Source organism: Gemmatimonadaceae bacterium (genome assembly GCA_037721215.1).
Taxonomy (GTDB): domain Bacteria; phylum Gemmatimonadota; class Gemmatimonadetes; order Gemmatimonadales; family Gemmatimonadaceae; genus UBA4720.
Genome location: JBBJNV010000005.1, coordinates 1 through 57,671, shown reverse-complemented (window position 1 = coordinate 57,671; position 57,671 = coordinate 1). Strand labels below are relative to the sequence as shown.

General features: G+C 60.1%; 46 protein-coding genes and 1 tRNA gene (1 of these 47 running past the window's edge). 24 read left to right on the top strand and 23 right to left on the bottom strand.

The annotated features are described in order from the left end of the window. A protein-coding gene (locus tag WKF55_03590) for a hypothetical protein (GenBank protein ID MEJ7758659.1) crosses the window boundary here: on the top strand, nucleotides 1-136 show its final stretch. It extends 1,646 nt beyond the left edge of the window; 136 of the gene's 1,782 nt are visible here — the last part of the coding sequence; the start codon falls outside the window, past its left edge; it ends in the stop codon at nucleotides 134-136. A gap of 69 nt (nucleotides 137-205) precedes the next feature. On the opposite strand, the gene WKF55_03585 is transcribed toward WKF55_03590, so the two are convergent. After that, on the bottom strand, nucleotides 206-1,087 hold the full coding sequence (locus WKF55_03585) for an Ig-like domain-containing protein (GenBank protein ID MEJ7758658.1): 882 nt from the start codon (nucleotides 1,085-1,087) through the stop codon (nucleotides 206-208). Between the two features lie 83 nt (nucleotides 1,088-1,170). Between WKF55_03585 and WKF55_03580 the strand changes: the two genes are divergently transcribed. Then, nucleotides 1,171-1,254 (top strand) — tRNA-Leu (locus WKF55_03580). Nucleotides 1,255-1,334: 80 nt separating this feature from the next. On the opposite strand, the gene WKF55_03575 is transcribed toward WKF55_03580, so the two are convergent. The 5 genes from WKF55_03575 to WKF55_03555 form a co-directional block, all read right to left on the bottom strand. Continuing rightward, entirely contained in the window at nucleotides 1,335-2,306 is a 972-nt protein-coding gene (locus tag WKF55_03575) for a hypothetical protein (protein ID MEJ7758657.1), read from the bottom strand. Between the two features lie 245 nt (nucleotides 2,307-2,551). Then, entirely contained in the window at nucleotides 2,552-3,436 is an 885-nt protein-coding gene (locus WKF55_03570) for a hypothetical protein (protein MEJ7758656.1), read from the bottom strand. Between the two features lie 1,046 nt (nucleotides 3,437-4,482). After that, complete coding sequence (locus tag WKF55_03565; protein ID MEJ7758655.1) at nucleotides 4,483-4,896, bottom strand: DUF2958 domain-containing protein; 414 nt, start codon at nucleotides 4,894-4,896, stop codon at nucleotides 4,483-4,485. Nucleotides 4,897-6,969: 2,073 nt separating this feature from the next. Beyond that, nucleotides 6,970-7,932: a hypothetical protein gene (locus WKF55_03560; protein MEJ7758654.1), complete on the bottom strand. Its 963-nt coding sequence runs from the start codon at nucleotides 7,930-7,932 to the stop codon at nucleotides 6,970-6,972. Next, nucleotides 7,929-8,879 carry a site-specific DNA-methyltransferase gene (locus WKF55_03555; GenBank protein ID MEJ7758653.1) on the bottom strand — a complete coding sequence of 317 codons (951 nt, stop codon included), beginning with the start codon at nucleotides 8,877-8,879 and terminating at the stop codon, nucleotides 7,929-7,931. The genes WKF55_03560 and WKF55_03555 overlap by 4 nt, the downstream gene beginning before the upstream one ends. Before the next feature lie 748 nt (nucleotides 8,880-9,627). Between WKF55_03555 and WKF55_03550 the strand changes: the two genes are divergently transcribed. The 9 genes from WKF55_03550 (at nucleotide 9,628) to aroA (ending at nucleotide 19,466) form a co-directional block, all read left to right on the top strand. Further along, nucleotides 9,628-11,493: a multicopper oxidase domain-containing protein gene (locus WKF55_03550; protein MEJ7758652.1), complete on the top strand. Its 1,866-nt coding sequence runs from the start codon at nucleotides 9,628-9,630 to the stop codon at nucleotides 11,491-11,493. A gap of 115 nt (nucleotides 11,494-11,608) precedes the next feature. Continuing rightward, the gene (locus WKF55_03545; protein ID MEJ7758651.1) at nucleotides 11,609-12,139 is read left to right on the top strand and encodes a hypothetical protein; all 531 of its coding nucleotides are present in this window, start codon (nucleotides 11,609-11,611) and stop codon (nucleotides 12,137-12,139) included. 91 nt (nucleotides 12,140-12,230) lie between these two features. Beyond that, the gene (locus WKF55_03540) at nucleotides 12,231-13,226 is read left to right on the top strand and encodes a M20/M25/M40 family metallo-hydrolase (GenBank protein ID MEJ7758650.1); all 996 of its coding nucleotides are present in this window, start codon (nucleotides 12,231-12,233) and stop codon (nucleotides 13,224-13,226) included. Further along, nucleotides 13,223-14,302 carry an aspartate-semialdehyde dehydrogenase gene (gene asd, locus WKF55_03535; protein ID MEJ7758649.1) on the top strand — a complete coding sequence of 360 codons (1,080 nt, stop codon included), beginning with the start codon at nucleotides 13,223-13,225 and terminating at the stop codon, nucleotides 14,300-14,302. Before WKF55_03540 ends, asd begins: the two co-directional genes overlap by 4 nt. Next, entirely contained in the window at nucleotides 14,299-15,657 is a 1,359-nt protein-coding gene (gene lysC, locus WKF55_03530) for a lysine-sensitive aspartokinase 3 (protein ID MEJ7758648.1), read from the top strand. Before asd ends, lysC begins: the two co-directional genes overlap by 4 nt. Beyond that, complete coding sequence (locus WKF55_03525) at nucleotides 15,654-16,379, top strand: dihydrodipicolinate reductase C-terminal domain-containing protein (GenBank protein MEJ7758647.1); 726 nt, start codon at nucleotides 15,654-15,656, stop codon at nucleotides 16,377-16,379. The genes lysC and WKF55_03525 overlap by 4 nt, the downstream gene beginning before the upstream one ends. A 5-nt stretch (nucleotides 16,380-16,384) precedes the next feature. Beyond that, nucleotides 16,385-17,290 carry a 4-hydroxy-tetrahydrodipicolinate synthase gene (gene dapA / locus WKF55_03520; GenBank protein ID MEJ7758646.1) on the top strand — a complete coding sequence of 302 codons (906 nt, stop codon included), beginning with the start codon at nucleotides 16,385-16,387 and terminating at the stop codon, nucleotides 17,288-17,290. Then, nucleotides 17,287-18,210 (top strand): 2,3,4,5-tetrahydropyridine-2,6-dicarboxylate N-succinyltransferase, encoded by a 924-nt coding sequence (locus tag WKF55_03515; protein MEJ7758645.1) that lies wholly within the window; start codon nucleotides 17,287-17,289, stop codon nucleotides 18,208-18,210. The genes dapA and WKF55_03515 overlap by 4 nt, the downstream gene beginning before the upstream one ends. A gap of 2 nt (nucleotides 18,211-18,212) precedes the next feature. Beyond that, the gene (aroA, locus tag WKF55_03510) at nucleotides 18,213-19,466 is read left to right on the top strand and encodes a 3-phosphoshikimate 1-carboxyvinyltransferase (protein ID MEJ7758644.1); all 1,254 of its coding nucleotides are present in this window, start codon (nucleotides 18,213-18,215) and stop codon (nucleotides 19,464-19,466) included. Between the two features lie 141 nt (nucleotides 19,467-19,607). On the opposite strand, the gene WKF55_03505 is transcribed toward aroA, so the two are convergent. Beyond that, nucleotides 19,608-20,162 carry a hypothetical protein gene (locus WKF55_03505; GenBank protein MEJ7758643.1) on the bottom strand — a complete coding sequence of 185 codons (555 nt, stop codon included), beginning with the start codon at nucleotides 20,160-20,162 and terminating at the stop codon, nucleotides 19,608-19,610. A 115-nt stretch (nucleotides 20,163-20,277) separates the two neighbouring features. Between WKF55_03505 and cmk the strand changes: the two genes are divergently transcribed. Continuing rightward, entirely contained in the window at nucleotides 20,278-20,988 is a 711-nt protein-coding gene (gene cmk, locus WKF55_03500) for a (d)CMP kinase (GenBank protein MEJ7758642.1), read from the top strand. On the opposite strand, the gene WKF55_03495 is transcribed toward cmk, so the two are convergent. Next, on the bottom strand, nucleotides 20,956-23,181 hold the full coding sequence (locus WKF55_03495) for a TonB-dependent receptor (protein ID MEJ7758641.1): 2,226 nt from the start codon (nucleotides 23,179-23,181) through the stop codon (nucleotides 20,956-20,958). The genes cmk and WKF55_03495 overlap by 33 nt on opposite strands. A gap of 279 nt (nucleotides 23,182-23,460) precedes the next feature. Here WKF55_03495 and WKF55_03490 point away from each other — a divergent pair, with 279 nt between their 5' ends. From WKF55_03490 to WKF55_03480, 3 genes are all read left to right on the top strand, one after another. Beyond that, nucleotides 23,461-25,317 carry a 30S ribosomal protein S1 gene (locus tag WKF55_03490; GenBank protein ID MEJ7758640.1) on the top strand — a complete coding sequence of 619 codons (1,857 nt, stop codon included), beginning with the start codon at nucleotides 23,461-23,463 and terminating at the stop codon, nucleotides 25,315-25,317. Between the two features lie 410 nt (nucleotides 25,318-25,727). After that, the gene (locus WKF55_03485) at nucleotides 25,728-26,915 is read left to right on the top strand and encodes a hypothetical protein (GenBank protein MEJ7758639.1); all 1,188 of its coding nucleotides are present in this window, start codon (nucleotides 25,728-25,730) and stop codon (nucleotides 26,913-26,915) included. 109 nt (nucleotides 26,916-27,024) lie between these two features. Continuing rightward, nucleotides 27,025-28,353, top strand: a complete 1,329-nt coding sequence (locus tag WKF55_03480) for a hypothetical protein (protein ID MEJ7758638.1) — start codon at nucleotides 27,025-27,027, stop codon at nucleotides 28,351-28,353. Here WKF55_03480 and WKF55_03475 read toward each other — a convergent pair. Genes WKF55_03475 through WKF55_03465 form a run of 3 tightly spaced genes read right to left on the bottom strand, consistent with a single transcriptional unit; the run spans nucleotide 28,337 to nucleotide 30,069 of the window. Next, nucleotides 28,337-29,038 carry a hemolysin III family protein gene (locus WKF55_03475; protein MEJ7758637.1) on the bottom strand — a complete coding sequence of 234 codons (702 nt, stop codon included), beginning with the start codon at nucleotides 29,036-29,038 and terminating at the stop codon, nucleotides 28,337-28,339. The two genes, WKF55_03480 and WKF55_03475, sit on opposite strands and share 17 nt — an antisense overlap. Nucleotides 29,039-29,070: 32 nt before the next feature. Continuing rightward, on the bottom strand, nucleotides 29,071-29,349 hold the full coding sequence (locus WKF55_03470; protein ID MEJ7758636.1) for a hypothetical protein: 279 nt from the start codon (nucleotides 29,347-29,349) through the stop codon (nucleotides 29,071-29,073). A 33-nt stretch (nucleotides 29,350-29,382) separates the two neighbouring features. Further along, a complete protein-coding gene (locus tag WKF55_03465; GenBank protein MEJ7758635.1) occupies nucleotides 29,383-30,069 on the bottom strand; it encodes a hypothetical protein in 687 nt (228 codons plus the stop codon). Between the two features lie 143 nt (nucleotides 30,070-30,212). On the opposite strand from WKF55_03465, the gene WKF55_03460 reads away from it, so the two are divergent. Both WKF55_03460 and WKF55_03455 read left to right on the top strand, forming a co-directional pair. Beyond that, a complete protein-coding gene (locus WKF55_03460; GenBank protein ID MEJ7758634.1) occupies nucleotides 30,213-30,920 on the top strand; it encodes an oxidoreductase in 708 nt (235 codons plus the stop codon). A gap of 53 nt (nucleotides 30,921-30,973) precedes the next feature. After that, on the top strand, nucleotides 30,974-32,008 hold the full coding sequence (locus WKF55_03455) for an AraC family transcriptional regulator (protein MEJ7758633.1): 1,035 nt from the start codon (nucleotides 30,974-30,976) through the stop codon (nucleotides 32,006-32,008). 83 nt (nucleotides 32,009-32,091) lie between these two features. On the opposite strand, the gene WKF55_03450 is transcribed toward WKF55_03455, so the two are convergent. After that, nucleotides 32,092-35,244 (bottom strand): hypothetical protein, encoded by a 3,153-nt coding sequence (locus WKF55_03450; protein ID MEJ7758632.1) that lies wholly within the window; start codon nucleotides 35,242-35,244, stop codon nucleotides 32,092-32,094. Nucleotides 35,245-35,323: 79 nt separating this feature from the next. Between WKF55_03450 and WKF55_03445 the strand changes: the two genes are divergently transcribed. Next, nucleotides 35,324-35,485, top strand: coding sequence for a hypothetical protein (locus WKF55_03445; GenBank protein MEJ7758631.1), 162 nt, complete (start codon nucleotides 35,324-35,326; stop codon nucleotides 35,483-35,485). A gap of 396 nt (nucleotides 35,486-35,881) precedes the next feature. On the opposite strand, the gene WKF55_03440 is transcribed toward WKF55_03445, so the two are convergent. The 11 genes from WKF55_03440 to WKF55_03390 form a co-directional block, all read right to left on the bottom strand. Continuing rightward, nucleotides 35,882-36,361: an FKBP-type peptidyl-prolyl cis-trans isomerase gene (locus WKF55_03440; protein MEJ7758630.1), complete on the bottom strand. Its 480-nt coding sequence runs from the start codon at nucleotides 36,359-36,361 to the stop codon at nucleotides 35,882-35,884. 73 nt (nucleotides 36,362-36,434) lie between these two features. Continuing rightward, nucleotides 36,435-36,809, bottom strand: a complete 375-nt coding sequence (locus WKF55_03435; protein MEJ7758629.1) for an HNH endonuclease signature motif containing protein — start codon at nucleotides 36,807-36,809, stop codon at nucleotides 36,435-36,437. Between the two features lie 134 nt (nucleotides 36,810-36,943). Further along, entirely contained in the window at nucleotides 36,944-37,663 is a 720-nt protein-coding gene (locus WKF55_03430) for a hypothetical protein (protein MEJ7758628.1), read from the bottom strand. Next, complete coding sequence (locus tag WKF55_03425; protein MEJ7758627.1) at nucleotides 37,663-39,072, bottom strand: TldD/PmbA family protein; 1,410 nt, start codon at nucleotides 39,070-39,072, stop codon at nucleotides 37,663-37,665. The genes WKF55_03430 and WKF55_03425 overlap by 1 nt, the downstream gene beginning before the upstream one ends. Next, nucleotides 39,069-40,661, bottom strand: a complete 1,593-nt coding sequence (locus WKF55_03420) for a TldD/PmbA family protein (GenBank protein MEJ7758626.1) — start codon at nucleotides 40,659-40,661, stop codon at nucleotides 39,069-39,071. Before WKF55_03420 ends, WKF55_03425 begins: the two co-directional genes overlap by 4 nt. Before the next feature lie 22 nt (nucleotides 40,662-40,683). Next, entirely contained in the window at nucleotides 40,684-42,552 is a 1,869-nt protein-coding gene (locus WKF55_03415) for a M14 family metallopeptidase (protein ID MEJ7758625.1), read from the bottom strand. 126 nt (nucleotides 42,553-42,678) lie between these two features. After that, nucleotides 42,679-44,016 (bottom strand): hypothetical protein, encoded by a 1,338-nt coding sequence (locus WKF55_03410; GenBank protein MEJ7758624.1) that lies wholly within the window; start codon nucleotides 44,014-44,016, stop codon nucleotides 42,679-42,681. 46 nt (nucleotides 44,017-44,062) lie between these two features. Further along, nucleotides 44,063-47,818, bottom strand: coding sequence for a carboxypeptidase regulatory-like domain-containing protein (locus tag WKF55_03405; GenBank protein ID MEJ7758623.1), 3,756 nt, complete (start codon nucleotides 47,816-47,818; stop codon nucleotides 44,063-44,065). Nucleotides 47,819-47,879: 61 nt separating this feature from the next. Continuing rightward, nucleotides 47,880-48,059, bottom strand: coding sequence for a hypothetical protein (locus WKF55_03400; protein ID MEJ7758622.1), 180 nt, complete (start codon nucleotides 48,057-48,059; stop codon nucleotides 47,880-47,882). A 121-nt stretch (nucleotides 48,060-48,180) separates the two neighbouring features. Then, on the bottom strand, nucleotides 48,181-48,876 hold the full coding sequence (gene msrA, locus WKF55_03395; protein ID MEJ7758621.1) for a peptide-methionine (S)-S-oxide reductase MsrA: 696 nt from the start codon (nucleotides 48,874-48,876) through the stop codon (nucleotides 48,181-48,183). Between the two features lie 153 nt (nucleotides 48,877-49,029). Beyond that, a complete protein-coding gene (locus WKF55_03390; GenBank protein MEJ7758620.1) occupies nucleotides 49,030-49,626 on the bottom strand; it encodes a YdeI/OmpD-associated family protein in 597 nt (198 codons plus the stop codon). A 123-nt stretch (nucleotides 49,627-49,749) separates the two neighbouring features. Between WKF55_03390 and WKF55_03385 the strand changes: the two genes are divergently transcribed. The 6 genes from WKF55_03385 to WKF55_03360 all read left to right on the top strand — a co-directional run bounded on the left by WKF55_03385 (nucleotide 49,750) and on the right by WKF55_03360 (nucleotide 57,402). Beyond that, complete coding sequence (locus tag WKF55_03385) at nucleotides 49,750-51,300, top strand: acyl-CoA carboxylase subunit beta (GenBank protein ID MEJ7758619.1); 1,551 nt, start codon at nucleotides 49,750-49,752, stop codon at nucleotides 51,298-51,300. A 51-nt stretch (nucleotides 51,301-51,351) separates the two neighbouring features. After that, nucleotides 51,352-52,890 carry an acetyl-CoA carboxylase biotin carboxylase subunit gene (locus WKF55_03380; protein ID MEJ7758618.1) on the top strand — a complete coding sequence of 513 codons (1,539 nt, stop codon included), beginning with the start codon at nucleotides 51,352-51,354 and terminating at the stop codon, nucleotides 52,888-52,890. Beyond that, nucleotides 52,890-54,134, top strand: coding sequence for a TRAM domain-containing protein (locus WKF55_03375; GenBank protein ID MEJ7758617.1), 1,245 nt, complete (start codon nucleotides 52,890-52,892; stop codon nucleotides 54,132-54,134). Before WKF55_03380 ends, WKF55_03375 begins: the two co-directional genes overlap by 1 nt. A gap of 43 nt (nucleotides 54,135-54,177) precedes the next feature. Further along, nucleotides 54,178-54,705: a biotin/lipoyl-containing protein gene (locus WKF55_03370; GenBank protein MEJ7758616.1), complete on the top strand. Its 528-nt coding sequence runs from the start codon at nucleotides 54,178-54,180 to the stop codon at nucleotides 54,703-54,705. Nucleotides 54,706-54,798: 93 nt separating this feature from the next. Beyond that, nucleotides 54,799-55,962 carry an FIST N-terminal domain-containing protein gene (locus tag WKF55_03365; protein ID MEJ7758615.1) on the top strand — a complete coding sequence of 388 codons (1,164 nt, stop codon included), beginning with the start codon at nucleotides 54,799-54,801 and terminating at the stop codon, nucleotides 55,960-55,962. A 105-nt stretch (nucleotides 55,963-56,067) separates the two neighbouring features. Beyond that, nucleotides 56,068-57,402: an ATP-binding protein gene (locus WKF55_03360; protein ID MEJ7758614.1), complete on the top strand. Its 1,335-nt coding sequence runs from the start codon at nucleotides 56,068-56,070 to the stop codon at nucleotides 57,400-57,402. Nucleotides 57,403-57,671 lie beyond the last annotated feature (269 nt).

Below are 57,671 nucleotides of genomic sequence, written 5' to 3'. Positions count from 1 at the left end.
GCTCGATGGGGGCATTGCAGCAGAGTTTGTGGATGCCGAAGGACGGGCTACCGGGAATGGGGGCGATGCTGCATTGTCGGGCCTGCTCGCCTACACGGTCTGGTACGCCATTCACGCCCTCGGAGCAAAACTGTAGCACCGAGGGCGGGGGCGCATTGTAGGGCTGCGGTTTACGTAATCTGGGCCGGCCTTTATTCGAGCCTAATCAATGCTCCTGCGAAAAGTTTATGCCCACCGCAGTCAGCGAGGTTCCGCTGATGGTTCCCGTCAGGTAAGGACTGATCGTTCTTGACGAAGCAAACGCACCAACAAACCTGAAAGTGAGGCCGTTGTCAGTTGTGAAGTTGAATGAAACGGATGTGCCGTTGGCCGTGCCGGTGAGAGACACAACCAGCACATCGCACAGGCTCGGCGCAGGCCGGTTGGCTGGTCTGCAGGTAGAGCCGCCGAGCACCGCCCTGCCTGCTTCACTCACAGCCGTGAGTCTGCAATCGACATCGTTCAGCCCGCAGGAAGCGTTTCGGCTGAGAACAGTCCCCGTCTGATCGATCGGGAGGTGCCAGTGGACCTCGACGCAGGCATCGTTTCCACTCCAGTGAGCACCGTTGAGCGTTCTCGCAACTCCTGACCCGGCGGTCGGCGTGAAGCACGATGTGTATTGCGAGGCTACCCGGTTGCCCGCCATGTCCCTCACGCCGGTGGTAATCGTTACCGCGTAGCTCACATAATTCCGGTAGGGCAATGTCGCCGTAAAAATCGCTGTGTTCGTTGCAGCGTCGTACGATCGAATGCCATTAATCACAACCGAGCCAGTAGGCGAAAACGACTTGATGGTAAAGGTCGAGTCCGTCAGTGTAGCCGGATTGATCGGCTCGCTGAACGTGACGCGGACGGCCGTTGTCGCACTGACGTCCGAGGCCCGGTTGACAGGGGACGATGTCATCACGGAAGGCGATGTGACGTCGGGCCCGGTCGGCACGGGCGGGCCCGAAACGTCCTTACACGCGCCAATCGCCAGCGCCGGGCACACGAGCAGGAGACCGGTAACGCCCGATCGGCGAAGGACAGATAGCCAGGGTTTTCGCATTTTTTAATGATAATGTGTCGCGCAGAATCCGTGCAGAGCCTTTGCTTGAATGGAGTTCAGAGCGTAAATAGCTTCCAGTCGTCGCTCGGGTGGCGAAACCGGTAGACGCAAGGGACTTAAAATCCCTCGGCTGAAAGGCCATGCGGGTTCGAGCCCCGCCCCGAGCATTTCATAGGTAAAATCCACCAAAAACGACGATTATGAAAAGGCTGACTGTCGTTGAGCCGTGGCGGGACTTGTAGCGGGGTTATTCAGGATTTAGCCCGAGACGTTCCAAGATTGGGGTAAGTGGCGCGAGGTGGGCGCGTACTCGTTCGGCATCCGCCCCAATAAAGCGAATGGCGTCTCCGTGGGCGTATAAATCGAATAAGGACTTCGGACCGTGCCCCATGTACGCCGAGCAGTTGGATCGCACTACCCCGGCATTTTCAAGCAGGCGGGCGAAAGTTCGGCGCAGGTCATAAGGGCGAACCGGAAGACCAGAAGTATTGGCGATTTTTGTTAGCCGCCGCCGGAAAGCGTCCGCAGTGAAATTATCCGGCTGCCACGGTTTGACGAGGCGCAGAATGGGGCGATCCCTCCCTTTGCGCTTTTCACCGTGGACATAAATCAGCTGTGGGCTGTCTTCCCAAAACCCCCAATATTCTGTGATGCCCATTCCGGTGAGCGCCATGGACAACACTGCGCGCGCGCTGTCGTCGTCGCTCGCTTCAGCCAGCTTCACTAACTCAGAAACTTCGAGTGGGTACCGCTTGCGTTGGCTGAGTGGTCTCTCTTTGTAACGCCGTGTATTTGTGATCTCCTTCCAGAGCAACGATTGTCGCCCGCCGTTGTCGCGGGCGAAAGCCTGGCACGCAGCCCGGACCCGATTGAAAGTCGTAATTCCTAACGTATAATCCCGATATTCTGCGAGAAGCTTGGGTAGTTCGATTACGGGACGTGCGAGGTTGTTGGCAGTTGCGACTTCGTCAAGCTCAAGCCGCGTCGGATCGTATTCCGCAGGGACTTTACGGGTGGTGAGCTGTCGCAGCCGGCGCGCAAGATCATCGGCATGAACCTCCGAAATGTCGTTGCCTACGCGAAACTGGCCCAGCCATTCGCCCCACGCGACGGAGATTGGTCGCGCAAGTTCTGGTGAGGGAATGCCCTCCATACCCATTTTCTTGTGTGCTTCCAAGGCCGCAAGCATCGACAGTCTGCCCGCTTTGATTTCTCGCAAGTATCCCAAATGCCCGTGTTCGTATAAAGCCGTGAGCGTTTGCGAGATTTGTCGAAATACAACGAGAGAGTTTGTACCTGTGTGTCGATTTATTCGACCCACATCCCGGAACACCCGGTCTATTTTTAGACTCCCTCGGCCGTTGGTGTTTCGATGACCTGCCGCGCCGGACCAGGGTGCGGGTCGGCTTTTCTTCTTTGGCATCCACTAAACAACAAATCGACAGGCGGGGAAGTCAAGCAACTTCAGTCGTCATGGCTGTTTTGTCCGGGTCGATCCGGAGCCCCAGAAGGCACAGCGCGGGGCGAAAAACGGGCAACCGGAAGCAGGTGGGAAAAGCAGCGAAACACCCCAGACCCCAAGACTAATATAGGAAGCCTACTATTTCCCTCTACGGCCAGGTATCGCCCGTGATACCACTTGGTATCTGTGGTGATACAAAGGAGAATGTGGCTTTTTTCGGATGGCCATCGGTATAGGCCCCGCCCGTAGAGTTGATCCATATCGGCGGAGACTTTTTGTTTCTCTCGCTCGTACTCCTCGATTTCATTTTGGAGGGCTGCGTTTTCCTTGTCATCGCCAAAAGCGAAAATGTCGGGATTGAGCCAGTACCGTTTCCGTTTTCCAGGCATCCATGGGAGAGCGTTCGGCTTGACCGGCGGAACTACGAGGTAGGTTGCGTCGATGAGCCAGCGGATGGCACGGGAAACATTGGGTCGTTTCATATTCACGGCATCCGCGATCTCGTGATGTCTTACGTCGACACTGTTGTTCCAATCACAGGTTGCTAGCAGGTAATCAAGAACAGTACGCGCCGACCGGGGCGGCGGGTTAATCGCCATTTCGTAAAGCTCCTTCCGAGAAACGCGTACAAAATATCCGATGGATCTGGCGCGTTTTTGACGCGGCGCTCGCAGTTCAAGGCTCGATTTTAAGAACTCTCCAGTCTTTAGGTCCTCAATCCACACAGCCGTTTCGGGCTTTACGTCTAAGCCTCGTTTCCGCTCAGCGATCCTTTCGCGCACTTCTTCCGGATCGTCGCCCATGCCTTGAACGGCATTCAAGATTGTTCCGATTACACCGTCACGGATTTCGCTGGCTCGGGGGTGTCTTTGACTTGTATCATCCATGCGTTGCCGCCTCCAATCGGCATTTCTCGAGGGCGAGACCCGAGCGACGAGCAAAAGTAAAGAGCCGCCGAATGGTTCGGCGGCTCTTTCACTATGCGAGGCTTTTATTGGCACCCACAAGTCTGCCACTCGGTCGAGCTGAGGGCAGGGTCAGGCTCGTCTACAGTCGGGGGCCCTTTCGCTTATCCCTTGCCGGAGGAGAGGCCGCCCGGCGTGGAGGCGGAGCATAGTCCGGACGGTTTCGTTCGCGTGCCTTCTCGATCGCGTCAAGTCGCGCACGAATGCGGTGAACCCGGCGCTCGTCTGGTGACATCCGCGCAACCTTCTCGGCTTGAAACGCATGCCATTGTCGCCCGATACTACGCTGCGCAATGCGCGAAACTTCTGGCAGGAGTCCAGACATTATCCCCCACCAATGCGCCGACGCAGCTTCTGAAGCGGGTGGCGGGACTGGATACGTGTATGCCACTGCGCCCGCCACCGCAGAACCATCGGGGAACTCTGTCGGCGGGTGAACAACCACGTTGACACCAGCGGGTAGGTTAGCAGCCATAACGATCTCTACCGCCCGAGCAAACTCCTCCCAAATGAATTCGCGGTCCTTCGTGTCCATTTCATCGCCTGGGTGAACGCTTAGTCGCCATGAGTCCGGGTCACTCTCAGCGTACAGAACCGGCAGGGTTTCGTCGGGATTTCGTTCAGCGTCGGGGTGAGGGCCAGCATGGAGCAGTTCCCATATACGACGAGTTATATCAGCGCTATTCATTGGAAGATTGGGTTGGGGTTGGGAGCGGGGGAAGTCCGAGAGCGCGGCGGTCGTGAGGCCGCTGTATGTCGCGCTCCATTTTGGCGCGGACCTCGGGGGTGAGCCGAGATAGATCCGCTCCGACGAGCGATAAGAAGAAGCCGCCGGCCACGATTTTTTTGTGAGTTTCCTTCTTGCGCAAGACAGCGTTCGCTCGGGCGTCCTTCGCCGCCGCTCGCGCAAGCAGGGCACGAGCTCGTTCGCGCATTACATCGGCAGTTTGTTTTGCTTTCGGCATGGTTTAGCGGATGGAGGTTTCATCGTCACGCGTTTCATCGGCGGGTTCTTGCGACCTTAGGGTGTCCCGTGCGCGATCCGGATCGACGCAAAACTGATACGGATTGGCGCCGGTCTTGGCCACGCTCAAGGGGCACGGCGTGAAATACAGGTCTCGTTCTATTCGCAAACCCAAAGGCCCTCGTATAGCCTGAAGTTCGGCTAGCGAGAAATACGCAAGTTCGGCCATGTCTGGGTCTCCAAGCGAAGCCCAGCCGAAAAACTCATCAACCCCATCAAACTCTAGCGCAAACCATGTGGCTTGCGCGTCCGGTGTAAAAAACTTCGCGTGGACGATAGGGTCTGCTGTTTTTTCCTGGCTGTAAATCGCGGGCAAGGCTTTCCGTATCTTCTGCGTTAGTAGGACTGGGTGTTTCATTTGTTACTCTCCGGTTTGAGGTGTGGCCTCAGGTACCAACAGCCCAGGGGAAGCGTTGCGGGTCGGATTTTCGGCCGGTGCGTCTGGTAGTTTTGGGTCCGGCGAGGCTGCCGATTGGCGAGAGTGCTTGTAGAGCACCGCCATGTCTCGTCGCGTGGCTTTAGGTGCCTCGCCAGCCTCGCGCATTTGGTAAAGCGTTGCGGCTTCCTCCGAAAGACCAGCGCCTTCGAGCATGGAAGCCCACCACTCACCCATCGCACCGCTTAAGTCATGTGGTTTCGGGTCTGGCGGCCGAGGGTCCTCGGTACTGGCGGCTTTCAGGGCGGCGTTGAGTAGTTGCCGAGCGAGGGCCATCGCGGCGCGTGTACGGCTGGAAAATGCCAGCCAGAGTCTTCGCCCAGGCGCGGGCCGGGGTATGAGTTATGAGCGATTGCGTTATACAGAACCGCGGCAGGGGTGTTTAGTCCAGCTCGCTCCGCTTCGCTCCAAAGCCAGAACGCAACGGGCCAAGCTTGCGCGAGAGTGCGGACCGACGGCCCACCAATAAGCGCCAAAGTCTCCGGCGCTCCGCCCGCTTGGATAAGGTCAACGTCACGAAAGGCTCGGGCCAAGAACTCCCCGCGCGCAGCTGTCTCCATTCGCAAAGCTTGAATGCGAGGATGTACAGAGGTTGAGGCGTCCCGCTGGTTTGCCATCGCTTTTTTGGACCGGGTACAAAGAGACCATACCGGTTCGTCGGAGCACAAAACAACTCCCAGGGCAGCCCGGCCTCCCGCCGGGCAGTTGCTTACGCTCTTGTCTCTGCTTCGCAGAGCCTTCGAGCGCGCGAACTCGGGCCGGTAACAAGCACCGTCCCTTGGTGTCGCAACGCGACACGAAGGGCACGCTTAGGCAAACTCGTTGAGTTTGGCGTGCCAAGGAAAGTTTTTCCTTGGACCGGGGCGGCCACGGCAGTGAAACCAGCGCAGTGCCCAATCTGGCCGCCGGAGTATCTAAGCCCGTAAGGTTACCTAGGTGCTCTTACCAGCTACTGCGAAAAACTTGGCAATCTACCATCTGCGCGTTTCAACATTTTCACGAGCGAGAGGGCAGAGCGCCGTCGCCGCTGCGTGCTATCGGGCGGGAAACCGAATGACAGCCTGGACAGGGCAGCGCTTTGATTATAGGGGTAAGTCGGGCGTGGCTTCGTCATGGCTTACTGGATGGACCGGTACCCGCTCAGCATTGTGGAATGGGGCGGAGCAAGCCGAAAAGCGGATGAACAGTACAGTTGCCCGTGAGGTTCAAGCATCCATTCCCCGCGAGTTGACGGACGACCAAGGCACGGAACTTTGCCGCAGCTTCGCATCGTGGCTTTCCAACACGTACGGGGTTGCGGTTGATACGTCCATCCACCGGCCAGTCAGAGCAACGCGGCTAGACAGTAACCCCCACGCTCATTTTTTATTTACTACGCGGCGCGTTGATCTAACCAGCGGAAGCTTTGGGGAAAAGACACGAGAATGGGACGCGCGGCCGGGCCCAGGTGTTCTCGCAAGCGACCGCGACCAAACAAATGGACGGGCAACATGTGGCAAAGGCTGCGTCGACCAAGTGCGGGAGCAATTTGAAATCATGGCTAATACGGCTCTAACCGATGCCGGAGTGCTCAGCCAGGTTGACAGAAGAACGCTTGCGGACCAGATGCTCGACAGGGAGCCAATAAACTACAGCCGGGCCGTCTTGGAGCTTGAACGACGCGGCTCCGGGACCCGTCAGAGCGAAGAGATGATCCGGAGAAAGAAGCGCAACAACCTTCGACCGGCCAAGTCCGCGGCATCCAGACCGGTACCTCTTCCGAATGTCGAGCGAGGCCAAGAGCTCGAAACCGCGATTGACGAACAAAGGTTAAGTGAAACACGAGTACCCGAACGCGACAAACAGCGAGAAGTCGAACGGGCCACAATCATTGAGAGGTACCGAGCTGCTATCGCACTTGACAGAAAAAAGTCCGAGCCACACCACCAACCCGCGGGCAAGCGCCCAAAGACGCGAAGTCGCTAACGAAGCTCAACGAATTTTCGGCTGCGTTGATTACGGCTCCACCACTTCGACTATCTCACCATCCACCACCTCTTCTTTTGCGACGATTAGACCATGCGTTCCCATGAAGGACCAAAGGTCGCCAAAGAAGAAGTTGTCGATTGTTCGAATGTGTCTGCTGAGTACAGCGTCGGTCTTCATATTCGGACGCAGGTCGCAGTAGTACACGCCATCGAGCGCGTTCAGTTTTATTGTGAATGCCCGGAAGTGACCGGAAAGGAACGTTGAATTTACCCCGTACTGGTTCGCCAGCCGCCCCTTTTTCCTCTGAACATCGTTCAAGAATATGGCGATATGAGGGATGGAGGTCTCGGTCAGTTTCGAATAAAGAAATTTGTCGAGAAAGATCTTATCGATGCGGTCCTTGCTTGAGGTCTTTACCGAACCGATGATTTTGAGCTCGTTTTCGTTCTTGATAATTAGGTCGTGCTGGTATGACATGAAGCCTTCATTATTTCCGTCCACTACGATTGGAACTTGGACTACGCCGGCCTGACAGCTAACGCCGACCGCGTTGACGAGTAACGAGATAAAGCGTTCGAACAGGTCGCCATTGACTTTCCTCGCCGTGTTTGACTGCTCTCCGGGCAAAGCATCAAGCGCGGCACCTATTGTTTGTTGGATCGTGTAAATGCTGCGGAGAAATACTTCCCGACGCGGGTCACCTTGTTCGATCTCTCGTGCCGACCTCAACATGCTCGGAAACTCTCGGCCAAGGGCTTCGCTGTCGTCGACGGAATACATCAGGTTGGCGTTTAAAGGCCGAGTAATGCGGTAGCCTCCATCCGCCTTGTATTGAAAAAACCTGTAGTTGGTTTCGTTCTGCGAAACGATTTCGGCTTGTAAGCCGTTTCTTGCGAATGTTAGGTATTTCAGGCAGAAATCGACGTAGTTTTTTACGGTAGTAAAGCGAGTCTTGTCCTTCGCATTATTAACGAGATCCGTCAAACTCATCTAATACTCTCCCGACGCTGGGCTACCATCCGATCGTGATCTATCCACTGACGGACCGATTTCTGTTTTACGTTGTCAATCCGTGAGATCGCCCAATCGTTGTACTCAGAGCTAAGGTCACACCCGAGCCATCGGCGCCCTAACTGTTCGGCGACCACCAGCGTAGTTCCTGATCCGGAGAATGGGTCAAGAACAACGGACCCTTCGGTGGAGGAAGCAAGCACAAATCTACGAACCAGCTCTTCAGGCTTTTGTGTTGGGTGCGGAGTTTTCTCCCCCATACCGTTACAGGTAGTAGGTATCTCGATGACGTCCTTTGGCTTCGCGCCGAGAGGATGAGGTGTCCAGTTATCCCTCTCCGCGCCGCTTCCAAAATTGCTGGTTTCGGCCTGCGGATGGGAGGGATATTTCAGAGTATGCGCACCGTAAGGGATGCGTATGTCGTCTAGGTTAAGGCGCACTTTTTTCGATTTTCTAAGATGAAGAATGCTTTCGTGTGAACGCCCCCAGTCGTTTCCTAAGTTTGCTTTGTTCTTGTAGTGCCAAACCAACCAACGGCACGAAGCGAAGTAGCGTGAAGAGGGATGCTTAATGTCGGCCAAGATTTCGGAAAACCCGCACACATAAGCCGAACCTTCCGGCCGTAGAACCCGAGCGATTTGGGAAATCCACGATATCGACCAGTGGATATAAGCTTCTTGGCTTTCGAAGCTGTCCCAGTCCGCCTTATTGATGTTGTACGGAGGGTCAGCGAAAACCATGTCGACCGAAGCGGATGGCAAGCTGTCGAGCCATTGAATCGAGTTGCCGCACCAGAGTTCACCCCGAGGGTGCTTGTATTGTATGTAGGGGGCCGTCACGTCATCGGGTGGCGCGTTGAAGTGCTCTCCTATCCGAACACCGGGAGGAAATAGCGTAGGGGCGGTGCCGTTTTTATGTTTTGGCATTATCGGGTCTCAATCCATACCTTCGGTCAACTGTAGTACCACGCACGGCGAAATGTCGCGCCACGAATGCGTTGCGGGAATGGCAGGCCGAGCACCTACGTGATGAGCCGCCAATGTCGGAAGGAATGCTAATGCGCGATCCGGATTCGCCGCCGGAAAAGAAAAAGGGCCGACGATGGCCCTTTCACTTCAAATTGTCCAGGTTGTCTCCATAAATTCTCCATTGAGTGATTGCGAAATCTCACTGCCACTAATCGCTGACACACAATCGTTTTTCTACGTGCGTCATCCTTTCATGCCGGTTTGTCTCCCAAAGAAAACGGAGCATGGTGCCCGCAGCTGCTAGAAACGGTCGTACGTCTGAAACCGTTCACGGTTATGGCCATGCCCCAGCAACGCCGACGTTCTGCTTGTCCGTATTTTAACGGTGTGGCGGGACTTGTGGCGGGACACCTCTCCCAAATTGCTGCGAGGGGAGGTTTGTAGTTTTCTGGAAAAATGCTAACCCTATGTCAGTGCGCCACTTAACTATATAAGAAAATCCTCGGTAGCGATGGAAAAGGGACTTAAAATCCCTCGGCTGAAAGGCCATGCGGGTTCGAGCCCCGCCCCGAGCATTGTAATGAATCACCTGGGCGGTTTGAGCTATTCACGCCTATATTTCCCCATGCCCGGAACCGTGCTCCCCTGGCCCCCTTTCGCTGTGCCGTGTGCACCCCGGCTGTTGGTGGTGACGGGTCTTACGCTGATGACAGTCTCGTGCGGCTCGGGCGTAGCTCGAACACCCCTCGCGAAATCCGAATCGAACGCGCGCAGTTCCGCTTCAACGGTCCATGCGAACGACAATCGCAAGCCGGCCGGGACGCTGCGAGCGGGGAAGCTCGAGCTCCGGCTTACAGTGGGAATGGCGAAGTGGTACCCGGAGGCCGACAACGGCCCTTCAGTAGACGTCGCGGCATTTGCCGAAGAAGGTGGCCGGCCGCAAGTCCCCGCTCCGCTCATCCGCGTTCCGGTCGGGACAACGGTCGTTGCCACCGTTCGCAACTCGCTCCCTGACTCCACCGTCTACATCCACGGGCTCGCCACCAGGCCATCCGTAGCCCGCGACACCATTTCACTACGTCCGGGTGAGTCGCGCACCATCACCTTTCCCGCAGGCGCGGTGGGAACCTACCTGTACTACGCCACGCTCGGCACGACCAACCGCTATGTGCTGCGACCGAACCCCCAGTCGCGACGCGTGATCATGGAACGAGAGCAGCTTTCGGGGGCATTCGTCGTCGATTCCACAACGGGAAGTACCGACGACCGAATCTTCGTCGTCAACGTCTGGGGCGATTCGACAGACGCGAGGGGATATAGAAACGTCCTCACCCTCAATGGAAAGTCATGGCCCAACACCGAGCGAATCGGCGCTACGACCGGTGACAGTCTGCGCTGGCGGGTGATCAACGGCAGCGCGCGCAACCATCCGATGCATCTCCATGGGTTCTACTTTCGGGTGGACTCGCGCGGATCGTGGCTGCGCGACAGCACGTACGCGCCGGTCAATCGCCGGCTGGCCGTGACGGAGAGTCTCCCTCCCGGTGAGACGATGTCGATGGCATGGAGTCCTGAGCGGCCAGGCAACTGGCTGTTCCATTGTCATGTCGCCCAGCATGTGACAGACGAAGCGCGCCTGCCTGCAACAATGAAAACATCTCATTCCGTGCCCGGTCATGACCCCATGGGGCACATGGCCGGTCTCGTGCTTGGTGTGGAAGTTCGTCCTGCCGCCGGGTTTGTGGAAAGCATACGCGGTCCCGCGCGACGGCTTCGTCTTTTCGTAAATGAAGGCAAACCCACTCGCCTCGCGCCTCGGGCGATGAGCTTTGTCCTCCAGCGTGGTGACCATCCACCGGCAGCCGACTCCGTCGAGATTCCTGGTACCGTGCTCGTGCTGAAACGAGGTGAGCCAACCGACATAACGGTTGTGAATCGACTCGCCGAGGAGATGGCGGTGCACTGGCACGGGCTCGAGCTGGAAAGTTTTTCGGATGGAGTTGCCGGCTGGAGTGGGGATATGAACCGGGTGGCCCCGGCCATTGCTCCTGGCGGATCGTTCACCGCCCGGCTCACGATGCCTCGTTCCGGAACGTTCATCTACCACACTCACCTCAATGACGTCGAGGGACTCACTTCCGGACTCTACGGCGCTCTCGTAGTGCTTGACCCGGGTGATCGTTTCGATCCGTTGACCGATCATCTCTTCATCGCCGGCACTGACGGGTCAGCGCGGCCGAACAAAGTCATCGTGAACGGGGCCGCTGTTTCGCCGCCGCTGGTAATGGGCGCGGGTGTGCCTCACCGGATGAGATTTATCAACATCAGTCCGGGCGGAATAGTCGCAATAACTCTTCGCCGCGATACAACTGCCGTGAAGTGGCGCCGGCGCGCCAAGGACGGGGCCGACCTTCCGCCGAGCGCCGCACGCGTTGTTCCGGCGATTGCGCGCCTCGACGTGGGAGAGACCGTCGACGTGGAGTTCCTGCCACCATTTCCGGGTGAGTACACGCTCGCGATCGGAAACGCCAACACGCCGCCGAGGTATTTAAGAAAAATCATCGTTCGCTGACGGTATGCGTCACCGCGCTGAGGCATCAGCCGGCCGTGGTGCTGGCCTGCGTTGTGCGTTGATTTATGCCCATTACCAGCAGGTGATCAGCAGGCCAATCACACAAGGAGCACATATGGATCGGGGCAACGATTTTCTCAAAAGCCAGGTCAACAATGCAGTCATGCAGCATCAGACCTTTCTCGAAGCACTCAAGGATCACGAAGGACAGGCTGAAGATATTCGCTTCCGCGACCTCTGCAGCCGCTACCTGCCCAAAATGCGGGAGCATCAGCGCATGCTCGAGTCGTATCAGCAGACTCTCGGTGCTGAAGCCGGCGCGGGGAAGAAAGTACTCGGCGCAATGCTTGGCAAAGCACGCGATCTTGCCGACTCAGTGCGGGAAAGTGATTTCCTGAGACTTGTTGGCGACATCGTCATGTCACGGCAGTCCGAAGATACTTTCAAGACGTTTCGCGATGCGGGACGAACTCTCGGCAACGCGGAGCTGGCGCAGATCGGCGAAACCGGCGAAAAGGATCATGATGACTACAGTCGTGAGGCCAATCGCCTCGTACAGCAGATCTTTGTCGAACACGTCAGAGACATTGCGCCCGACGCGACCTTCGACACAACGCGGGATATTCCCAGCCCGTCGCGCGTCTGAGCCATCCTGTGGCGGCACCGCAGCGCAGCCGCTGAATGCAAGGGCGCGGGGCAGCATCGCCCGCGCCTTTGCATTCGTGTAACTTCTCGCAATGACCGACGTTGTCGCACTTGCCGCCGAGCTGCTCGCAATTCCGTCCCTCTCGTCGAGTGAAAGCGCGGTGGTGGATTTCGTTTCCCGCTGGCTCGTAGCGCGCGGGTGGAACGTCACGGTGCAGGAAGTATCGAAGGGGCGAGGAAACATCTGGGCGTCCCGCGACGGCGGCGGTGTGACACTCTCGACCCATCTAGATACGGTGGCGCCGCATCTCGTCCCGCGGCTGGAGGGCGACCGGCTGTACGGCCGCGGAGCCTGCGATGCCAAAGGGATTGCCGCCGCGATGCTCGCAACCGCCGACAGACTTGTCGAAGCGGGCGAACGGCGCATCGATCTCCTGTTTGTCGTCGGCGAAGAGAAAGGCTCCGATGGGGCGCGTGCCGCCAACAATCTTTCACCCACCAGCCGGTTTCTCGTGAACGGCGAACCCACTGAGAGCAAGCTTGCCAGTGGCGCCAAAGGATCGTTGCGCGTGATCGTCCGCACGCGTGGGCGCGAGGCTCATTCCGCGTATCCGCATCTGGGGCAATCGGCAATCGAGCCGATGCTGGAGCTGCTTCCGACGATCAGGGAACTGCCACTTCCCAACGATCCGGTGCTGGGCGAGACAACGGTGAACATTGGAGTGCTGCGGGGCGGAACCGCGGCAAATATCATCCCGGCCCATGCAGAAGCAGAGATGATGATTCGCCTCGTTGGCGATGTAGAGCCGATTCGGAAGATGGTCGGCGACTGGGCGGAGGGCCGTGCCGAAGTGGAGTTTGGGTCGTACATCCCCGCTCAACATTTTCACACGGTGCCTGGATTCGACACCGCACCAATGGCCTATACATCGGACATACCGCTGCTCTCGCGGTGGGGCACGCCACTCATGTTCGGGCCCGGCTCGATCCACGTTGCGCACACCCCGGACGAGTATGTCGATATCAACGAGCTCCGGTCGAGCGTCGATGCTTACGAGCGCATCGCGCGTCATCTGCTTTCAGCGTGAACGCTCCCGTTCCATTTAGCGGCAGGCGGTTGCCGGTGGCAATCCTTGGTGCGACGGGGACGGTTGGACAGACATTCGCTCGGCTGCTGGCGAATCATCCCTGGTTCGAGGTCGCCGAGCTGGCGGCGTCCGAGAGAAGTGCTGGCAAGCGTTACGACGAGGCGGCGAAATGGCTCGAGGGCGCGATGCCCCCGGCCGTTGCCGGAATGACGGTCCTCCCCGTTGATCCCGCAAAGGTGACAGCGCCGATAGTTTTTTCAGCGCTCGACTCGTCGGTTGCGGGTGAGGCCGAACGCACGTTCGCCGAGGCCGGCCGATTCGTCCTGAGCAACGCGAAGAATTTTCGCATGGACGCTGATGTCCCGCTCGTAATCGCCGAAGTAAATGCCGACCATCTGCAGTTGATCGATTGTCAGCGTGCCAACCGCGGGTGGAGCGGCGCGATTGTCACCAACGCGAATTGCGCGGCGACGGTGGCGGCGCTGGCATTGGCACCGCTTCATGAACGATTCGGAATTGAGACGCTTTTTCTGACGACGATGCAGGCAGTGTCAGGCGCTGGATATCCAGGTGTCCCATCGCTCGATATTCTCGGCAACGTCATTCCGTACATCGCGGATGAAGAGCCCAAGCTCGAGCGCGAAATGCTCAAGCTGCTGGGACGTTTCGAAAATGGATCGGTGACGGATGCCGATATGCGCGTCAGCGCGCAGACGAACCGTGTGGCGGTGGAACACGGACATACTGTGTGTGCCACCATTTCATTCAGAGAACGCCCGACGGCAGAGCAGGCGGTGGAGACCTTGCGCCAGTGGAGGGGGGCAGAAGCGACGTGGACACTTCCAGGCCGTCCCGAATACCCTCTCCTGGTCACTGATGCGCCAGACCGCCCCCAGCCACGGCGCGACGTTAACGCCGGCAACGGAATGACGGTCACGGTCGGCCGTGTACGCGACGACAGCGTGTTGCACATTCGGCTCGTCGCACTCGGTCATAACACGATTCGCGGTGCGGCCGGCGGCTCGGTGCTCAACGCCGAACTTCTCATGGCCACGGGCCGGCTCGCTCGCGCGTGATCGTCGTCAAGTTCGGTGGCACGTCAGTGGGCGATTCTGCGGCCATCGAGCGCGCGGCCGATATTGTCAGGGGACGCCTCGACCGCCGCCCGATTGTCGTCGTCTCTGCCCTCGGCGGCGCAACCAATTCGCTGCTAGCTGTTGGTGAACAGTCTGCGAAAGGACATTTGATCGGTGCGCTTCGCGGAGTCGAAACGCTCCGCGACCGGCATCTCCAGGCGTGCGAATCGCTGCTCGGAGATTCCAGCACGGCAGCCGATGTGGCGGGTGAGCTGAGTGCAATGTTCGACGAGCTTGCGCACCTTGCCGAGGCGCTGTCGACGCTCGGGCACGTAACCCCCAGATCCCTCGACACCATAGCGTCTTTCGGAGAACAGCTTTCGTCGCAGCTTGTGACTGCGTATTTCCAGAGGGCGGGTCTGCCGGCGGAGCTCGTCGATGCGCGCGAAGTCATGATCACCGATGGTTGCTTCATGGAGGCCGAACCTCAGACAGAGGCAATCGCTGAACGATGCCGTGAGATCGTGCAGCCGCTGGTGCAGCAGGGCAGGATTCCGGTGATGGGCGGCTTTATCGGTGCTACCGCCGGAGGAACGACGACGACTCTCGGACGCGGCGGCTCGGACTACACCGCATCACTCGTCGGCGCAGCACTCGGCGCGGACGCAATCGAAATCTGGACCGATGTCGATGGCATGCTCACGGCGGATCCACGAGTCGTCGAGGGCGCGCAGCTGATCGAGCAGATCAGGTTTGACGAAGCGTCCGAGCTTGCGTCGTTCGGGGCAAAGGTGCTGCATCCGAATACCATTGCGCCGGCGGTACGTTTGGGCATTCCGGTATTTGTGTACAATTCGCGCCGGGCGGAGGGGAAGGGAACGCGAATCACGTTCGATGCGCCACACCGGCCGGTGAGCGCCATTGCGGGAAAAAGCGATATCACCGTTCTCAAGGTTACCGCGGCACGAATGCTTCTCGCCCATGGATTCCTCAGGCGGGTGTTCGAAATCTTCGAACGCCATCTCACCTCGGTGGACGTCGTCGCTACATCTGAAGTATCGGTGTCGGTGACGATCGACGACCCCGCCCATCTCGACGCGCTTCTGGTCGACCTGCGGTCGCTGGGTGATGTGTCGATCGAGCGCAACCGGGGAATCGTCGCGATTGTCGGCGCTGGAATTCGCGATGCGGGCGGCGCCATGGGTCGTGCGCTGATGGCGCTGGGCAATACAAAGGTGCACATGATGTCGCTCAGTGCGACGGGCATCAACCTGACGCTGATCGTGGACGCAGACCAGGTGACCCCGGCAATAGTCAATCTCCATCGCGAATTCTTTGGAGCCGGCAGAACGTGAACACGCCCCATATCGCGATTATCGGTGACGGAAAGATGGGGAGTACGATTGCGCAGATGACCCAGGAGCGGGGCTGGCAGGTGTCGGCGATGCTCGACGAAGCGCACAACCGAAACGGAGACGGCATCTCGCGGCGGTCGCTCGGCGATCCCGATGTCGCGATCGAGTTCACCGAACCGGGTTCGGCAGTGAACAATATCATGGCATGCATCAGCGACGGCGTCCCGATCGTCGTCGGCACCACTGGCTGGTACAATTCGCTGCCTTTTGTCACGGCGGCCGCAATCGAGCGCGGCGGCGCACTGCTCTGGGCGCCCAATTTCTCCATTGGCGTGACGTTGTTCACGGAGCTGGCACGGCAGGCCGCCCTGATCATGGCTGCGACCCCTGAGTTCGCCGCGCATCTGGTGGAGACGCATCACTCCGCGAAAAAGGACGCTCCATCAGGTACAGCGATCGCAATTGTCGCAGCAATGCAGGGCCCGCTGGACCGGACGATCCCTGTGACGAGCGTGCGAACGGGTTCGGTTCCCGGCACTCATGAGCTGATCTTCGACGGACCGTTCGAACAGATCACCATGCGACACGAGGCACGGGACAGACGAGTGTTCGCGGACGGCGCGCTACGTGCAGCGCAATGGCTCATTGGCAAAAAGGGAGTTTTCACAATGCGCGATGTGCTCGGGTTTTCGGCGCCCTCCGGGGAGGATGCAAGCCAGTGATCGAGATGCGTCTGGACGCGCGTGAGCGCGTAATACTTCGAGGCTGCGGAACTGCCCTCGTCACTCCATTCACCGCCGATGGCCAGGTGGACGAGCGGCGGATGAGAGCCCTGATCGAATGGCAGATCGACGAGGGCATTCACTTCCTCGTGCCGTGCGGATCGACCGGAGAAGCGGCAACGCTGTCAGCTGACGAGCACAGACGGGTTGTGGCGATCACGGTCGACCAGGTCGCGGGCCGAGTGCCAGTGGTTGCGGGTGCTGGCTCGAACGACACGAAAAAGGCGATTGCGATTTCGCGCGAGATGCAGGCCGTCGGCGCAACTCATCTGCTTCATACGTCACCGATGTACAACAAGCCGCCGCAGCGCGGCATCGTTGCACACTTTCGCGCGATCGCCGACGCGGTTGACCTTCCGTTGATCGTGTACAACGTGCCCGGGCGAACGGGCAGCAATGTCGAGGCCGGAACAACTCTCGAGCTCGCGGAGCACGAGAACATCACCGCGGTGAAGGAAGCCTCCGGCAATCTGGTGCAGATTGCCGAGATAATCCGGAATCGGCCGGAACAGTTCAGCGTGCTGTCCGGCGATGATGCGCTGACGCTCGCGGTGATGGGAGAGGGAGGCGATGGCGTCATCTCGGTCACGTCGAACGTCACACCCAGGTTGACGGCGCGGCAGGTAGAGTGTTGCGACAAAGGCGATCTCCTTCAAGCTCGTGCCATATCGAAACGTCTGTCGGCATGGACGACCATGGCATTCATCGAGTCGAATCCCATCCCGGCCAAGGCTGCCCTGACAGCCATGGGGAAAATCGACAACGTGCTGCGGCTTCCACTGGTGCCTATGCTCAGTGTCCATGCGGCCCGCCTCACCGACGCGCTAAAAGACGCCGGCGCGATGCCATGACCCCTGTGCGAATGGAGCTCACTCTTCAGTCGCGGATCGACCGTGCACTCGGCGAGATCGCCGTGGGGGGAGCGCCCTCTGGTGCGCGAGCGCTGGTGGAAGAGCTGCTCGATGCGCTGGAAAGGGGTGAAGCGCGCGCAGCGCGATGCGACGCAAGTGGAGTCTGGCATGCCGTGCCCTGGGTGAAGCGCGGAATTCTGCTCGGCTTCCAGATTGGAGAACTCATAGACATGTCACCGAGCGAGGTGGCGCAGGCCGATGTTACGGAGACTCGCGGTACTCCGGACGGAAAAGGGCGCGGCGCGAGCGCGACTTTCAGATTTTTCGATAAGGACACTTACCCGCTGCGGGCCCTCCAGCTGACCGACGCTGTGCGCGTCGTACCCGGCGGGTCCGCCATCAGAAGGGGAGCCTTCGTTGCGAAGGGAGTCGTCTGCATGCCGCCCATGTATATCAACGTTGGAGCATATGTCGGCGCGGGGACGATGGTCGATTCGCATGCGCTGGTTGGGTCGTGCGCGCAGGTTGGAGAGCGTGTACATCTCAGCGCCGCTGCTCAGATTGGCGGCGTACTCGAGCCGGTGAACGCTTCGCCGGTCGTCGTCGAGGACGACGTCATCATCGGGGGAAACTGCGGAATTTATGAAGGCACCGTGGTTCGGAAGCGCGCGGTAATTGGTGCTGGAGTTGTGTTGACCCGCGGAACGCCGGTGTTCGACCTGGTTCGGGAAACCGTGTATAAGGGGAGTTCCGAACAGCCGCTCATCATTCCTGAGAATGCAGTGGTGGTTCCTGGCGCACGGCATGTCACGTCGGATTGGGGGAAGGGAGAGGGTTTGTCGCTCCAGACGCCGGTGATCGTGAAGTACCGCGATGACAAGACAGACACCTCGACCGCGCTCGAGAGCTGGCTCAGGTGAAAATGCGCGGCACTGTCCGCGTGCCCGGCGACAAGTCGATTTCTCATCGTGCACTGATCCTTGCCGCCCTCGCGACCGGCAAGTCTCATATTCGCGGTATCCTGCTTTCGGACGACGTACGGTCGACCGCCGGCGTGCTCCGCCAACTCGGCGTTGACGTACCAGATCTCTCCGGGGAAATCACGATCTCCGGTGTCGGCCTGCAGGGTCTTGTCGCTTCGCACGCCGCTCTCCAATGCGGCAACAGCGGTACCACCGCGCGCCTGCTGGCTGGTGTCGTATCCGCGTGCTCATTTGCTTCGCGGTTTGAGGGCGATGCAAGTCTAAGCCAGAGGCCAATGCAACGTATCGCCGATCCGCTTACCGCCATGGGAGCGCGCTTTGAGTTCGAGCGCGGCGACAGGCTGCCGATGACGGTGCATGGTGGAAATCTGTTGGGACTGGCGTGGAGTACCCGAGCGGCAAGTGCTCAAACAAAAAGCGCAATTTTGCTGGCCGCCCTTGTAGCGCGTGTGCCGGTTTCGGTGCGAGAGTCGGGCAAGTCGAGGGATCACACAGAGCGTATGCTTGCATCGCTCCGAGTGCCCATCACGGTCGACAATCTGAGCATTTCATTGTCGCCGGTTCAGGAACTCGCGCCACTCGACATCGATGTCCCCGCGGATCCGTCATCCGCGGTTTACCTCACGGCATTGGCAAGCCTGGCAAGCGAGGGCGAAGTTCGACTTCCAGATGTCTGCATCAATCCAACACGCACTGGTTTCTTCGAGGTCCTGCGCCAAATGGGGGGATCGGTGAGATACGTCGGCAAACGCTGCGTGGCGGGCGACGACGTCGCGACTGTGGTGGCAGCACCTGCTTATTTGCGAGGGTTCAGGGCAGGAGGCGATCGTGTTCCGTCGATGATCGACGAGATTCCGCTGCTCGGCTGTGTCGCCGCTGCGGCGGGTGTCAACCTCGAAATATCCGGCGCCGCCGAGCTGAGAGTGAAGGAAAGCGACCGAATCGCAACGCTCGTGTCGAATCTGCGCGCGATCGGTGCAGAGGCAGAAGAGACGGCTGATGGTTTCCGCGTGTACGGTACGCGACGCGCGCTTAGCGGCCGCGTAGTCACGCGTGGGGATCACCGCATCGCAATGTCGTTCGGGGTATTGGCAGCACTGCCGGGCAATCAAATCGAGGTGGATGACCGCGATTGTGTCGCGGTTTCCTATCCCGAATTCTGGAGCGATCTGGAAGCCGTCTGCAGCATGTGACCATTACCGCGGCGATGGGTTCCCGGAGTCACGACGTATATCATTCGACGCCGTGAGCCAGCGCATGTCTCTATTGCGTCATCTCTTGGGTTGTATTTCTACAGCCAGCAACCGCGCATCGGGTGTAACGGGTTTCAGGACTTACTGTTGGCGAGCCCGAAAAGCGGCGCCGTCAAATTCCCAGGCAGACCGGCTGATGAAGACGGTAAAAGCTCCAGGCAGATCGAGCTTGCCGAGCTCATCGATGGTAGGGACTCGCATCGTCTGGTGGGGGCCTGCGAAGAAACCCACCCAGTCCTTCCACTGCCATGCTTGTCCCCAACTGTAGTAGGGATAGTTCTTGTCTGCTGCGAGAACCCATGTGTGGTTTGCGACGTTCTTCCTCGCTTCGACGTAGCGTGCTGTGCTTCCCACGTCATTTCCTTCCTTACGACCGAGCGTTGCAAAGTCGTTGAAAATTCTGACGTTCCAGAGAGCGATGAAGAAAACTGCGCCACACGCTGCGCCAGCAACCGCGAACCCGCGGGCGCGCGTGTGGCGCTCGCCACGACGGCGCGTCAACCAGTGCAATGTCCGCCATACGGCCGTGCCCGCGAGATAGCTCACGAATGGGAGGATGACGAGAAGCCTCGTGTAATTCGGTGCCTTCGTGATGAGAAAGGCAAACGGCAGGTAAAGCGCGAGAAACCCGACCACCGCTATCAGGTCGGCAAGGGCGCCAGCTATGGTTCATGTCACAATGGTTGTTCGATCCTCAATAAGTCGCCGATCGTCAATTGCTGTTGGTCCTGGATCCGTAATAGTTTCTGTCATGACCGACCACAAGATGGCAATTGCAATCGACGGACCTGCAGCATCCGGCAAATCGTCCACAGCCAGGAGCGTCGCGCGGATCCTCGGCTTTCGTCACGTTGATTCGGGCGCGTTATATCGAGCCGCAACGGCAGCGCGGTCCATGAGAGGCGGTGATCCATCGAGCTGGGCTGAAAGTTCCGTGCTCGATGCGGCAAGGTCAGTGACTCTCGAAGCGAATGCAGCAGGGTTCACACCCGTGATCGATGGCCGGCCGGCCGAAGCCGAATTGCGAAGCGACAACGTCACTGGAAACGTTTCCCTGGTGGCGAGAATGGGATCGATTCGCCAGTGGGTGAATGGTGAAGTGCGAAGGGCGGGTCTGCATTACGATGTCGTGGTCGATGGAAGGGACATCGGAACGGTCGTCTTTCCCGACGCGCCGCTGAAGATTTTTCTGATAGCAAACCCGGCGGAAAGGGCCAGGCGGAGGTTGCGCGAACGGCTCGATCGCGAGCCTCGCCCGGACGAGGTCGCGGCTGAAACATTGACGATTAACAGCCGTGACGAGATGGATGCCGTACAGAGCGGAATGGCGAGTGAGGCAATCCTGATCGACACCACATCGCTTAGCCAGGACGAGCAGGTCGAGCAGATTGTTGCTCTCGCTCGCGCGGTGAGGCTCAAGCAGTTACGGTTAAATACCCCACCTGAAACCGACCGAAAATAGTCGCGGCAGTCCCGGCTTGATACCTTCCGGACGCCGCGACGCGATGTAGTACTTGTCGACGAGATTCTTCGCGCTTGCCGTCAGTTCGAGGCCATCGCTGCCTGGAATCAGGTATCTGGCGGAAGCATCCACGACGCGGTAGCCGGGGATCGCTCCCGTTCGCCCGTTGGGTGAGCCGGTTATCGTTTCGAAATTGTCGGTGAATTGCCGTCCGACGGCGGTGGCATCAATCCGCAGGCCAACGCCGGATGGATGGTCTAACGAAGCTGAGAGGTGCGACGTCAGACGCGGGGAGTAAGGCAGCCGGTTACCGCGCACGTTCTCCACCAGCGTTCCGTGCGGCAAGAGGCGGTCGGCGGAAAATACGGCGCTGGTCAGCGTTCCAGCCGCCGTCAGGATCAGTGAGACGCTTTGCGCCAACGCCCTCCCGACATCCACCGAAACTGCGGCTTCGACGCCGGTATGCCGGGTGCGTCCCTGATTCGCAAGTGCGGACTGCGAGACGGAACCTGAGGAAAGCGAGGGCTCGATTATCTGATTGGAAAAGTCGAGCAGAAACGCGGTCGCCTCGAAACTTGCAAACGCATTTGGTCGCCCCCTGACGCCGATCTCGTAATTCCAGCTGCGCTCTGCGTCCAGCTCCAGTGACACCGGGCTCGGCACCTGCTCATCGGGCGCAAGCTGCCTGTTCTCGTAAATGAGAGCGTCTTTGGTACGGGGTGGCGCAAAACCCGCGTGACCCCCGGCGAACAGCGTGAGGGATTCTTTAAAGTTCCAGGCGGCACCGATCCCCGGAATGACGCCGAATATTCCGTCGTCGTTACTTATATCCACATCTTCGGGACTGTTAGTCGTCACGCCGTTGACAGTTCGCTTTACCCGTGTGCGTAGCACGTTGCGATCAAATGCGAATCTCTCGACTCGCACCCCCGGTGTGATTTCCAGAGCGGGTGTCGCGAACAGCCTGTTCTGAATGAACGCTGACAGGGCTCGCCCATTACGCTTTTCATCGTCCCGAACACTGCCGGTGCGAGCGGTGGCCGATGCGCCGGTCAGGTACTGATCGCGCGTATGCTCGATGTGGGCGCGGGCCCCGAAATCGAGCACATTCGACATGCGGCCCAGCGACCACACTGTGCTGATGCGCGGTTCGATGCCCGCAACCTGGAAGGAACGATCGCGGTTTCCGGTGCTGTTTCTGAAGGCGATGCTGTTTCCGCTGGGCGAATACGTGTAGTCCTGCCGCTGCCAGTCACGGGCAGTTTCATAGGCATACGCCAGGGTTTTTAGTTCCGTCGTTTCCGACAACTCGCGCTCGAAGACCGCCGTCAGCGCGGCTCGCCTCAGCCTGAGCCGGTCGTTGGGAGACGGGTGGTTCCTGGATTGTGCTCGAAACATCGAATCCGTAAGGCCGAGATATGTCGCATTGGAATTCTCGGCGTACAGGCTCAGTTTTGCGAGCATGTCTGATTTGTCGGTGCGATAGCCCGTTTTGGCGGTGAAATCAGTGACGTCGAACATCAGCCCATTGATGTCATGCGCCTGTTTTCGGAGAAGTCCGCTCGTTGCGCGAAACATCCCCCAGGTGCCTCCGTAGCCAAGCTGAGCGCTGAGTGACCGGCCTGAGCCGCCAGTTACAGAGGCCCGGGCACCCGGCGTTTGCGGAGCGTCGGGAGTGATGTAGTTGACGACGCCGCCAATAGTCTGCGGGCCGAACATGATCGACCCGCTTCCCTTTATAACTTCCATGCGTTCCATGCGGTTCACCGGAGGTGTGTAGTACATCTCCGGCTCACCATACGGCGCGAGCGAAACAGGGACACCGTCTTCGAGGACCAGAACGGTGCGGCTCCGATCGGGATCGAGGCCGCGGATGCCGATATTCGCCCGCAGCCCGAGCCCTTCTTCCTCCTGAAGAAACACGCCTGGAACCGTGCGCAGGACCTCGTTGCCGGACAGGGGTTGCTGCGCTTTCAGCTGCCTGGAAGAAATCAGCGATGCGGATCCGGGAATGCGGGAGAGGTCAACCGGCCGGGCTCCAATTATTTCGACGACGGACAGCTTGCGAGCGGCACGATCGTCGGTGGCTGCGGTATCAGGCTTTGCAGGGACAGTAGCGGTCTGGGAAGCCCCGGTATGGGGAAGGAATGCAACGACAATCGCAGCTACGGTGAGTATTCGAACGGAATTCATATTAGAGATTAACGGTCGGCGGTTTTATACCCGACACGCGCTGTCGGGATTGCGCTGGCGAACATAAACGCGAGCGCAGCCGGTAGTCAAGGAGAGTTCGGCGGTCAAAAAAAATGTCCTCCTGCCGGCACTGCGTCACTTTGAATCTTTCGTTTCTGTTGCGGGTCGTCTATACTTCCGGGTTCACCCAGAAACGGACGACTTCCGCTCGCGCCGCGACCCGCAACATCGTGCTGGTGCGCGGCCGCGCCTCCGCGTCCCACCAAGCCAAGACTCATTTTGCAAGAACTCGATACTGAAACTGACAACGACAGCACTGAGTCCGACAACGACGGCGATTTTTCCGCTGCCGCCGCCAATGCGCTGACACCGCGCGAGAAGCGCGATCTGCAAAAGGCGCAGCTGCGCCCGCTCGCCAACCTCCGCCCCGAGCTGTACGACGAGGACGACTATTCGCCGGACGAGCTCGAGTCGATGATGGCGATGTACAATGGCACCATGGCGTCGATCGAGGAGGGCGAGATCGTCAAGGCGACCGTCCTCGACATCCGTGACAACATGGTGGTGCTCGACATCGGTTTCAAATCCGAAGGCACGATTCCGCTGGAGGAATTCAAGGACCTGCCCGATCTCAAGAATGGCGATGAGGTCGAAGTTCTCCTCGAGCATCTCGAGGACATGGAAGGCTCGGTCGTGCTTTCGAAGAAGAAAGCCGACTTCATGCGAGTCTGGGAGCGAATCCGCGTTGCGTACGAAAGCGATCAGCCAGTCAACGGCACCCTGGTCAAGAAGATCAAGGGTGGAGTTGTCGTCGACCTCATGGGAGTCGACGCATTCCTGCCCGGCTCGCAGATCGCTCTCCGCCGCGTACCGAATGTCGACGAGCTTCTCGGCCAGTCGTTCGAGTTCAAGATCATCAAGCTCAACAAGCGCCGCCGCAACATCGTCGTGTCACGCCGTGTGATCCTCGAGCAGGAGCGGGCTGGGAAGCGCGACAGGTTGATGAAGGATCTGCAGAAGGATCAGGTCAGAAAGGGTGTGGTCAAGAACATCACCGACTTCGGCGCGTTCATCGACCTGGGCGGCGTTGACGGACTGCTTCACATTACCGACATGTCGTACGGCCGCATCCAGCATCCGTCTGAGATGGTTCAGATCGGCATGGAGCTCGAGGTCAAGGTTCTCGACATCGACTGGGAGCGCGAGCGTATCTCGCTCGGCCTCAAGCAGCTGCAGAGCTACCCGTGGAAGGATGTCGCCGAGAAGTATCCGGTTGGCACGCGTGTTTCCGGAAAGGTGGTATCGATCACGAACTACGGTGCTTTCATCGAGCTCGAGCCTGGAATCGAGGGACTGGTGCACATCAGTGAAATGAGCTGGACCCGCAACGTGCGTCACCCGTCGAAGCTTGTCTCAATCGGCGAAGCGATCGAGGCGGTCGTCCTCAAGGTCGATCCAAACGAAGAGAAGATCTCGCTCGGCATGAAGCAGACTGAGCAGGATCCCTGGATGATGCTGCCGCAGAAGTATCCGGTCGGCACGCGGCTCAACGGAAAGGTGAGGAACCTCACGAGCTTCGGTGCGTTCGTGGAAATCGAGCCGGGTATTGACGGCCTCATCCATATCTCGGACATGTCGTGGACCAAGCGGGTGCAGCATCCGTCGGAAGTCGTCAAGAAAGGTGATACCGTGGATGTCGTGATTCTCAATATCGACGCCGACAACAAGCGCATCTCTCTTGGCCTCAAGCAGGCGCAGGACGATCCGTGGCTCAAGATCGGGGAGACGTATCCTGTCAATACCGAGCTGCAGGGTACAGTGGTGCGGCTGATGGATAAGGGTGTCGTCCTCGATATCGGCAACGATATCGAAGGGTTCATTCCGGTCAGCCAGCTCAACTTCGGCGAGCCGGTCGACAGCCCGGCTGATATTGTATGGGAGACCATGAAACTCGACGTGCGGGTCCTCGAGGTCGATCCCATTCAGCGCCGCATCGTGTTGGCGGTCACCAATATCCCGGCCGAGCAGCCGCCGCGGCCGGAAACCCCCTCCAAGGTCATTCCGATGGAGTCGGACGATTACAACATGTCCGATCCCATCCCGATGCCCGTGACTTTCGATATAGTTGACGAGTAGCTGACTCCGTTGAAAAAGCCCGCCGAGAAACCGGCGGGCTTTTTTGTGCCGGTTTGCCGTGCTATGTCCCATGGGTCACCGCATCCCGCTGTTCGGGAGGGCTCGTCATGAGCCGATTCTCTCGCTTTTTCCGAGTACTTGACTAGAGCACTCAGCGCGTCGTTTTCCTGCTGGATGCCCCACTGTGCCGTTTTTATTCACTACCTGGGGGTCTTATGATTCGATTCCGTCCACGCCGCGAAACGTCAGGACATGTTCTTCTGCGGGTACTGGCGGCGTCATCCGCACTATGGAGTACCTTGGCATGTTCCGGAACCGAGTTGCAGGCGCCCCCTCAGACAGCCAGTTCTATTGAAGTCTCATTTTCGAGGGTTCCAGACCGCGCGCTCCTGCAATTCGATACTATCAGCGTGACTGCCACTGTCCGCGATTCTCAGGGGAAATCGATCAGTGGCTCGCCAGTCACGTGGGAGATCAGACCTGGCAGCCCCGGACCTGCCGTGCCTTCAATCACCCCAACCGGTGAACGGACGGCCCTCGTGACGATGGGGTATATGACGTTTTACGTCGTCGCGTCGGCGAGCACGCGCGCCGGAGCCCCGGCTGTCACCGGTCGTATCTTCGTCGCCCTCCCTCCGGTAACGGAACTTTCAGCCCGGGAAGGGCAGGCATTCATCTGGACGCGCGCGGCGGGATTTACCCGGATCACGCCGCCACAAGGCGCAAGCAAGGTGTTTCCACGAGCTATCAACGACGCTGGCCAGGTTGTAGGAAGTGTCGAATTGGACGGCCAGGCGTCCTCGAGGCGCGCTTTCGTATGGTCCGCCTCAAGCGGCTTCACGTACCTCAATCCACCCGATTTCCGCGGCAGGTCGATCGCGAACGCGATAAATGCGTCGGGCACGGTCACCGGCGAGACGGCCGGTTTTCAGAGTGGCTTCCACGCTTTCGTCTGGAGTCCGGAATCCGGGATGACGATACTCCCGGCATATGCCAAGGAAGATTACTCCAGTGGCAAATCGATCAATTCCGCCGGTCAGATCGCCGGCATTGCGTCCGTTGCCTTCGGCGTCGAGAGGGCTTTTCGCTGGAGCTCCGTGGGAGGGCTCCAAGTGCTCCCGGTGGACACCGTTCGCTCTTCGTTTGCGGTCGCCATAAATAACTCTGGGCAGGTAGTCGGATCCGACGGGCCCAGCGAGTGGTACGGCGACCTCAGCGGCCCGATGCCAGTCCTGTGGGATGCTGTCGGCGGGCGCACTCAGGTTGCCGGCTGCGACCGGCCGTGCGAAATGCAGGTTGTTGCTCTCAACGACCGCGCGCAGGTGGCAGGTAATCACGACGGACGCGCGTTTCGCTGGAGCGTGTCAGAAGGCATCAATCGCATTCCGGAGATGAACGGCTTCGGTGCCAGCCGGGCGACTGCGATGAACGATGGCGGCGATATGGTTGGGGTGTCGGGGAAGCGTTATGTGGAGAACCGAGGTTGGCTATGGACGGGAGGGGGGGAGCTTATCGACCTCGGTATGCCGCCCGGAGTGGTCTACGTCAAACCCGCGGGAATCAACAACGCTGGCCAGGTGGTGGGTACGTTCCGATGAGCTTTCACATCCCGGGTAATGGGCAAGGCTCAATGTCGTGCGGCTAGCGTGTGCCCCAGAAAAAAACCGTTTACTAATGCCGTGCGCAAAAGCGAATTTATAAAGCAAAATGAGCCTGTTCAAACCAAAATTCTTGGTGTCGGCCGCGGTGGCCGTGGCACTGATTGCCGCTGGCGCCTCGTATCAGTACGGACGAAACAGCGCTGAACCCGTCCAACCGGTGCAGCAAACCGCGGTGGTCGATGATTCGAGTGCCGTCGGCGATTCGATCATCGCCCGCTGTGCTCGCGCCGCCGGCGGCAAAACGCAATGTTATTCCACAACGCTCGACTCGCTCGCGTCACTGGGCGAGGTGCGCCTTGCCATGGTGTCGCTCAAACGCATTCTCGAAACCGATGCCGGGGCCAAAGGCGACGGTCACGTCTTCGCGCATGGCATCGGCATCGCTGCGGGGAAGAGCAAGAGGGACATCGCGAAGCTGTTTGCGCAGTGCGACGAGAGCAGCGAATCAGGATGCTACCACGGCGTGCTCCAGGGATACTTTCTCACCGCCAGCCAGGTCGGACCAGCGGAAGTAAACGGAGCATGCGAGTCTTTCAATGGACCGGACGCGGACAGGTGGATCAAGTTTCAGTGTGTCCGTGGCACCGGTCACGGACTCACCATGTACTATGCGCACGATGTCCGCCAGGCACTTCGCAGCTGCGACTACCTGACTGGCGACTGCGACAGGCGCTCATGCTACGCGGGTGTTTTCATGGAGAATATCGTGAATGCCCAGAAGCCGCACCCTGCAGAACACATGGCCGGACATGATGGGATCAATCACGAGGGTATGGACATGCCGAGTGCCCCTCCGAAGAGAGCAAAGCCCTTCAAGGCGCTCGATTCGGCCAATCCGCTTTACCCATGCTCGATCATGGAAGAGCGATACCTGACCGCATGCTACGAGATGCAGACGGCCGCGATTCTGCACCTCAATGGTGGCAACATTGGCGCGACGGCAAAGACCTGCGACACTGCTCCCAGAGCCATGCGCTACGTCTGTTATCAGAGCCTGGGCCGCGACATCAGCGCCCTGTCGTTTCGGGAGCACGGTGCAGCGATCGAAATGTGCGGACGGGGGACCGAGGCGTATCGACCCTGGTGTTACTTCGGTCTGGTTAAGAGTTTCGTCAATCAGAATGCCAGCGCAGGTGAAGGCCTGGCGTTCTGCCGCAAACTGACGGGTGAAGCGAACAAGCTCAAATGCTACGAAGCGGTTGGTGAGCAGATTGGAACCCTGCGAAACGCGTCTGCTGAACGGACTGCGCTCTGCGAGCCGGCCGAGGCAGAGTTTCGGGAGGCGTGTCTGTTTGGTGCGCGGGTTGCGGGCGTTCCGCGGCGGCTCGGCGATATCAACGCCATCGCGGCCACCGGCCCTACACCTGGGGTGTGACCCCTCCCCCGTACCGCAGCACTGCGATAAAGTGGCAGGCACTGCCGGCCAGAACGAACACGTGCCAGATCGCGTGTCCGTATCGCACCCGCTTGTCGGTGGCGAAGAACACAACTCCGGCCGAATAGCAGAGACCTCCACCGGCGAGCCAGGCCATGCCGGCTGGTCCGATGTGCTCAATCATCGGCTTGATAGCGAGAATGGCGAGCCAGCCCATTACGACGTACATGCCTGTCGAAAGCCAGGCTGGTCCGAATCCCCGGGTAGTTTTGAAAGCGATACCAGCGACGGCAAGAGTCCATACCGCGGCAAGCAATGACCAGCCCCAAGGCCCGCGCAACGGACCAAGCGCAAAGGGCGTGTACGTTCCGGCGATAAGAAGATAAATCGCGGAGTGATCGATGATCCGAAGTGTGGTCGTCGACTTCGATGCCGGGAACGAGTGATAAATCGTCGAGGCTCCATAAAGTATCACCAGCGACAAACCGTATATCACGGCGCCGGCCAGCTGCCACGGGTCATTGCGTGCTGCGGCCGCTATCACTACGACGGGGAGCGCGAAGAGGCTGGCGATGAATCCCAGCCCGTGTGTGATGCTGTTTGCAATGTCTTCGCCCATGCGCCTGCGCAACGGCGGGCTGGGCTCGTTATAACCGACATCCCCGATCCCATCTGCGGGGAGCAAAATCTACGGCGCGGCGCCGGGCCGTGCGTCGGTCACTGGTTCCCGGGTGCAGGTGCCGGTGCATCAGAGGAAACCGCATCGGACCGGGCCAGCGTCCGGGCTGCCAGCAATCGCTCCGTAAACCGTTGCGAATCCTCAAGCCGGCGAAGTTCGTTCGTTGCAGCTACCGCGTTCTGCTCCAGCTCAACTACTCGCTGATATAGATCGGCGATCTGCCGGCGCGATCCTTCACCGGCGCCTGCACGGCTCTTCAGAAACAGCACCGCGCCAAACCCGGCAAACGCCACGCAAAGCAGCAGGAGAAGGAACACTGTGATCCGGCCTGATTCGCCCAGGTAAGACGGTTATTTCGCCGGCGTCAGTGCGAATCCGTCGATATGGACGTCGAGGTTGTGGTTCACACGGATTCCGGCGACGCCTGAAGTACCTGAGTGCGGACCCCCGGAGTCGATCACGGAACGGGCGATCGAATGCACTTCCGTTCCATTCACGCGGAAGCTGAGATTTGCCGCCCCGACAACCACGGAAATGGCATTGGCAGCCTTTCCATTCGCGTCCATCGGCTTCACCGCTGGGTGTGCTTTCCAGTCGACCATCTTGTGGACGGTCGAATCATTTGCGCGGTGATTGATGAGAAACTTTCCGTCCTGCCTGATGACGAAGTAGGTGTAGCTCTGATTTGGGGCATTGAGCCTTTCGCCCGCGAAAAACACCCCGTAGGCTTCCGGATGAGATGACGCTTTGGATTGGGCGAACGTTGCCTGGACGGTGTAGTTGCCTCGGGCCGCGTTCGCAGGGTTCCAGTAAATTGCGGCGGGGCCTGCCGTTGCATGTATGCCCTTGCCCATGGTGTAAAATTTCGCCTCGGTAATCTTCCGCCCCGCCGCGGCGGGCCGGGGGTCAATCCGGCCCGTCCACCCCGCCACCCTGACACCGCCGTCGGCGACCAGCTTATCCGGATCCTTTCCCTGCGCACCAAGTGTTGCGCTGCAGAGACAAAGGGCCACCACCGCGATTTTAGAAGCTTTCATCCATCCCCCAGAAATGTGCAAAGTGATCTGTATCTGCATGGATACTAGTCGCTGCAATGGTCTCATCGCCAGCGATCGTGTAACAGAAACTGGTTGCCGGGCGTCCATCATGAGATGCAATCACTGCTCGCCCGGAGGCGCCAGTGGGAAATTCGCTGCCTGTGACGACAACCGGCCGGTCAGCGCCGCTGCTCGGTGCTACGGGTCTGGTGGGAAATGAGTGCCTTCGCCGGCTGCTCGCGGACGATGCATTCTTACGAGTCGTCGTCGTGACACGCACGCCGTTCGAGCCCGAACGCAACTCAGCGAAGCTCGAACGGCATGTGGCCGACTTCGAGCACCTGACTCTGCACGCGGACAGATTCGAGGTGGATATCATCTGTGCGCTCGGGACGACTATGAAACAGGCCGGGTCGCGGGCGCGATTCCGCACGGTTGATCTCGTCTATCCCCTCACTGCTGCTCATCTAGGCCTCGAAAGGGGCGCATCGCACTTCCTGGTCGTGAGTGCCGTCGGTGCAGATTCCGGCTCCCGAATCTTCTACAATCGAACAAAGGGCGAACTCGAGGATGCATTGCGGGCGTTGTCATATCCCTGCCTGACGCTCTTCCGCCCTTCGCTCCTTGCCGGCTCCAGGGCGCGCCCGAGAACGGCGGAGCGAATTGCGGGTGCGTTGTCGTTTGCCTTCCCCGCCAAGTACCGCCCAGTGACGGCCGTCGATGTTGCGCGGGCCATTGTGGACGCGGCGATTGCCGCAAGCCCTGGAATAAAGGTGATAGAGCCGACAGAGACGTTGCCGGCACCGACGCTCCCGGAACCAATACCAGCCCTCCGGACTTCTCCCATGTAGCCGGGCATGCCGGTACGCCAAGACGCTGGGCATCGATCACATGGATGGGTAGCGTGGCATCTGCAGGGATCAGTTCGGGCAATGACAGGCGGTCGATCACCATCATGCGGCACATTCCGGGGCGCGACCGGGGTAAGCCTGCGCCGCCGGCACAGGCGGCGTGCTCTTCCATCATCTACGTCGATTCAGGCAACGGCTCGTGCGTGGTTGACGGCGTTCCAATGGGAATCGGCGCGTGCAATCTGCTCTGGCTCCCGGCTGGATGTATATGGGAGTCCATGGATATGCTGCGTGCCAGATGGTGGCACATCACCTTCGGCGGCAATGGACTGAAAGGCGTGGCCGTTGCGGAACAGTTGCTGGAACGTCTGTCCCCGATTGAATTGCCAGCGGCACCAGATGACGCAGCTTGCATCTGGCGCAAGTTCACCGTTGGGGCCGGTGACGGAATGATCTGGGGAATGCGACTCGAGCAATTACAGCAGGAACTCGAGCATCACCGGCTCGGAGCAGACGAGGCGGCCGCCGCGGTTCTTCAACTGATGTTGATCGACATCGTCCGACTGGCGCACCAGCCGCAGTCTTATGCAGCCGTCCGGCGTTCTCCAGTGGTCGAATCCGTTGCGGCCTTCATCGAGAAGAAGTTTACCGCGCCGATCGGTCTCGCCGACGTGGCGAGGGCAGTGAGCCGGTCGCCGAGCTATCTCACCGATCTCGTGCGTCGTGAGACGGGGCAGACGGTGTTACAGTGGATCATCGCTCGCCGAATGAGGGAGGCGTGCGCGCTACTGCTCGCGACAGACCTTTGCGTCAAGGATATTTGTACAAGAATCGGCTACGACGACCCTGGGCACTTTATACGTCAGTTCCGGCGCGCTCATAACGCCACGCCGCAATGCTGGCGGCGGATGCAGCGCGGGGCTCGGCCCATGCTCGCGAGACGAAGACTGCCGCCCGTGATCTGCCACGCCCCCGCGGAGTTCATTGACAAGATCGCTGATCTTCCGATTGCTCCGGCAATTCGCCCGCCGATCCTGGAGTTCCCGCTCTCCGACAGCTCGGGCGAGTCGATGTTCTCCGCCTCTTAAGTCGAATCTGTTCGCTTGCGCTGCCCTGCGGGCGACGGCGCGCCGGGCCAGGGCAAACCGCGTTCCCGAGGCGGGCGGCGGCCCTACCGCACCATGGCTGCGCGCATGTCGTTGAGCACGCCATCCAGCTCTGCGCGCAGCACTTGATATCTCGAAACAGCATCCTGTCCGACTGTTTGATCTGCTTTCATGCTTGCACCGTAGAGATACTGAATCTGCGCCTGCAGACCGGGCCGGCTGTAACGAACTGAGGGCGTTACGAGCCGCGCCTCGAGGTCAGCAACCTTGCGCCGCGTCTCTGCGTTCAAGGGCGTCGCGCCCGTGGCCGCGGTGCCCGCGGCCTGGACGCGCGACACCGCCATGTTCACATCGGATACCAGATCACGCACGCGCATATTGTGCGCGAGCTGTCCAGTCAACACCTGCATCGTTATTCCGTCTGCTGCACCACGCGGGTCGGCGTGCAGAATCAACGGCAGCGTCTGTGAGTTGCCTTCGGCATTGAGCCGGACGGAGTATGTACCTGGCGACGCCATCGGGCCGTTACGCGCGCTGCGCCGCGGATTTGAATCCCACGGACCCGGATACATGAGATCCCATACAAATCGGTTTAACCCCGCACCCGCCGGCAGCCGCGGCGTACCGGTCATCTCGAGTACCGGCGCCCGCATCCCGGGCTCTGCGGGTGCTGTTGCGCGCTCACCCTGCGCTTCGCTCGAAAAGCTGCGCACCACTCGCCCGTCAGCGGCCAGAATATCGAGAGTTACCGGGCCTCGAACGTCGTTCGCCAGCCAGTAGTTGATAGTAGCACCAGCGGGTGGAAATTCGGGATCCCCGCTGGAGGCCCGGCTCGACTCTTCGCCGCCAAAACTGGCGCGGTAACGCATGCGGTAGCTGTCGCGGGAACGAAGGAGTGTCATTCGCGCGGCTGCGATCTGGCCGGTCATGCGCTGTAGCGGTGACAGATCGTCAAGGATCCAGAAAGACCTTCCTTGAGTCGAAAGTACAAGATCGCCACGATGAACCTTCATGTCCGTGATCGGAGTTGCAGGAAGATTCAGCTGCAGCGAATGCCACTTGCCACCATTATCGAACGAAACGAATGCCCCGAATTCAGTGCCTGCGTACAGCAGCCCGGGCCTGGCCGGATCCTCCCGGACAACTCGAGTTGGATGATCCGCAGGAATGCCGTTCCTGCCCGATGTGAGGAGTGTCCACGTGCGCCCGTAGTCATCTGTCCGCCAGAGAAACGGGCGGAAGTCACCGAGGAGATAACAGAGTACGGCGTAGTATGCGGAACCGGCCCGGTGTGGCGATGGTTCGATATTCTGGACCCGGCAACCCGGCGGCTGATTTTTCGGGGTGACTTTGTTCCACGTAGCCCCGTTATCGCGCGTCACATGAAACGGGCCGTCGTTCGCACCCGTCCAGATCACGCCCCGCTGAAGTGGAGACTCCCGAATCGCGTAGAGTGTGCTGTACGTCTCTTCACCGGTAGCGTCGATGGTGATTGGCTCACCGGCCGTGCGTTGCTGCCGCGCGGGCGGATTCCATGTAAGGTCGGGCGAGATGCGCTCCCATGTGACACCTTCGTCGCGGGTGCGGTGCACGTATTGTGAGCCATAATACACGGCGCCCGCATCGTGCGGAGAGACCTCCATCGGGGAGACGCGCTGAAAGCGGAGGATCAGATCTTTTCCGGGCATGCCATAGAGCGATTGCGCACCAACCCAGTATTGTTTTTCCTGGCCCGAGCGGAGAGACATGCGCGAAAACTGCCCTTTGCAGGATCCGTAAACCGTGTCGGGATTGGTGGAGTGCGGAATTATCGGTCCGGTCTCGCACCCAGGTCCGGCCCTCCACAGCTGAATGGGGTCGTCGGGCGAGCTCGATGACACCGGCAGGCTCGGAAGTATCAGCGTCGAGTTATCCTGCTGAGCTCCATAAATGCGGTACGGAAACTGGTTGTCGGCATACACCTGGTAAATCTCTGCAGTCGGCTGGTTGTATTGCGTTGACCAGTGTCGGCCGCCGTCGAGCGAAACGTTGGCCCCGCCGTCATTCGACTGGATCATCACCGCCGAGTTGCGCGGATTGATCCATAGATCGTGGTTGTCCCCGTGGGGTGTCGACACGGTCGTCCAGGCCTTGCCGCCATCGACGCTCTTGTAGAAACCTTCGGTGCCGATGTAAACGATGTCAGCATTGTTCGGGTCGGCGTCGACGTTGGTGTAGTAAAATGGGCGGGTGATGAGGCCGCGAGTGGTCGTATCGACCGCAGTGAACGACTCGCCCGCGTCGTCGGAGCGGTAGAGACCACCGCCCGGAGCTGCTTCGATGAGCACGAAAAGCCGGTTTGGCATTGCCGGAGACACCGCCAGGTCGGCCTTGCCCACCAGACCGTTGGGCAATCCGCCGGTCAGTCGAGTCCAGGTGTCGCCGCCATTGATGCTTCGGTATACGCCGCCCTCCCGCGCGCCACTGATGATCGTCCAGGGCTTTCGCTCCGCGCGCCACGCCGCGGCGTAGACCACACGGGGATTGCCGGGCTGAAATTCAAGGTCCACCGCGCCGGTCGAATCGGAAATGAACAGGACCCGCTGCCAGCTGCGGCCGCCGTCGCGGGTGCGATAAACGCCACGGTCGGCGCTTCGCCTGAAAGGATTTCCCACCGCCGCTGCGAACGCCACGTTGGGGTCGGTTGGATGCACGGCGATGGCTCCGATCTGGCCGGCCGATCGCAGTCCCGCTCTCGTCCATGTGGTGCCGGCATCAGTTGAACGATATACGCCGAGCCCGATGGAAACATTGCTGCGCAGTCCTTCCGATCCGGTCCCTGCGTAAACGATTCTGGGGTCCGTGTCCGAGACGTCGAGCGATCCGATTGATCCTGTTTCGAAGAATCGATCAGAGACATTGAGCCAGGTCTGCCCGGCGTTTGTCGTCTTGAAAACGCCGCCGCCGGTGGTGCCCATGTAAAACGTCGAGGGCTCCTGAATGACTCCGGTCACGGCCGTGACGCGTCCGCCACGTGCGGGCCCGACCATGCGATACCGAAGACCGCGAAGCCGCGATGTGTCGAGCGAGGAAACAACCCCCCGACTGCCCGCTGTGGTCGCAGGCGACCGTTGCGCCGCAGCTTGTGGACCGGTTGCGATAAACGGCAACACAACTGGCACGAACCGCAGTGCGTGCCGAGCAGTCCACAGAAACCACCGGGATCCTAGTTGCGACATTCAGAACTCTCCAGAAGAAAACCGGCGAAGGCAGCCTGCCGCCGGTCAGTCGGCAGGAAGCGCTGGTGAAAATTGAAGCGTGGTCGCGGCGGGCGCCATGCGGGTGATTGTTCTACGCACTTTTTCCCGTGGCTTGCAGGCGAGGGAGGCGTGTCTGGTGAAGTTCGCATGTGCCAGCGATAAGGAGATACTGATCGTCGAGCCGGAGATCGTCGCCGCGCCGTGGTGGGCGGTGGTGTAGATTGGGCTGCGAGGCGAGCCTCGCGAGCCACGAATTATTTCACCCACAGTCCCACCCGAGTACACTGCGAATTATGGTAACGATCACAGTCAGAGAGAACGGACCCTACAGAGTGGAAGGTGACGATGTCACTGTCGTCGATTGGCAAGGAGTTCAGTATCGTCCGAAGAATCCCCGGGCGTTTTCGCTCTGCAGGTGCGGCGCTTCCACTACCAAGCCATTCTGCGACGGCACGCACTCCCGTGCGGGATTCGTAGCTGCCGAGGCGGCTGTTCCAGAGAGCGTGGACCGTCCAGCGTCGGACGTTTAGAAGCAGGCAGGGACCGCGTCGCAAATGCCGAAGCGGACTTGACGCAAAGCGATTGAGGCTCTGTCGCTATTTGCCGGCGTGGGGTATCACTGCGCGCTGACCACCTCAACGACGAATACCAGTACCGCGTTAGCGGGAATCGGCCCACTCCCGGAGCTTCCGTAGCCGAGACCGGGCGGAATAATCAACTGCCGTCGTCCTCCGACGCGCATTCCCTCTATGCCATCGTCCCAGCCCGCGATTACCTGCCCGCTGCCAAGCCGGAAGGAGAACACCGGCTTTGGTGCCGGGTTCGAGTCGAACTGATTGCCATTCGCCAGCCATCCGGTGTAACGCACGTCAAGGGTCTGTGATCTCGCGACCACCGGGCCGTTGCCGACGACCAGATCCCGCCGGTATACGCCGGCTTGTGTACGCGTCATCGCAGCAAGGTCGACGCTCAGCGACGGCGCGAAAGTGGTTGTCTCGATGGTTGCTGCGGGCGCGACTGAATCGGAGCTGCAACCGGCCAGCACAAAGAGAGACGCATAAGCAATCATCAGCGGACGGGAGTTTCGCATTGTCATCAGAGTTGAAAGGAAGAGTGCAGGTGTCGAAAACGTTTCAGTTGCGGTCAATCTGTGCAGCGCGTCCAAAAGATCAGTCGCTATACGGGTATTCGGGATCGGCAAGCCGTGCTATTCGGGCAATGGCATCCGGTCCGGCAATTTCGCTGGCGAGATCGACGAGCATGGTGCTCAGGTGATCGCCGTACCGAAGAAGGCTCGCGGCGCGCGCACGACGCGCAAGCAGAAATGCAAGGATGTGCTTGTCCGCCTTCTCAATGTTGCAGGCGGGGCAGGCCAGGACAAGGTTGTCCCTCCTGTCGTAGGCGGTCTGTCCGCGGCGTGGTGTGACGTGGTCGAGAGTGATTGACCGCACGCCGACCTTTCGCTCGCAGTAGGCGCAAACGGGGCCGTGCCTGTCGAGTAGCCACTGGCGCGTCTCGTTGTAAGCATTGCGGCTCGTGGGCAGCGACGTTTCCTGCGGAGCAGCGCGATATGCGCGACGGCGCGGCTGGCGACGCGAGGGAGTCAGCGTGGGGCAGGGTGTGAAGTGGAAACGAATGCCATTAGTGCTGAAAGTTAACCTCTGCCTCCATTACTGAACTAAGGTCGCAACCCGGCCGGCGGACTGACTCGCTCTTGATTGGAGGCGGGCAGCGCCAGCTCACGCGGCGAAGAAGCGTTGGTGTCGCTCAGTACCCGCGTGATGAACCGCTGGCCTTCGCCGATTCGCTCTACTTCCAGAGCGGTTGCTTCCACCGCCTGTTCCATGCGAATAAACCGATCGCTCATCTCCCTTGGAAAGCTCGCCACGACAGCTCCTGCTGTCGCGCTTCGGCGCCAGACTCGCCGTGCAAAGGCGATGCTCAGCGGAAGCAGGGCAATGACCATGAACAGCGCGCTGAGCGGCCATACCTCTTCGGGTGGCCCCCTGCGCGGAAGCTCCGGCGGGCGCACCGTCGCACCGGGAACGGCTGCGGCGCGAGCAACCTGCGCATCGGCGTCGGCAATCTGCTTATCGAGAGCGGAAATGCGCGCGTCGATCTCGGTAATGCGCTGCTCGAGTCCAGTGCGGCTCGCACCGCGCATCATCGGGTCTTCGAGCTGGCTGGATATATCCTCGCGCCGATTGCTGAGCAGCGAGAGCTGATCACCGAGTTCTTCGCGCTGTGCCCGCAATCCGCGGTAGATGTCCGCCGGTCCGGCCAGCGACGTGCCGCCGACTGTGACCTGGCCCGGTAAGAGCACCGACGGCGGGGTCGCGGGAGTCGCGGGAGTCGCGGGAGTCGCGGGGGTGACCGCGGGCGGTTGTTGCGGCAGCATCAGACCGCGTCGGAGAGCGACGTGAAATTGAAATCCTTCGCCTTGATCGCAGGCATCATCTGCCCCACCGAAGTCCGCTCAGTTCGCCCGATGTCTTCAATTTTGTTGAGCATGAACAGCGGACTCTCGTTCCATCTGAAGTTCTTGAGGCTTTGCGTCACCTTTCCGTTCTCGATGAGAAAAGTCCCGTCGCGGGTGAGCCCTGTCAGCAGCACCGTACGCGGATCCAGAAACCTTATGTAAAAAAAATGCGTGACGAGAATACCCCGCTGGGTCGACGCGATCAGCTCTTCGGTCGTCTTCGTCCCACCCACCATCTTGAGCCCGCCGGGCAGGCCGCCCCCACCTCCGCCCCCGGTTGGCGCAACGCCCTGCTTCCGAGCCCAGAACCGCGAGTACGCGAGATTCCTTAGAATGCCCTTTTCTATCCACATGCGACGCTGTATCGGGAGCCCTTCTCCGTCAAAAGGCTGCGCAAGCAAGTCGCTGTCGGCCGGGTCTGAATACAGCGTCACCCGCGAGTCGGCGATCTTCTCTCCGAGCCGGGTGCCGCCTCCGCGTTTCGAGAACGGTCCGCGCCCTTCGTCTGTGGAACGCGCATTGAAAGCTGCACCGAGCAGGGGAATGAGGTCGGCGACCGCCTGTGGCTCGAGTACTACTGTGTACATCCCCGGTTCAATTGCCTGTGGATTCCGTGAGGCGACAGCCTTCTGCGCGGCCCGTGCGCCAAGCACGGCGGGGTCGATCGCGCGCCAGTCGCGCGCACCGGCGGAGGCCCATCCGGATCCGGTTGTATCGGGAGTACGAACGGTCGCGGAAAGATCGACCCCGGTGTTTCGGTGATACGCAAACAACCCCTTGCTCGTCGCAATCGCGTTTGCACCTGCGCTCGCACTGAGGAAGCCGGCAACGAACACATCGCCTGCGGGCCGGCCGGTTGTCACGGCGCGCTCGATAACACGGCGAGCCGCGGTGGCGCGGGTTTCGGGACTGAGGTCTGCGGTCGAATCGATGTAGCCGTCGACCGATGCATAATTCTGCGGCCCGAGCTCCGGCATGATCTCCGGATCTTCCGGAGAAAGCCTCGCCAGCCGTTCCGAGAAATCGATCGTCCGCCTGAGTGACGCATCGTCGAGAACGTTCGTTGTAGCGGAGGCGCGCCGCTTCCCCACAGTACTGGTGAGAGTGACAGTGGTATCCGCAATCTCGCCAGAGGTCGTTATCTCGCCGCCGGCAAAGCGTGTGTTTCCCGCCCAGCCGCTTGAGATGTTGACCCGGGTCTCATCCGACTTTGCCATGGCCAGAATACGGTCAGCCAACGATTTGGCCTGTTCGCGGGAAAGCAGCGACGCGGCGGCAGGGCGCACGGGCATTTCGACGGAATCGCCGAAAAGCGTTCGCGGCCTCATGCGCTCCTCCCGGTGTTGACAATATTCACCTGACTGAAGCGCGCGGGGACGCAACCGTGGCTCACGGAATTCGATTGCGACGGCTCGCCCTTGCCGTCACCGAACGATCCGCCGAGCCAGTAGCTTTTCGGGCCGCCGATCATGTCCATGCTGTTCCAGAAGTCGGGGGTGCGGCTCTGATATGCGACGTCCTTCAACATGCCGGTGATCTTTCCGTTTTTCACCTCGTAATACACCTGCCCGGAAAACTGGAAATTGAAACGCTGGTGATCTATCGACCAGGAGCCACGGTTCTTGACGATTATACCGCGGTCAGTTGCGGCAACGATATCATCGAGACCGATATCGCGCGCACCGGGCATCAGCGAAATGTTTGGCATCCGCTGGAAAGGCACGCTCGACCATGAGTCGGCGAATGCGCACCCGTGCGAGCGCTTCACTCCCGTGAGCGGCTCAATCAATGCTGCCTGCTCGCGCGTCGTCTGATAGTCCTTGAAGATCCCCTTGTCGACGATCATCCACTTTTCAGCCGGAACTCCTTCGTCGTCCCACGCGACGCGGGACAATGATCCCTCCTGCGTGCGGTCGGCCTGGATGTTCATGAACTCGCGGCCGTAACGGAACTTGTTGATGTATTTCTCGGGCGGAGCAATGAAGCTCGTTCCGGCAAAGTTTGCCTCGTAACCCAGGGCGCGATCGAGCTCTGTCGGGTGGCCGATGGATTCGTGGATGGTGAGCCAGAGATTTGTCGGGTCGAGGATGAGATCATACCGGCCCACCTGCACCGAACGGGCAGTCAGCTTCTCGGCGGCAAGCGATGCCCAGCGCTCAGCGTTGCCGGGCATGTCGAGTGATTGTATGTACTCCCATCCGTTTCCGCGGGGAGCAAGCTCTTCGCTGTACGCCTGAAAATCACCGTCCGTAACGGCGGTGGCCGTAAACTGAGGGCCAACCCGGAAAAAAGTCTGGGTGACGAGGGTACCATCGGTGGTGGCAAGTGTTTTCTCTTCGCGGAGCAATGCCATCCCCGACGTAACAAAACGAACCTTGGGGACTCTCAGCGCAGCCTCGTTCGCGGCGAGCAGCAACGCCACTTTTTCTTCGATCGGCACCTCGAGCGGGTCGCGGGTGATAGGCGTGCTCCACGTTCCCTTGACCGCAACAACCGGAGCCAGCACGACAGGGCGCCGTTGCACGATGCGGGCAGCTCTCGACAGTCGCGCTGCTTCGCGCGCAACCTGTTGCACCCCATCCCGCGTCATCGCGCTGGTGGACGCGAAACCCCACGACCCGTTTACCAGTGTTCTTACCCCGATGCCATACGACTCGGAATCGTTGACGCCGGTGACCTGACGTTCCCGCGTATTCACGAACTGGCGCCGATAGCGGCCAACTCTGACGTCGGCATAGGATGCACCGGCGGCGCGGGCCGCATTGAGAGCCTCCATCGCGAGCTCGTCGACGAACGGATCGGAAGCCGGCGTCGGCAGCATGCGGATGCCTCGCGGCGCGCCGAATGCAGCACGAGCGCCGGTCGCAGCGGCCATTGCCGCGGTAGCAATGAGAAAATCGCGTCGGTTTGTCGTCATGTCTGCAATCAGTTCTGGTTGTTCATCGATCCAGCCTCATTTTCCTCTCGGCGACACCGCCCCGGGTGCTCAACGCACGAACGGTGATCTCGCGATCGGCATTCCTTTCAGCCGCGCGCATGCGGAGGGTCACGACTTTCGTTTCTCCACCGCTCAGCCAGAATTCCTGCACCCGCCCGACGGTTCGACTGGAGCTCTCCTTTGGCACTACCAGCACAACTCTATCGGGCTGGACGATGTGCACCCGCTTCGCCTGTTCGAGTGCGGTCGGCAGACGGCCGGTATTACGCACAGTAACGCGTATCTCATGCGTCGCTGAATCCCGTGATGCAGAAACTCTCGAGGATGTGACACCGATTATCTCCATCTGCGGCAACGACTGCGCCAGGTAGAGATTGAACATTGCCTGGTTGCGCGCCCACTTCTCCAACACCTGCGGCGGACCGTTCTGCGAAAAGAATTTGGGGTTGAACCCGCCGATTTCAACTTCGCCCAGCGTTGGATGCTGCATTTTCTTCCAGGGCTTGAAACACGTTCCGCCGAACGCCTCATCGCAATACCGGAGAACTTCCCAGTTGTCGATGCGGCCGTTGCCGTCGTAATCGCGTTCGCGGCCGCCGTTCCAGAGCTCATCACCGTACCAGATTGCGCCGATGTGAAAGTATCCGAAATCCGGGCCATGTCCGAAAAGCGGCTGCGGGCGGAGCGTATCACCAGTCGCCGGGTTGGTGATACCGCGCGTGTTGTAGGTGCGATAAACGTCTCCGGCCCACGGGTATCCCGTGCGGGCAACGCCGGCAGAATCGAAATGGCGATACCATTTGAGATCGGATGCGAACATGCATTCCGTTTCCTCACATGTCGACGGGCCCCGCAGGTGCATCGGAACGGCAGTGTCCATACTGTTCGCAACCGCAATGTTCGGGTGTGTCAGAACCCATAGCACAACTGCGCGAGTCTCGGGCTCCGATGTTGGATACTCGCCCGCTCCGAACTGAGTCGAGCCTCGACCAGTGGACTCACGTTCCGGTCGCCAGTTGGTGGGATAGTTACGGTGGAGGTCGAGTCCTCCTATCCCGTCTTCGTTGAACCGGCCGTCGATGTCATTGTCCACGCCTTCAGAGTAGAGCAGATAGTCGCCACGATTCTCGGGGACGCGCCGCATCAGCCGCCTGCTCTTATCCATCGTGTCGAGCACTGCATCACCCTTTCCGGCGCCGACGTACTTGCGCATCTCGCGGATGAACCCATCGTTGTCGAGATCTTCGCCCGGGTCCTCGTCGAGCAGGCCGTCGGTATCGTTATCCACCGGGCGCACCGAGCTGCGATTGGATTGCGCAGTAAGCCGGTACATGTCAGAACCGTCGGGATTGTTGAGCGGCCGGATGTAGATGGCCTTTGTATCCAGAAGACGGCGGACGCCCGGATCTCTGGCGTAATTCTCGATGAGATACCACGCGAGGTAGAAAGCACTCTCAGTGCTCGTGATCTCACCTGAATGCCGGCCGCCTTCAAAAAATGCTGCCGGCTTATCGGTATCGGCGCCCGTTTTTTTGTTCGTCAGCGTCAACTGCCAGATGTCGCGCCCACCAAAGCTTTTTCCAACGGTGTAAAGCTGAACGATGCCTGGGTGGTCTTTCGCCCACCGTCGCATGAAATCCTCGATCTCTACAGATGAGTGATAGTGCTTCCAGTCGAGTTTTCCGGGCACGAGAGGCCTGACCTCCTTATACTCGGCGAACGGGAAGACACTGATTCCCGCCCTCTCGCCCGGGACTACGAAAACCCTGCGTGCCGAGTCTGCGCGGGGCGGAGAAGACGTTGCAGGCGCCTGCGCACTGGTGGCGGTCTGCGCAACCGATACGGCGAAGGCGAACACCGCTGCCCTCATCACTGCGCTTAGCATGCTGGAAAACCTTTGCCGGTGAAGGTTAGTTGCCGGGTGTGCCCCAATGTCGGCGCCAACCATGACAGCCGCAACCTCCGCCGGTACCTTCCGCGCGGAACCTACCGCCGGTTACCTCACCCGGGCACGCTCGACGAATGCAACGTTGTTCTCGCGCCCCGCTAGAAATACAGCGCCATCAGCACTGAAGGCGATGATCGTCCGACCCGCCGGAATCTGCACCCGCTCGACGAGCTGTCCCTGCCTGTTGATCACATCGTAAACAGGACCACCGGCGATTGCGGAGGTCGGGATGGTGCGGATCCAGAGATTGCCTTGTGCATCGGCCCTCGCCGACCCGCCAAAAAACGCCGGCTTGTAATCGGGCAGGTCGGCCGGCGCCACAAAGCTCACCTGTGTCGTCGGCGCCGTCCGGGCTGGCCCAGGCCGGGGAGCGGCATTCGCGCCCCCGCCCCCGCCGATGATAGTGGTCCCGATCTCGATCCTCATGCCACCGCCTTCCCCGGTCGCGCCGCCAGCTCCCGGAAACCCCGGCACGCCGCCAACCCCAGGTGCATTGGGTCCCATACGTTCTCGCGCCACCTTCAACGAATCGATGAACGCAACCTTGTCTTCGTCGGTAAGGCGCTGCCACTCGAAGGGAATTTTGGGCGCCGAAACTTTCGCGCCTTCGGAATTGGTGAAATCAACGTGATAATCCCGGCCGCGCACGATCGCCAGCGACCCGTCGGAAAGCACCGCCCAGTCGTCGATGACTGGAAGTGGATTGACCTGCGTCGCGATCGTCATGCCGCCGCTGCTGTCGCGCGAAATGTCAATCTTGACCTTCGGCGTCTTGATGAACGCGACGGTGTCGAGCTGGCGCGTCTGAAGGTCGATTCGGAAGATTGGCGCGGAGTCCGGGGGTTCGGGAATGGCAAAGGGGGCACCGCCGCCGCCACCGGGGAGGCCGCCGCCGCCAAACCGGCGTCTCAGCGCCCCGCGGTACAACAAGCGGCCCTTGCCGTCGAACGCCCCGCCGCCAACCGGACTGCCAAGCAGCACCGCGTCTTCGGAACGCGGCACCGACATCACTCGTGCGACTTTCCCAGCGGGGTCGATCACCAGCATTGACATGGACGCCGGGTCCACGAAGAGAGATGAGTCGCCACGATACGCGATCAACCCGCCGGAACGCCCGCTGTACGCATTCGCCGTTGCACTGGTGGAGTCAGCAACGACGGTGAACGCCGACAGCGCGCCGTCGAACAGCAGCACGCGGCGCTTGGCGACGTCGTTGACGAGCAGCTTTCCTCCGGGCAAAGTGCGCACACTGGCGGCCGAGCCCAGTGGCTCCTTCGATCGTGCTTCGATTGCGCCAAGCTGCCGGACGGCAGGCCGAGTCTGCGCCCCCGCGAGGGGCGCCGCGACGCACGACAGCGAAGCCGCAAGAACAAATGGGTATTTCATATTTGTATTATGGTCTGGATTGGTTGGGTGCTGAACGTTCGTGCGACTACTGCTTGATGATTACTATCGTACCACCGCCCGCGCCCGCGGGCAGCGTAAAATCACTACCGGCGAAAACTGGCCCGCCGCCACTGAACGCCGGGTTGCTTGTGAAGCTCGCGGTTCCAGACCGGATCGATGCCAGGTAGCGAGTGTCGAGTGCGCTTGCCACCGATGGCGGAAGCTTCCTTTGCTGCTCGGCAGTAAGTAATCGCTTCACCGAAGGCGCAAAGCTCGTCAGCAGATCGACCGTTGCCTTCCGCGCATCGATGTACCGGTCATACGCGACATCCGCATTGTAAGCATTTCCCAGCTCGCCGAAAGTTTTTGCGATTGGCGACCAGATCGCGTCCGTGCGGATTACGTAGAGCCGGTTGATGGCGGCGATGCTATCCGCCTGCACTCCCGTGAGCCGCAGCGAATCCTGCTGGCGCAGTATTGCGGCCATCGGATTTGCGATTCCACCGCTGCCGTAAATCGCCTTCAGCAGCGCTTCCGAAACACGCGTCCCGGGCCGTGTCCGGCCGCGATCGAGCTGCTGTGACAGTAGCTGCCGTTCACGAGTCGGGCCGATATCGAAGCGAAGCAAAGCAGTGAGACTCACCGGAACCCTCAATCCACCCAACGCCTGGTTCGTTGTGCCGAAGCGCTGATTGACCTCGTAGCGGTAGCTGGCGGAAGCCGGATCGAAACCTCTGACGTACAGCAATGCCTGATCGGGAAATGCCGGCTGCCCCCAACCGCGCAGACTCTTCGGTCCGTTCACCAGCCTATCCGCTGCGCCGAGTGGATTCGACAGCTGGAAGGAGAGCGTGGCTCGCCTGGGCATGCGCACCTTGACCGGATTGAACGAAACTGACATCGATGCCGATGAGCTCCAGGGACCCTGGCATGCATTCCGCGCGGCGAGCCGCGCAAGCTGTCTGGACAGACAGCTCCGGGCAGCGTCCGAACCCGTTTCCAGCAACGATTGCATCGCCGACGCAACAGCGGGATCGGCAGTATTCGCAGGGTCAAATACAAACGCACGGTCGTTTGAGTATCCATCTCCATTCACGTCGCCAGCAATCATCGGTGTGAACGGATTGCCAGACCGGAAATTCCCGAACCAGTTCACACGCACGAAGTCGAAAAAGTTGTAGCCGACGTTGTATACCAGCTGATGCCGCGAGTCAAATGGAGAGCGAGCCCACTCCACCGCGAGAGGGTTGCCTGCTGTGCTGTTGAAACCCCGCGTCTGCTCGCGCACGCTCGAGTACACGTACGACGCGCTCCAGCTGAAAGAAGAGCTGAAGCTCACTGGCGACAATCCAAGCCGAAGCTGAGCACTGCGTGAACGGAGGTCCGATCTCAGCTGCGTAACGCGGGAGAAAGCTGACGACACCCGCGCATCGCGGGAGGCAATCGCACCGGATGCAGCCACGATGCTTCCGGGATTTACAAAAACCGGACGATCGTTCTCACTTGCGAGTGCGAAGCGCTGGACGGGAGTAAAGTTGAGGTCGACAAAGCTCTGTTGACTGGTATTCACCGACCACGTCGCTTCGATCTGGGTCGAAAACCGGTTGCCGACGCTCGGTCCGCTCCACTGGAGATTCGACCTGACGCTGCGCGGGGCGGAAAAATCCGCGGCGAACAGCGAGACGTTTGGTGCGCTGTTGGAAAATATGGATCCCATGGTACCGTCGGCGCACAGATCGGGAACTCGCGAATTGTCAGATGCGTATGCGTTCCAGTCAGGAAACGGAGTCGCCCCTCCGACGCACGTCAGTTGTTGAACTCCCCCCGGCAGGCCGGTGTTGTCGATTGACGATCCGATGAGATTGGTGGACGGCGTGTTTTGAAAGATGCCGATACCACCCCGCAGAACGGCCCTCGGCACTCGCGCCGCTCCGACGAAGCTGGAAACCTGTGCGGCGTAGCCATACGTCCACGAGAACCCGATACGCGGGCTGACATACAGCCCATCGGGCACTTCGTCGTTAACGGTGCCAAAAAGCGACTGCAGCTGATCGTTCCGGACCGGATCGACGAGATAGCGATTGGCATCCACGCGGAGGCCGTACTGAATCTGGAGATTTCGGGTACGACGGTATGAGTCTCCGACAGAAATGCCGACGGTGATCTGACTCAGGTCACGATCGCGGGCACTCAATTGCCGGGTGAATGACGACGGTCTCGACGCATCCAGATCGGCGAGCGAGTTGAAAGCGAATGTGCCGAGCAGATTATTTGCCTGCTCCTGCGAGGCCGCATCATGTCTCAGCTCAGTGGCCAGTTTCACCCGGTGCTTGTTGTTCGTGCTGAACCATGAAAGCTGGTTCAACAGGTTTATCGTGGTGGTGCCTGATGCATTGTTCAGCGACGGACTGCCGCCGAACAGCAGATTCTGCAGGCTGCTGGCACCGTCGGGAAAACTCGAGTTCACCCTGACGAACCCGGACGGCAACTGCAGATACGGCGACGCGGCAGACCTTGATGTGCTGGCACCCACCGATGTTTCGCTCAGGACGGTGTTCCTGACGTAAGTGTTATGCCTGCCCTGAACACTTCCGCGCCAGCCGGTACGTTCTCCGCTGCGCGCCGGAAGCTCTGTTACCAATCCACCAGCGGGGCTCTGCCGGCTCCAGTTTCCGTTGAAAGCCAGACTGAACGCCTGACCGGAGCTCGATGACGGCGGTGCGAAGTCGAAGTTCCCGAACAGCGATCCCTGGTCACCGATGCGGCTGTCAGCCACCGGTCCTACCGAAAGCGGCACGCCCGCTCGCTGAAGAATCGAGAGAAACCGCGCAACCGAATCGGATGACACTCCGGCAGTCTCGAGCGCCGAAGCCTCGGTGTTGAGCAAGGTCTGCAGGTCACTGGCCCGGCGGCCCAGCTGATAAGAAACATTGTAGAAGGCCTTGTCAAAGCTGAGCGGTCCAGATGCTCTGCCTCCAATCGACAGATTCGAATACTCCTGGCCGAGAGACCGCGCCGTGCGATCGCTCCACTGGAGCTGAGGTGCATCGACGTTGGCGCTCATACCACGGGTCACGAAGTTGGAGCCGGAGCGGGTGCGAAGCGCCATCTGCGCCCCGCTGAATCCGCCGCGCGATACGTCATACGGAGACGTTATCAGCGAGCTTCCGACCAGAGCGTCGCGGGGCATGCTCGATCCGCCGAACTGCATTCCGTCGAGAGTCGTATTGTTTTGATCGGCTCCCAGTCCGAGCACCGAATAACCGTCGGCCCCCCCGTCGGCGCCGGGAACCGATTGCACTCCCGGCAATGAAGCGGCCATGGCAGCGAGATCGCCGAGCAGATCGACCGGTACCGCGGGGTCGGTGAGCTGCTGCCCGGTTCCACTCACGTCAGGTGAAATTTCTCCGCGTTGCACCCGTTCACGCTGCGCAGTTACCTGGACGGGATCGAGAATCGCCCCGATGCGCGTGAGTCTGGCGTCGGCCACCAGAATGTCTTCGTCAGCCGCGCGCTTCACCTGAAACCGCCTCGCGGCGAACCCGAGCGATGCAAACGTGACCATGTAATCGCCGTCACCGCCGGGAAATGTCACGGTGAACCGGCCGTTTCGATCGGTTCTCGCAGTTCGGGTGACATTTCCGGAGACAGACGTTGCGGTAACGACAACATTCTCGAGCGCGACGCTGTCGGTATCGATCACGCGGCCGCGGATGACGTCGGCTTGCTGGGCTGACGATGGCCGGGCGAAGATACTGCCGGCAATCAGCATTAAAGCGGCGACCAGCAAACGATGGGACATTGTCACTCGGGAAGGCGTCGAGCGTTCGACACGTGCATCTACCGGAGAGTTTACACGACTTTCAGCGGCTGCGCGCGGCCATTACCTCGGCCCTCTCCCGGAATGAGATGATCCGGCCGCACTGCGTGCATACATAATCGCCGGTTCGTTTACCGAGGTCATAGCGCTTCGCAAAAGCCGGGTGCTCACACGGCTTGCCATTCCAGGCCTGCCTGAGTTCGTCGGCGCGCTTCGACTGCATTATGGGTCTCTCCAGGCCGTGTCCCGAACAGCGGCCTCAACGGGATTAAACTGAGAAAATCCGGGGATTCTGCTCCCCGGACCAACTCACTGAGTCTGCCATCAACTTCCAGCTTCAGATTCTACTTCGACTCGCGATAAAATTCCTTCAGGCTCCGCTTCAGGTTCTCAACCTTCGGTGCATCATGTATCACGATATACATGCTACCCGGATTTGCCGCGGCGTAGTCCTGATGGTACTCCTCGGCGACGTTGAACTTCTCGAGCGCGGTAAGCTGCGTGACAATCGGTCGCTTGAAGAATTTGCCCTTCGAAAGCTGGTCGACATACGCGGTGGCTATCCGCTTCTGCGCATCGCCCCGATAGAAGACTGCCGAACGGTATTGGGTGCCGACGTCGGGGCCCTGGCGAGTGAGCTGAGTCGGGTCGTGCGCCACGGAAAAGAAAATCCGGAGCAGCTGCCCGTAAGTCACCTGCGAGGGATCGAATACAACGCTGACAGCTTCAGCGTGACCGCTTCTGCCAGTCCCGATGTCCGAGTAGGTGGGATTCAACGTCTTCCCACCCGTATAGCCGGATACGGCCGACTTGACTCCCTTGACATGCTCGAATACCGCTTCGATGCCCCAGAAACAACCTCCTGCAAACACTGCGGTTTCCTGCCCGCGAGTGTTCGCGAGCGGCGCGTCGACAGTTGCAGGAGGAAGCGGGACAGCCCGCTCGACGATAGTTGCGGTGGCTGTCTTCCCGAGCAGGACGACGACAGCGGGAATTGCGAGCAGCCCGATGACGTACCGGCCTAATGTTGGACGACGCATTGATTTTCTCTCGGTTCGGGGGGTGCGCATCCAGGAATGCTGATGCTCGTAATGGAACCCCTCTGTGGCTCCGTTAGTTCCGGTTATGGCCGCAAATTATGGCACATTGGCACAGGCGAGGGGCCCTGCGGATGCAGGGGTGATCGCTCATCGCTACGGCAGGTGGCGGGATTTTCTGTTGACGGCCGACAGGGCAACTGTTTCCGCGATGCGTTTCGCTCGTGTCTCGGCTGATTTCGCGGCGTTGATCCAGTAAAGATATCCTTTTCGCGACGATGGCGAGAATGCGGCAAAGTTTGCCTCAGCGACCGGAACCTCCGCCAGCGCGGCGGCAAGGGCTTCGGGAATCACCATCGCCTCGACAGAATCCAGTGTCTCCCACGATCCGTTCTGTTTTGCGATTTCTATTGATGCGAACCCGGCTGGTCGCATCTGCTTCTGATCGATTAGCCGCGCAACCCTTTCCTTGTTGGGGCCCGACCATACGCTTCTCGGTTTTCGTGGTGCGAAATACTGCATGTACCGGCCGGCGTCGATACCGCGAACGGTGCTATCGATCCATCCGAAACAGAGCGCCTCTTCGACGGCGTCACCATACGAAAGCTTCTGCTGGCCAGTGCTGGCCTTGTCGTAGATCAGCCAGACTCCGGAACAATCCTTGTGGTTGTTTGCAAGCCACCGGCGCCACGTAGTCCGCGTGCGCGGGTAGACCTCTACGAGCGCTGGCTTGCCAGCGGATACGGCGTGCATGGATCATCACCTGTTGTCGGTTGTGAATCTGGAGTCATGGCCCTTCAACGCAGATGAGTCGCGTATGCATCTGTTGAGGCGAGGGTAGTACCCCCTCGCCGCCAGCGTTAGCTTTTTGCGCCTATGACGATGCGGGATAAGCTCGCGCTTCTCGAGAGACGGCGCGCTGAGTCGGAAAAGGGCGGCGGCGAGAAACGGGTGTCGGCGCAGCACGCAAAGGGCAAGCTCTCGGCTCGCGAGCGCCTGGACCTGCTGCTCGATGAAGGCAGCTTTGTCGAGCTCGACCGTTTTGTGGTGCACCGTTCGCACGACTTCGGCCTCGAAGATGAAAAGTATTTTGGCGACGGCGTCATCACCGGTCATGGACGGATCGACGGTCGGCTGGTGTATGTATTCTCGCAGGACTTCACGGTCTTCGGCGGGTCGCTTTCCGAGTCATTCGCCGAAAAAATCTGCAAGATCATGGATCTGGCGGTGCGAAACGGTGCTCCCGTGATCGGCCTGAATGACTCGGGTGGCGCACGGATACAGGAAGGTGTGGTCTCGCTGGGGGGCTACGCGGAGATTTTTCTGCGCAACACCCTTGCCTCAGGGGTCGTTCCTCAGATCTCGGCGATTCTCGGACCGTGCGCCGGAGGTGCAGTCTATTCTCCGGCGATCACGGACTTCACGTTCATGGTCCGTGGCAGCTCCTACATGTTCGTCACCGGGCCAAACGTCGTGAAGACGGTGACGCACGAAGACGTAACAATGGAAAAGCTGGGAGGCGCCAGCACACATTCGGAAATCTCGGGAGTTGCCCACGTCGCCTACGACTCGGAACCCGCCTGCCTTCAGGCAATCCGTGATCTCTTTCGCTTCATTCCCTCGAACAATGTCGACGATCCACCGCGCGGGACGAGCGCGGATCCACGCAATCGGCGCGACGAGGAGCTTCTCGAGATTGTGCCCGACAATCCGAACAAGCCGTACGATATGCACGACGTCATCAGCCGAATCGTTGACGATGGCGAGTTTTTCGAGATACAGCCCGATTATGCCAACAACATTATCTGTGGCTTTTCGCACATTGGTGGATTCAGTGCCGGCATCGTCGCCAACCAGCCGGCAGTCCTTGCGGGTGTTCTGGACATCAACGCTTCACTCAAGGCAGCGCGGTTTATCCGCTTCTGTGATGCGTTCAATGTCCCCGTCGTGACTTTTGAAGACGTGCCTGGCTTTCTACCGGGCGTTGCGCAGGAGCACGGCGGAATCATCAAGCATGGCGCGAAGCTTCTCTACGCGTATTGCGAGGCCACCGTTCCGAAGCTGACGGTGATCACCCGGAAAGCGTATGGAGGTGCATACGATGTGATGAGTTCCAAGCACATCCGCGGCGATTTCAATGTTGCCTGGCCGACCGCCGAGATTGCGGTTATGGGTCCAAAGGGTGCGGTCGAGGTTCTGTTCCGAAAAGAAATTGCTGAGAGCGTCGATCCGGCGAAGGCCACGGACGAGAAAATAGAGGATTATCGCGCGAAATTCGCTCATCCCTACATTGCGGCAGGCCGCGGGTATCTCGACGACATCATCGATCCGCGCGACACCCGTCCCCGTCTCATCGAAGCGTTGGACACGTTGCGCGGCAAGCGTGACAGGAACCCGCCGAAGAAGCACGGCAACATTCCGCTGTGATAACCGCCGGCCCGCATTTGTCTGCTGCTTGCCGCCTCTTCTTCATAGCCGATGTTCAATAAGGTACTGATCGCAAATCGTGGCGAGATTGCGCTCCGTATCATCCGCGCCTGTCGGGAGATGGGCGTCAAAAGTGTCGCGGTGTTCAGTGACGCCGATGCTGCGTCTCCCCATGTCCGGGAAGCGGACGAAGCGGTGAACGTCGGGCCCGCGCCATCCACCGAGAGCTATCTGCGTGGAGATCGGATCGTGGAAGTGGCTCTGGATCGCGGCGCTGAGGCGATTCATCCCGGATACGGCTTTCTGTCGGAACGTGAATGGTTTGCGCGAAGCGTTCGTGCCGCTGGGCTCTCATTTGTAGGGCCGCCCGCTGAAGCCATCGCCGCGATGGGAAGCAAGACCGCCGCACGGACGCTGGCGGTTGCCAGCGGCGTGCCTGTTGTGCCCGGAACGACTGAAGCGCTGCGGGATGCCGATGCAGCCTGCAGGATTGCTTCGCAGTTCGGTTACCCTGTGCTACTCAAGGCGGCGGCTGGGGGAGGGGGCAAAGGCATGCGCGTCGTGACTGAAGAGTCGGGAATGGAAGCGGCTCTCGAATCCGCGCGGCGAGAGGCGAAGAATGCGTTCGGCGATGACGCCGTTTACGTCGAGAAATACATCGACGGGCCCCGGCACGTCGAGATCCAGGTGCTGGCCGATATGCACGGCAACGTACTCTCTTTGGGCGAGCGGGAGTGCTCGGTACAGCGGCGACATCAGAAAATGCTCGAAGAAGCGCCGAGCGTGGCAGTGTCGGGGGATCTGCGACGCGAAATGGGCGAAACGGCGGTGCGCATGGCGCGGGCGGCTGGGTATGTGAACGCCGGCACCTGCGAATTTTTACTCGACCGGGACGGCAAATTCTACTTCCTCGAGATGAATACCCGCCTGCAGGTGGAACACCCCGTTACCGAGCTCGTCACCGGCATCGACCTGGTACAGTGGCAATTGCGCATAGCGGCCGGAGAGATACTGCCGTTCGCGCAGGCTGATCTGACTCCGCGCGGCTGGGCCATCGAGTGCCGCATTACCAGCGAGGACACCGCCAACGGGTTCCTGCCATCGACGGGCCGGATCGATTATCTGCATGTTCCGGGAGGTCCGGGTGTTCGGTGGGACAGCGGCATCGAGACTGGTAGCGTCGTCGGGCTCAACTACGATCCGATGCTGGCCAAGCTCATAGTCTGGGCCGAGACGCGCGAGCTCGCCATCGGAAGAATGCACCGCGCACTCCTCGAGCTCACCATCGACGGTGTCGAGACATCGAGGGATTTTCATCTCAGGCTGATGGAAGATGAGGAATTCCGGCGTGGCGACATCGACATCCAGTGGCTGGAGAGACGACTGCCGCAGATGACGGGAGCCCTCCCACCCGCGCGATCGGTACGCTCCGCTGCGATCGCCGCCGCTCTGTTCGCCGAGCGTGACAGAGGCGGCGGCCCGCTACCGAACGGCGGGGCGATGCCCGATCCGTCGGCTGCGCGCGCTGACGGTCATCTCGCGAATAATGATGGATGGATGCGCGCCGGACGCCTGGAGGGGCTTCGCTGATGGCGCAGATGGTCTCGCTGGAGATCGACTCCATCGCAGCGGGCGGTGATGGAGTAGGCCGTAACAATGGACTGGTGGTCTTTGTGCCGCGCACTGCGCCCGGCGAGCTGGTGACGGCGCGCATCAGCGGGAAGGGAAGTTTTGCAAGGGGCGCGCTGCGAACTATCGCCCGCGAGTCAGAGCAACGCATCGACCCTCCATGTCCTCACTATACGCGCGACAGGTGCGGCGGCTGTCAGATTCAGCATCTCAATTACGCGGCGCAGCTTCGCGCAAAGCAGCGGATAATTCGCGATGCAATCCTGCGAATTGGCAAGCGGGAGATTGCGCTTCCGGAAATCAGACCGAGCCCTGCCGAATGGCGCTATCGCATCAAGCTGACGCTCGCCCTGGAACACCAGCCGGACGGAGCCTGGCGCGCGGGCCTTCATCATTATGATGATCCCTCGCGAATCTTCGCTCTTGCCGACTGCCCGATCACCGACCGGCGAGTGGTTACAACGTGGCAGGCAATTCTGGACCGATCCAGTTTCTTCCCAAATGCGCAGTCTCTTCGCGGCAGTGTCACAATGACGAAAGACGGGCCGATCTTCGTAATGACCGGCGCGACGCGATGGCCGGGTGCCAGCGGGCTGTTCGATACGGTGCCGGCGCTGGCGGCGATGTGGTGGGAAAATGACGACGGCATTCGCCGACTGGTGGGCGACAGACGGCCGGCCAGAACGCTTCAGCCGCCAGCAGCATCATTTTCGCAGGTGAATCCGGCCGTTGCAGCCGACCTCAGGGCACATGTCCTTGCCATCGTCGCCGCTCATTCGCCGCAGACAATTGTCGATGCATACTCGGGTGCCGGAGATACCGCCGTTGCGTTTGCCAGGACTGGTGCGAGGGTAACGGCTATCGAGCTCGACAATGAGGCTGCGCGATGGTGTGCGTTACGTCTGCCGGAAGGTTCGCGCTCGTTGCGGGCGCGAGTCGAAGACGCGCTCCCTGCTGCGCTTCCCGCCGACGCGGTGGTTCTGAATCCGCCTCGGGCTGGCGCAGATGCAAAAGTTACCGAGACGCTCGAATCGGCAATCGACAAACCGTCAGTGGTCGTTTACGTCAGTTGCAATCCTGCCACGCTCGCTCGTGATATCTCGCGAATGCAGTCCTACCGCATTGCGTCGATTCTCGCATTCGACATGTTCCCTCAGACGGCGCACGTTGAGACTGTCTGCGAGCTGATTCCAGTGCGTCAGTGATTTATTCTCCGGCAGTTCGTCGCAGCCGAATCTCCGCGGCTGAATGAAATACATCGTCGAGCTTAACGGCGAACGTCATGAGGTGCATCTCGACGGAGGCTTCGCGCGCATCGGTGAGGAAGCGGCAGCGGCGCACGTGGCCGATATCGGCAATACTCCGGTAAGCCAGGTTACTATCGGCAGCGTGGTGCACCGGGTAATTGCCAGACGCGGGCGAGGCCGCGGAGCATATACAATCTGGGTCGACGGCTACAGGTTCGAGGCAGAAGCATTGGACGAACGCACCCGGGCGATTCGGGATATCAGCGCTGCTGCTGCGAAACCCAGCGGGCCCGCTCCGGTCATCGCTCCGATGCCGGGTTTGATCGTTCGGGTGAACGTTGCGCCGGGCGACAGCGTAACTGCGGGTCAGGGTCTGGTCGTGATGGAGGCAATGAAGATGGAGAATGAATTGCGCTCCCCTTCTACCGGTATCGTCCGCAACGTCCACGCGGTTGTTGGCGAAGCTGTCGAAAAAGGGACGATTCTGGTCGTGATCACGGACTCTGCCGCCACACACACTTCTGAGTAGTGTTCGGTACAGCTTGTGCACCATCCACTGTCGGATATCGAACGCTGCCCGCCAGAGATCCTGGCCGGCGCGTTATTTTTGCCGGGACGAAACATGGGCAGGTCAGCAGTCGTTTACTCGAGCCTCCGCGACGCAGCCGCCGGCCGCGAGATGGGAGACCAGATCCGCCGGGCACTTGGGAACGAATCACCGGACGCCGTTATCCTGTTCTCCGCGCCAGATAACCGCCTCCAGACGCTGGTCGACGCTCTGAATGCTGCATGCGACCCTGCCGAGATGGTCGGTTGTTCGTCGGCAGGAGGTTTCGCTGCCGGCATTGCGGGCCCGGGACTCAGCTGCGCAATTGCCTTTCGGTCCCCCGAGATGCGCTTCTCGAGTGCCGTGGGAATGGGAGTTGGCGATGACCCCGTGCATGCCGCGACCGAATTTCTTTCGGCGTTCAAGGGTGAGGACCTGCCGGAGTTTCGATATCGGAGTGCACTGGTGCTTACGGATGCGCTGGCCGGCTTCGCTGACCGGCTTGTTGACGAGCTGACCGTTCAGACGGGTGGCACCTATCAGTTCTTCGGCGGCGGCGCGGGTGATAACGCGAGATTCCTGCGCACCGAAGTATTCGCCGGGAATAACGTGCTGAGCAACGCGGCGGTAGGTCTCGAGATCCTTTCGCACAAACCGCTCGGCCTTGGCGTAGAGCATGGCTGGCTGCCGGCAACATTGCCAATGCGTGTTACCGAAGCCGCCGGGATGCGCGTAACGAGCCTCGACGGCGCGCCGGCGATCGAGGCTTACGAGTCACACGCCGCTGCCAGCGGTCAGACTTTCAACCGGGCGGATCCGCTCCCGTTCTTTCTTCACAACGTTCTCGGCATTCAGACGTCTCACGGCTTCAAACTCAGAGTTCCGCTCTCTATTGGCGAAGATGGCTCCCTGCTATTCGCCGCCGAGGTGCCAGAAGGACTTACGGCCAGCATCATGAGGGCTACTGTTGCATCGGCGGTGGAGGCCGCGGGGACCGCGACCAAATCCGCGCTCGCCCAGCTTGGCGAGAACAAACCTCAGGTAGCGTTGTTCTTCGACTGTGTGGCCACTCGGCTGCGGATGGGCGACGATTTCAATCTCGAGCTTGGTGCATTGCAGACTGAGCTCGGGAGTGCAGCATACGCAGGGTGCAACACGCACGGCCAGATCGCGCGGAGCGATGATCAGTTCAGCGGGTTCCACAATTGTACCGCAGTCGTCTGCGTTTTCCCCGAATAAACTCTGTCCGACACACGGCTCGTTGAGCTCCTGGGTCGCCTTGGCGAGCCGTCCGGCCGCCAGGAGCTCGCAACAGAAATCGGTCGCGAACTGGGTGCCGACTCGATGCTGGTTTTTGTGCGGGACAAGGACACTGGCAGTCTCCTGCCGGCGCCTGGATTTCCGAGGACGCTGGCCCGGGGCTCGGACTGGCGGGCTTTTCTCGCCAGATGCATGCAAGAGGGACGGTGCACTGGCTTGTTTCCGGCGCAGGAGGAGAGCATCTCGGTTCCTGCAACCGGGATTCGGATCTCAAGCGATGCAGCGATGGTCTTGATCGGAGGGTTGCCGGATGAGCGGCTGCTGGCGACGGCGCTCAGAATCCTTCCCCTGTTCAGCGCGCTTGTGATGGGCGAGCATCAGATCAGCGTGGCCGCCGCGCAGGCCGGAGCGGGGGCTGATGCAAGTGCAAAAGCGGAAGTGCTCACTCAGTGGCTCGGTGCGTCGCGTGACAAGCTTCGTACCGCTCTTCAGAGCAGCGGGCAGGCTCGAGTGGCGCTCGAGCTTCAGGACGAGGAGCTGCGTGCCGCTTCGGAGGAGTTGACCCGCTCGCAGGAAGCGATCGAGGTCGCCAATCAAAACCTGATAGAGACAAACGCTGCGCTCGAGTTGTCGTCAGCGGAGGCCCAGTTGGACCGGCAGCGGGCAGAGGATGCCAACCGGGCCAAATCAGAGTTCCTGGCCACTATGAGCCACGAGCTGCGAACGCCCCTCAATGCGATCGGTGGTTACGCGTCGCTTCTGGAAATGGGGATCGGTGGCGAGATGTCAGAACTGCAGATGGATTACCTCGCCCGCATCAAGCGGAGCCAGGAACATCTTTCGACGCTCATATCGGACGTCCTTAATTATGCCAAGGTAGAGGCCGGCAAGATCGAGCTCGATCTCGCTGACATCGACCTGGATGCCGAACTCGGCAGTATTGGCTCGCTTATCGAACCGCAGGCGGCCAGCCGCGGTGTCAGCTACAAATTCTCTCCCGCTGCAGCGGGTGTTCAGGTGCGAACTGACCGGGACAAAATGGTCCAGATAGTCCTGAATCTGCTGACGAACGCGGTGAAATTCACGCCTGCCGGCGGCAGAGTGGAACTGTGTTCGTCGAGCGACGGCGCGACGGCGCGGATCCAGGTAAGCGATACGGGCCAGGGCATACCTGCGGACAAGCTGTCATCGATCTTCGAGCCTTTCGTGCAGCTCGAGCGGCGGATGGATGCTGAGCAGCCGGGCGTCGGTCTCGGGTTGGCGATCAGCCGCGACCTTGCGGAGAGGATGGGCGGGGGCATCGTGGTGGAAAGCGCGCCGGGCAAGGGTGCGACTTTTACGCTCATGCTACCGATTGCGCAGGCTACGGAAGGCGGGGAGGACCTGAATCAATATGAAGCTTCCGGGCACCTGGATTAGAGGGCCACTGATGACTGAGCAATTAACTTTAATGTGGTCGCGTGGTGGTTAACTCTGGGATACCTATGCAGGCGGGTTCGACTCCCGCGAACAGACAAGGGCATCGGCGCTCGGACGGGGTTCGACTCCCCGGCGGCCAATTCGCTTTAAATGCAAACTGTACCACTACCCCGAGGCTGGGCAGTGGGTCAGGTATGGGCCAAGAGCCAGGCTCAGGACACGCCGTCCGCTGACGGCCGGCCCGCTGGCGGCCGTGCGGCTACGTGCGC

Coding starts and splice junctions, on each gene's coding strand:
- WKF55_03365 (MEJ7758615.1), top strand. CDS start 54,799: ATGGGCAGGTCAGCAGTCGTTTACTCGAGCCTCCGCGACGCAGCCGCC.
- WKF55_03430 (MEJ7758628.1), bottom strand. CDS start 37,663: ATGCTGCCGCAACAACCGCCCGCGGTCACCCCCGCGACTCCCGCGACT.
- WKF55_03480 (MEJ7758638.1), top strand. CDS start 27,025: ATGAGCCTGTTCAAACCAAAATTCTTGGTGTCGGCCGCGGTGGCCGTG.
- msrA (MEJ7758621.1), bottom strand. CDS start 48,876: ATGCGTCGTCCAACATTAGGCCGGTACGTCATCGGGCTGCTCGCAATT.
- WKF55_03555 (MEJ7758653.1), bottom strand. CDS start 8,879: ATGCCAAAACATAAAAACGGCACCGCCCCTACGCTATTTCCTCCCGGT.
- WKF55_03565 (MEJ7758655.1), bottom strand. CDS start 4,896: ATGAAACACCCAGTCCTACTAACGCAGAAGATACGGAAAGCCTTGCCC.
- WKF55_03495 (MEJ7758641.1), bottom strand. CDS start 23,181: ATGAATTCCGTTCGAATACTCACCGTAGCTGCGATTGTCGTTGCATTC.
- WKF55_03380 (MEJ7758618.1), top strand. CDS start 51,352: ATGTTCAATAAGGTACTGATCGCAAATCGTGGCGAGATTGCGCTCCGT.
- WKF55_03570 (MEJ7758656.1), bottom strand. CDS start 3,436: ATGGATGATACAAGTCAAAGACACCCCCGAGCCAGCGAAATCCGTGAC.
- WKF55_03390 (MEJ7758620.1), bottom strand. CDS start 49,626: ATGCACGCCGTATCCGCTGGCAAGCCAGCGCTCGTAGAGGTCTACCCG.
- WKF55_03415 (MEJ7758625.1), bottom strand. CDS start 42,552: ATGAGGGCAGCGGTGTTCGCCTTCGCCGTATCGGTTGCGCAGACCGCC.
- WKF55_03450 (MEJ7758632.1), bottom strand. CDS start 35,244: ATGTCGCAACTAGGATCCCGGTGGTTTCTGTGGACTGCTCGGCACGCA.
- WKF55_03405 (MEJ7758623.1), bottom strand. CDS start 47,818: ATGTCCCATCGTTTGCTGGTCGCCGCTTTAATGCTGATTGCCGGCAGT.
- WKF55_03585 (MEJ7758658.1), bottom strand. CDS start 1,087: ATGCGAAAACCCTGGCTATCTGTCCTTCGCCGATCGGGCGTTACCGGT.
- WKF55_03375 (MEJ7758617.1), top strand. CDS start 52,890: ATGGCGCAGATGGTCTCGCTGGAGATCGACTCCATCGCAGCGGGCGGT.
- WKF55_03440 (MEJ7758630.1), bottom strand. CDS start 36,361: ATGACAATGCGAAACTCCCGTCCGCTGATGATTGCTTATGCGTCTCTC.
- WKF55_03410 (MEJ7758624.1), bottom strand. CDS start 44,016: ATGAAATACCCATTTGTTCTTGCGGCTTCGCTGTCGTGCGTCGCGGCG.
- WKF55_03515 (MEJ7758645.1), top strand. CDS start 17,287: ATGACCCCTGTGCGAATGGAGCTCACTCTTCAGTCGCGGATCGACCGT.
- aroA (MEJ7758644.1), top strand. CDS start 18,213: ATGCGCGGCACTGTCCGCGTGCCCGGCGACAAGTCGATTTCTCATCGT.
- WKF55_03560 (MEJ7758654.1), bottom strand. CDS start 7,932: ATGAGTTTGACGGATCTCGTTAATAATGCGAAGGACAAGACTCGCTTT.
- WKF55_03425 (MEJ7758627.1), bottom strand. CDS start 39,072: ATGAGGCCGCGAACGCTTTTCGGCGATTCCGTCGAAATGCCCGTGCGC.
- WKF55_03385 (MEJ7758619.1), top strand. CDS start 49,750: ATGACGATGCGGGATAAGCTCGCGCTTCTCGAGAGACGGCGCGCTGAG.
- WKF55_03465 (MEJ7758635.1), bottom strand. CDS start 30,069: ATGAAAGCTTCTAAAATCGCGGTGGTGGCCCTTTGTCTCTGCAGCGCA.
- WKF55_03420 (MEJ7758626.1), bottom strand. CDS start 40,661: ATGACGACAAACCGACGCGATTTTCTCATTGCTACCGCGGCAATGGCC.
- WKF55_03545 (MEJ7758651.1), top strand. CDS start 11,609: ATGGATCGGGGCAACGATTTTCTCAAAAGCCAGGTCAACAATGCAGTC.
- WKF55_03360 (MEJ7758614.1), top strand. CDS start 56,068: ATGCTGGTTTTTGTGCGGGACAAGGACACTGGCAGTCTCCTGCCGGCG.
- WKF55_03550 (MEJ7758652.1), top strand. CDS start 9,628: ATGACAGTCTCGTGCGGCTCGGGCGTAGCTCGAACACCCCTCGCGAAA.
- WKF55_03400 (MEJ7758622.1), bottom strand. CDS start 48,059: ATGCAGTCGAAGCGCGCCGACGAACTCAGGCAGGCCTGGAATGGCAAG.
- dapA (MEJ7758646.1), top strand. CDS start 16,385: ATGCGTCTGGACGCGCGTGAGCGCGTAATACTTCGAGGCTGCGGAACT.
- WKF55_03370 (MEJ7758616.1), top strand. CDS start 54,178: ATGAAATACATCGTCGAGCTTAACGGCGAACGTCATGAGGTGCATCTC.
- WKF55_03540 (MEJ7758650.1), top strand. CDS start 12,231: ATGACCGACGTTGTCGCACTTGCCGCCGAGCTGCTCGCAATTCCGTCC.
- cmk (MEJ7758642.1), top strand. CDS start 20,278: ATGACCGACCACAAGATGGCAATTGCAATCGACGGACCTGCAGCATCC.